This window comes from Pseudomonadota bacterium, assembly GCA_018823135.1.
Classification (GTDB): Bacteria; Desulfobacterota; Desulfobulbia; order Desulfobulbales; family CALZHT01; genus JAHJJF01.
The window spans coordinates 1-57,671 of the sequence record JAHJJF010000098.1; the positions used below are offsets into that span (position 1 = coordinate 1).

Here is a 57,671-nt window from a genome sequence, read left to right on the forward strand (position 1 = left end):
GCCATGCTTAAAATCTTAGAAAAGTTTAAACCTTATGCCGAGCTGCTGCCGACCAGGCATGACATTCGGATGAAATCGGGAAATCTGCAAGGCATCTACGCCTATGCCGGATATTTTGAAGCCAGAGGCCAACTCGATCCCTTTGTGGTGATCCTCAACCAGCAGCGAAACACCCGCGATAAAATACTCAATAATCTCAAAAAGGTACATGAGTCGTCAGAACAATAACGCTCCTAGTCTTCAAGCGTCATCAAATCTTCCTTACCGAACTGATATGCCGAATTACAGTGATGGCAGCGGATTTCCAGAGGGAACGGCCCATTTTGCAGCAGATCCGTTTTATCCTCTTTAGGCAGACTTTTCAGATATCCTGCCATTCTGTCTTTTGAACACCTGCAGAAAAACTCCACCCGGCCGTCATTTAAGAATTTCGGTTCAAGACTTGAAAACGCATCCTGGATTATAGCTTCAGGCATCTTTCCTCTTGAAAACAATTCGCCCAGTGAATCAATCCCCTGAAGCATGATTTCCGCCTCCCTGACCTTTTCCGGATCAACCCCCGGCATTGCCTGGAGAAAAATCCCCCCGGCGCCTGTAACCTCTTCTTTCTCATCAAAAAACACACTTAAGATAAATCCGGTGGGAGTCTGTTCTGAGACCAGAAAATAATTTGCCAGATCCTCGGCAATGCTGCCATGCTCAAGGGCCACCTGCCCGGAATACGGTGCAGGGGCATTTTCCAGATATTGGGTGACGGTGAGAAAACCAGCCCCGAAAAGGGAGGCCAGGCCTTTAATTGTTTCAGGATTGTCAACCTCAATGTGCTGTGTTTTAAGATATCCCCGAACCTCACCAAGGACATTTGCCTCAACATCCAGCCCCTTCAGCGGGCCTGAACATTGTATCGCCATGCTTATCCGGTCATTTTTGCCTTTAAGTCCTGAGCAGATCAGACTTGTCGCAATATATGCCTGGCCGAGGATCAGGGTTTCCAGCGGCCCTGTTTCGTGGTTGGCGCGCATTTCATTGACCATCTTGGTGGAGTGAACAACAGCCCCTTTGATCATCTTGTCAGCCATGACAAAGCGGTATATTCTGTCTTTTGCCGACGCCTTGAGCTGTGCCTTCAGATCCCTGTTGAAAATATCTTTTTTAATCATATGTACCGAACTTTCTGAGTTAGGAGAAAACATTGAATATAAGAAAATTATTCAGCCCGCGAAGCTGCTTTCACTTAGAATTCTAGGAGTCAGTATCCAGAATCCTGAATTCTGGCTTCTGAATTCCCATGACGCCAACATTTTGAACTTACAAACAAATTAGTAGCGCCGCATGTTTATGGCCGAATCGATGAGCCGTTCCGGTTCTTACTCCACCTTTATTTGCGCATCCTCAACAATAACATCATAATTATAGCCATAGCCAAAATCCTTATCAACAGCGAGCTGGCCGGTCAGAAGAACTGTTGCCCCTTTGGCGACCTCAGCTGCAGTGGTTACCGTCAGATCATTGCTGCCCTGACTCCCGGTGCCATCCTGGAGATGAATCCAGTTTTTGCCCATGACCTGCGGGGTAAATTTCACAACCTTGCCGCGCAGGGTTACTTTTTTGCCGCTCAGGGAGGTTTTATTCTTAAAAATATCTCCAACCGTCTCGCCGCCCTCGGCTTTTTTAATAGAACCTGCCTTCACTTCAACATTTGCCGAGGTCATTCCCGGAGATTTTGCAGCATGGTCAGAGGGAGCAGATCCTGTGGATTCACCTTCTTTGATAATTGCGCCAACAAAATAGATCGAACTGAAATCACGATTCAAGGATTTGCTGTGAAAGTTCTGCAGGGACATTCCGGATGGAATTATCACCTTATCTCCAAACTGGATCTTTTTTTGTGGTCCGGCGGCCCAGATTTTCTGCGAACCTGTATCGACCTGCACATATGTATACCCGCCACTATCCATGGTCTCCACAACTGTGCCGCTCATTTGCTGGCCTGCTGAAGCCGGCGATGTGGCCTGTTCTCCAGTTCGACCGGGCTGAGCATCCGCTTTTCCAGAAATAAACTGACACCCCAAAAATATGAGCATTGCAAACATAATCCTTACTGATATCAAATTTCTTTTTTTCACAAATTTCTCTCCAGTTAAAAAGTTTGGATTTCCAATATTTCGTATACTTAAGTCTGATGGATGACAATAGACACAATGGCGGCAGAATTGACAAGAACTAGCTGGACTCAAGGGATGCTATGAAGAAAAAAACGGGCCAGATTGAGTCAGCCCCGGTTTGACTGACAGAAAGCAAATCAGTCTTTGGGATTATTAACTTACTCGCCGACGCAAGAAACGTATAATCTGAAGATCGTCACGCAGAGCCATTTAACAGATAAAAATCATGCTATGTTCTTTCGGTTGGGTACAAAGATGCACCACGAATCCACCACATTTGATAGATCTATTAAATGTGGTGGGAGAAGTTGAGTGTTTTTATTTTGTGGTCGCCGCGAAAATCCCGTCTGAGCCAATCTCATCAAAGCATTATCACCGAAACCAGCCATTGGCTCGAAAGGTGCAACGCTCCTTAAATGACGAACCATCCTGTTTGTCACTAATCAAAAATTAAGGAGGAAGCAATATGCACAAAATATTAAAAATCAATTCGGGATTTGTGGCCTTATGTCTGGCCGTTTCTCTTACCGGCTGCGGCGGTGGTGGCGATGGGGCAAACCAACCCCCTCTCGCGAGTATGGGGAACGTTTGTGAGGGAGCGGGTTGTATCGACCTTGGCACGGCCGGTAATTATGCGATTCTGGCAAAAACCGGGGTCGCCACCGTGCCAACCTCCGTGGTGACCGGGAATGTTGGCTTGAGTCCCGAGGCCAGGGGTTTCTTGACTGGCTGGGATCTAATAGGTGAACCTAATGATAACTATTTCACCTCGGCGCAGGTGGTTGCACCCGGGAAACTCTACGCTGCCGACAATTTGGGAACGACTCCTGTCACCCTGACCACCGCTGTAAATAACATGGGCACCGCCTACACCGCCGCCGCTGGCAAGACAGCAACCTCCGCGGCGACGACCAACGTGGGGGCCGGTACGCTTGCCGGTTTAACCCTCGCTCCTGGAGTCTATGAGTGGGGTACCGGGATTGACATCACTACGGATCTTACTCTCGCTGGCACTGCAACCGATGTCTGGATTTTCAAAGTTGCTGGAACTATGACGATGGCCGCTGACAAAAATATTCTTCTAATCGGTGGCGCTGTGTCCCAGAACATCTTCTGGCAGGTTACCGATGCGGTAAGCATTGGCGCGAGAACACACTTTGAGGGAATTATCATGGGCCAGACCTCAATCACCTTTGGCAATCTGGCCTCGCTCAACGGCAGACTGCTGGCCCAATCCGCAGTCAATCTTGATGCGACTACCGTTACCGTTCCCTAAGACCAAAGCTCGCCAGGTCCCATGAACAGATCCAGCGAGCACCTGGTCCGCTACTGAATCAGTTGTAAATGTTTAGGGTAAACTTGAGGACGCCTCCCAATTGCAGAAAAACATGGTGAGTGTCCTTAAGTTTTTATTGCCGGACAACTATTGTCATGAATCAACGAATTGTCCTCTGCTCAGCATCTTTCAGGGGGGAAAACCTCTGGAGCCGAGGGGAAACAATCAACCAAACCTTTGGACGGCATTAAGGGAGCAAAAAATGAAAACATATGCGTTGGTAGCCATCATTCTCATCGTAGCAGGGTTCGTTGTTTTTGCTTACCAAGGCATCACATACGCAACCGGCAAAAAGGCCGTTGATTCAGGGATCAGCCAGATTACGGCTACGAAGACGAGCGCTATCCCGCTGCTGCCGTTGGGGGGGGCGTTAGCGCTCCTGGGCGGCATCTCCCTGTTGGTATTTGGCGAGAGAAAAACAGACAGAGTACAGTATCTTTCAGCCACGAGAGGCTCAGGATTGCTCCGTAAATAGTGAACGAGTGCCCCTTTTTATCCCTCTCTACTTATAATGATTGTGTTGGGCCGACCCCAATATCAATATCACGGTGTCATCTTCCGCAGGGGATATTCCGAAAAGGCCAATCGTTCCGTCTCGGCCAGGCTGATTAACCGTCCGGTATCACCGCCGTCGGCCATGGTGAATTCCATGATCAGGAAGTTGTGTTCTTCGAGGATTCCGTCGCGATGGTTGTTTAATGTTTGGGCAATTTTTCTCAGGATCTTGATTCCTGAGATTTCTGCCCTGCCAATCCAATCATCAAGGAATATTTCAGCATGGAACTTGTCTCCCTGTTCCAATAGCTGACGGAGATTTTCTTTCAAATAATATGCGGTGGCTAACGGTTTGTTCAGATTAAGAGCTTTCTCAAGGCGTTGTTTTTCATTTCGCGCCTCATTGAGATTCTCTGGATTCTTCAGCAGCAACCAACGAGTGTCTTTGAGTACTTCTTGATCTGAGTAGTTTGCCTCTTGCTGAAGATCTCTGCGGAATTCAGTCAGTTTGTCGTTGAAAATTTTGATGATATGAAAATGGTCAGAGACAATCTCAGCCTTGGGAAGATTTGCCCCCTACCCCCTCATTACATATACTTAGAGATAGTCAGTGCCGCGCCATTCGACCGCGCCGAACCGGGCCTTGCCGAGCCAGGTGTAAACCAGACTGACGGTGCCGGCCGACTGGTGGCTGTCAGGACGATCGGGATATTGGGCATCACGACTGGAAATGATGTATTTGAGCCCGAGAGCGTGACGGCCATAAACGCGGACGGTGAATCCCGTGTCCAGCCGGTTGATGCTCTCCCGTCCTCCCGGGTCATCGCCACCCATGCCGGATATGAAATAGGTGCGTCCGGTTAAGTCAAGCATGGCCCGGTCGCTCATAATGAGCCGGAAAGCGGTAAGTCCTTGCGGGGCGATGCCGTAATGGTAGTCGCGTTCACCTATTTGGGTGACATTGCCGGCTGCGGCGTAACCGACCCCCCCGAGAACCGAACCCTGGAGAGCGACCGCCCGGGAAATCCACCACTGGTAAGTGGTGCCAAGGGACAGGGAGGTGCTGGAAACGCGGAAGATATGCGGCGATATATAGTCATAGCCGCCATAAAGGCCCCAGATTCCGCTATAGGAATTGCCAACCGTATAGTCGTCGCCGAGGAGGAACCCGCGGATCATGATGTTGTCAAAAGGGTTATCGGTGTTGCCGAGGGTAGTAAATTCAAAATGGAAGTAATCGAAGGGGCGGGTGTAGTCATATCCGGGCTTGCCGGGAAGCCCGTAAGCCATGGTGTAGCTCAAACTCCCCTCGGTCTGCACGAAGCTGCTTAAGATGTTCTCGTTGTCGTTGACGTTCGAGTTTATACTTACGCCGAGCTGCACCCGCGAGAAGGTTGCCGGATTATGGCTGGGGAATATGGGCATGAACCGGTTGCCATAGGCCAGGCGATTGATCCCCGTGGGTGGCGAAATTATCCCCGCGCCCAACTCTTGCCAAAATCCTGGTTTGCCGCCATCGCCCTCCAGCACCAGACTGGCCATCCGGAAAAGCACCTCCCCGAAAAAGCTCCCGCCAATGCCGCTGGCGAACTGGTCATTGATGGAGGGGTTGGTGGTCTCCCCGGCCGTTTCCCAGAGAAAGCTGCCAAGGTTGGTGTAGAGGCAGGATTCCCAATAGTTGAGGCCCGCCGAGCGCGCGAAGCCATGGTACATGGAACCCTGATAGGGATGCGCAAACTGGTTGATGCTGAAGGCGTCGGTGTCGACCCCCCAGGGCCCGTCGATGACGTGGTCCCTGAAGGTTTGCAGGTCCGTGTCGTAGACCTTTTTTCCGTTCTCTTCCAAGTCGGAGTAGACATAGCGGTCGTACACATTAAGGACAATCAGAAAGGTGGGAATTTCCAGGGCCGGGATCAGGTAGCTCTTGCCGGCCCCGGTTTCCCAGGACATGGCGGATTTAGGATCATCGGGGTTGTACGGCAACCACTTCTTCCCTCCCAGGGAGAGATTGACGGTTTGCTTCGGGATAGTATCGGAGATCTCGATCATATCCGGCGCCGTCACCCTACCATATCCATAGCCACGTTTGGCCGCTTCGACGCTGTAATTTCCCAGGGCGGGAATACGCACTGAATAATCACCCGACGCATCGGTAAGCCCGGTTGCAATTACCTTACCGGTAGTTACGTCTCTTACCGAGATAGTTACCCATTGAATTCCCAGGTCGGTCAAGTGATCCTTTACCGAACCGGTAATTTCCCCTTCCTGGGCAAAGGCGAGGCTGCTTATGGCGAGTAATATCTCCAGATGAAGCACCACAAAAAACGCCTTGAATATTTGTCTTACGAGTTGCATTACTTATCCTTATCTTTGCTTCTCTTAAAAAATCCCCCGAAAATGAATCGGTGGGTCAGAAGGAACGTTGCCAGCGCAAGCCGAGAAAATTGGGTCCGATAATCGGGGCCAGGGAAGTCGCGTGTTCCGGCGTGACCGTGAGCCAGGCTATGCCATACGCCACTGCAGCGCCGGCAAAGGCATCGCGCCAGTGATGTTTGTCATCTTCAACCCGAACATAGGCGACGTAAGCGGACGCCAGATACCCGGGGAGGCCCCACTTCCAGCCGTAGCGCCTGCCCAGGAAGGCCGCGCCGGATACGATGGTGGACACGTGTCCGGAGGGAAAACTATAGTCGCTGCCGTTTGGGCGTTCACCCCAGCTGGTTTCGTTGAATGCGACCCGGAGTGTCGTGGTGACGACCTGGTTTTCCAGGGTATTGCGCCACCACTGTTTTTCGCCCTCGTCATCGTCGGTGAAATGGGCGACCGCCAGGCCGGTCAAGGGAACAATAGCCGTCAAGATGTCAGTCGCAAACAGGTCGGCCTCCACGGCCTTAGCCGTGGTGGCGGGCAAACAAAGCGCCATTATCATAAATGATATAAGCAGGGATCTGGTCATAATAATTCTCATGGGTAACTCCTATTTATTGAGTACGTTTTACTTACAATTGCGGATCTCCGGTAGATCCTGGCCATTTTTGCTGATGGAGTGCTTGGCTCGATAATATATGCTTCAGGAGGGTATGTTCACCCGCACCGGCGGCAGCGCTTTCGCGGCGCATCCTGCAACGAAAACGGTCAGTATCAAATAGAGAACATCAGTCGGTTTCATTTTTTCACCCATACGTTGCGCACCGCATCGGCGCAAAATGTTGCAAGCTTCTCGAGTACGGTTTGCACCGCGCGGTTGGCAGCCACAACTCCTCCATAGGTGTCCTCGCTGGCGGCGGGCATGATAATATCGAACTCGCGCCAGGCAAGCACGCGGCGGGTTCTGTTGTCAACGAGGTAGGCGCGGAGCGTGAAATGCACCTGGCTTGGCTGGGTGAGGAACTCGTGCTGCAGTCGAATGATCTCGGTATCGAGCCGCAGATCGCCGGTCGCCGAGCTTGGAGTCAGAACCACGGCGCGGAATGCCCCGGAGTTTTCAATGGTGGTGACCAGCAGCGGCATGAGCATGCGGGCGGGAGAATCCACCCATTCGCTGTGTGCGAAGTATTCGAGTTTGTGATTCTGGCGCGTGTAGATAATGCGCGGGTTGTCAAAGCCGGCGGCCGCAACCGGGGGGTTGATGATCAAGGTCGGCGCGGTCGCCGGTGCCGTGGCCGGGGCTGTCTCCGGCACGCTGTCCAGTGAATAAAAAGATGGATGCGGCGTTGTTGACGGGAGCAGCAGGTTGCACCCCCCGAGGGCCGTCAGCGACAAACCGGTGGCTAAGAGTCGGCACCAGTGAAGGATGTATTTTGTATTCATGGCTTTCTTGATCCTGTTCCTGTTTCTCCCGGTCCGTCCGGGACTGGTTTGCGGCCGAAAAGCAGGCCGCGCGGGTCACGCTCGGTCTGTTCGCTCAGGCGCCGCAGCGAGATCGCCAGAACGCTCAGTTCACCGAGCAGGCGTTCAAGTTCGGGCAGAGTTTCCGAGGTGAAGCGTTTTACTTCGCTGCCCAGGGAGTCGACCGTTTTGCCAATGCCGACACTCGTCAGGGTGACCTGGTCCCCCATTTTTCCCACCGCTTCGGCGCTGCGTCCGATATCATCGAGCACGGGACCGATCCGGGCAGTTGCCTGGGATGCGTTGTCGAAAGTGAGGGCGGCATTGTTAATGGCCGCGTTGAGCGTGTCCTTGCGCGCTGCAATGGTGTGGGCAATGGTGGCAATGTCCGCGAGTGCGTTCTCAAATGCCGCCCGGTTTTTGTCGCTCAAAATGGAATTGATGTTGTTCGAGGTGCTGTCCAGTTTAGCAAGCACTGTGGTGAGTAAATTTTCCAGGCGCGCGCTGAGCGATGGTTGGGTGCGGATCACCGGATACTTGTTGTCAGCGGTTGCGCGCAGGGGGGGTGAATTCCGCGTCCCGCCGCTGAGTTCGACATAGGCGATGCCCGTCAGACCCTGTGTTCTCAGAATCGCAACAGTGTCTTCCTTGATCGGCGTGCCATGCTCGATGGCGAAGAGCAGTTTCACCATTTCCGGATTTTCCGGGTCAAGCCGAATTTCCCGCACTTTGCCCACCTCGACGCCGTTGTATTTGACCGATGCGTTCAGTTCGAGGCCGGAAACCGATTCTTCTTCGATGGCAAGATAGAGATCGTACTTTTTTTGAAAGGCTCCGCCCGAAGCGAGCCAGAGCACGCCCGCGATCAGCGCAGCGCCGAGGACAAGAACGAATATGCCCACAATGGTATAGTTTACTTTCGTTTCCATGACCGCCTCCTGAACCTTGACACTACACGCTGTTAACCTGAGATTTCACATGCCCCGCCTGTTTCTGCGCCGCCCTTCCGCGCGGGCCGTCAAAGAATTGCCTGATGGCGGGATTGTCCATTTTCAGGAGTTCCGGCATCGAGCCGAGGCCCTGCACACTGCCTTCCGCGAGAACGGCGACGCGATCGGTAACCTGCCACAGCAGGTCAAGGTCGTGAGTGATCATGACTATGGTCAGGCCGAAGAGGTCGCGCAGTTTGTGCACCAGTTCATCGATGCCGGCGGCGCTTTCCGGGTCGAGGCCAGCGGTGGGTTCGTCGAGAAACAGCAGTTCCGGGTCCAGCGCCAGCGCCCGGGCCAGCGACGCGCGTTTCATCATGCCGCCGCTGAGCTCGGACGGATACTGCGCGCCGACCTCCGGCGCCAGACCGGTCAGGGAGAGTTTCCAGGCCGCGATTTCATCAATCAAACCGTCTCGAAGTTGTGTATGTTCGCGTAACGGCAAGCCGATATTTTCTTTCACGGTAAGCGAGCCGAACAGTCCGCCGTGCTGGAACATCACCCCCCAGCGCAGGCGCAGCGCGCGGGTCTCGTCATCCCCAAGCTTTTGCAGATCCACGCCGAGCACCCGGATGGTACCAGAGGTCGGGCGCTGCAGCAGAATCATTTCCCGCAGCAGCGTCGATTTGCCGGAGCCGCTGCCGCCGATCAACGCAAAAACTTCCGCGCGGCGCACTTCGAGGTCAAGTTCGGAATGCACGATATGGTCGCCGAAGCGCGTCGATACCTTGCTGAGTTCGATGACTGTTTCGTCTGTAAGGATTTGGTTTTGCATGTCAGATCCCCAGCGCACTGAAAGCGATCGAAAACAGGGCATCGGCCACGATCACCAGGAAAATTGATTGCACGACGCTGCGCGTGGTCTGGCGGCCGACGCTGTCGGCGCCGCCCTTGGTGCGGAAGCCTTGAAAACAGCCGACTACGGCGATGATTGCGGCGAATGCCGGCGCTTTGCCGATGCCGACCATGTAGGCAGTAATACTGATGGATTTGGCGAAGCGTTGGAGAAACTCGCCGAATTCAACGCCGAGCTGGGCGCGCGCCATGATCATCCCGCCGAAGACGCCGAGCACGTCCGCAAACACGGTCAGCAGCGGCAGCGCGATAACCAGCGCAATGATCTTCGGCAGAACCAGCAGTTCGAGGGGCGCGATGCCGAGGGTGCGCATGGCGTCGATCTCCTCGGTCACGGACATGGTTCCGATCTGCGCGGCATATGCTGAGCCCGAGCGTCCGGCGATGATGATGGCGGTGATCAGCGGCGCAAACTCGCGCAGCATTGACAGGCCGACAAGATCGACCACGAATATGTTGGCACCGTAGCGTCTGAGTTGGTCGGCACCCTGATAGGCAACCACGATTCCGAGAAGAAAGGACAGCAGGCCGACAATGGGCAGCGCGTTGAAGCCGGCGCTCCGAATGTTGAAAAGGATTGGGCGCCACCTGAATCGCGCCGGATGCGCCATGCAGCCTCCAAAGGCGATCGCTGTTGCGCCGACGAAACTGAACAACGCCACGGTTTGTTCCAGGGCGGCCGCAGCACTTCGGCCGATATGCGCTAACACCGTCTGGGAATGGCCGGTGGCAGGCGTGTGCAGATCAGCCTGATCGGCGACATGCGCCACGACTTCCAGCAGCCTGGCGAATTCCGGACGCAGATTGCGCGCCTGCACGACATTTTCCTGATCGCCCAGCCGTGCCAGGAATTTTTGAAGAATCCAGGCGCCCGCGGTATCGAAGGCCTCGATGCCCGCACCGTCGACGACCAGCTCTGCTTGTGACGGCGTGGACATCGCATCGAGTCGCGGCTGGATCCTGCCGATCCCGAGCGCGGTCCAGGCCCCCGACAATATGAATTCCCGGGGCGTCGGTTGTGCGATTGCGGCGGGTTGAGGCGATAATGGTTTCATGATCAGGAGTTGAAATTATCCGTTGACTTCAACCTTTTTTTCTTCCCATGACCAGCAGTACAACGCCGCCCACGAGGGCTACAGCTCCCACGATCGGCGGGAGTGGAATCGTTCTCGTCTTATCGGCCGATATCTGGAGAGGACCGAGATCAACGACCTTCTCTCGGGTTGTGAAGCTGATGCCTTGATAAATAAAGGCAGCGATTCCTATGGCAATGAGAATGCCGGCTACCACCGTGTAGGTTTTCATTTCGCTCCTCCCTGAGAATAATTATTTTGGTTGCGTTCCAGATTGCCTGCCGGCTACAGGACTTTTCGACCCTGAATGAGGTTGAGCAACACCACAATAATGGCAAGGACCAGGAGGACATGTATGAACCCTCCCATGGTATAGCTGCTCACCAATCCCAGCGCCCACATGACTACCAGTATTACGGAAATCGTCCACAGCATATTATGATCCTCCTTGGGTTATGGTGCCAGGGAACAGGCTCCGGTAATTTCCTGAGCAATTCTCCGGCAGCGTAGTGATCGCGAAACCGTCTTACGATACAGACATCGTCGAGTAGAATAATAAAACTATTTCAGGAAGACCTTTCGCGTTCCTTCCGAAAGGCCCCTGAAAAAAGTCTATTGAGCTGCGATGATTGAGCCTCTCTGCGCGGACGGTGTGACGATCACATCGATTCGCCGGTTCGCGGCCCGGCCTTCCGGGGTTTCATTGGATTCCAGAGGTCGTATGGAACCGTATCCCACTGCAACGATTCGTTCCGGCGGCAAGGTCTGGTTCGCCACCAGATACGCATTCACAGCTTCAGCCCGCTGCTTGGACAGGTCTGCGTTCAGTTCGTCCGTGCCGGTGCTGTCGGTATGTCCCTCAATGACCACATCGGGTTCGGCAAAAACACGAATCGAGCGTTGAACCTTGCTCAGGATCGCATAGTTATCGGGCATGATGATGGACTTGCCCACGGGAAACTGCATGGTCTTCAGCCGGATAACGAGCTGGGAGCCTTGTTTGTAGACCTCGGCCTCATTCGGCTCAAAAAAGGTCTGGACAACGTTGTACTGTTCATTGAAACGCCGTTCAGCCGCCAGCCGCTCTTCGACCTGTTGTTTCTCTTGCGCCATGCGTTTTTCCGAGGCGCTCGTCGCCGCCGCCATACGTTCGAGGGCAATTCGATCTTCGCGGGTTTTTCCCTCAAGCGAGGCGACCTGGTTTTTCAACGACTCGACTTCGGTCTGATACTGACTGCGTACGGAATCGACTATCTTCGTGTTTTTCTCCTTGACGGCGTCGAGTTCCGCCGTGTGTGTCTTGGCCTTTTCAACCATGAACTGACGGTCGTCCTGCACTGCCGTGATGGAAGCCAGAAGATTTTCCACCTGCACCTGATGTGGTTGATTCCGCATGTCGGGCACGGAGAGCCGGGTTGCGGTCTTGTGTAGAATCGCTTCCATCCAGAGGGCCAGCTCCTCGGGTTTTTTGGGTTTGATCTCCTCGCTCAGCCGTGTAACCTGGAGGAGGCGTCCGGCCTGGAACAGAGCGGCTTCGGCCTTCTTGTGCATCTCTAACCTTTGATACCGGTGTTCGGAGATGAAGTCGTCGGCTTGTTTCAACAGGTTCACGGCCAGAGCATGCATCTGAGGCGCATTCTTTTGCGCGCCCTCGTTTTCGGCCTGTTGGATCAGCGCACGGACCTCGCCGATGGTTTGCTCCTTGATCGCCCGTACTTCAAGCTGATCAAAAATCTTGGTTACGCGGGCCTGATTGTTTGTCGCCCAGTTGAGATTGTTGTTCTCGATCCCCCGGGTGAGTTCAAGAAAAAATTCTTCAGCCTCAGCATAAGGCTCGAGGCTTGTGGCGCCGGCCTCCCGGGCGAGTTTGCGCGCCTTTATCACGTCGGCAAGCGCGGTGTGAACGACATCCACCTGTTCCTGGGCGGTTTTGAGTTGTGCGCGGGCAAGGGAGACATTCTGGAGAATGACCGTAATCGAATCCCCGCGTTCCACTCCTTTCCGCGCCTCCGCGAACGATTTCTCCGCCTTGCCGAACATCTCGGGCACAAGGACGTCGAGCATATTGTTTCGAGCATGGGCAAATTCCTTGTCGAGCTGGTTCACCTGTTCCGTTGGGTTTTCGGTGGACGCGATGGCGATGGGCTTGAGCGTGGGCGTCTGCCCGGCGCATGACACCAGGAATAACAATAGTATTAGGACTCCTGCTCTGATTCCTTTATTCTTGATGAATGACATTTGTCCTTTTGAGCAAAAGTTGTTTTTCATAATTATTTTCCTTGTCCAATCATGGACTAATTGATAGTCCTTTTGTTGATCACGCTTTTCATTCCCGTCTCTTGTCCTTTGGACAAAATTATCAGAGAGAGTTGGCCGTTTTTAGAGGGTGGAGGCAGGTTTACTGCAACCCCTTGAGATGCATGTCATTCTTGACCGATTTCACCCCCTTGACGCGGCCTGCGACTTCCACTGCTTTGTCAATGTCGGTCTGGGAATTCACGAAGCCGCTCAACTGAACCACGCCTTTGAAGGTTTCGACGCTGATCTCGCTGGACTTCAGTGATCCGTCCTTGAAAATTTCCGTTTTGACCTTGGTGGTGATTACTGAGTCGTCTATATACTCCCCGGTTCCTTCTTTCTCTGCCGTCGATCCGCAACCCAGAAAAGAAACCAACAGAATGAAGAGCATTATGTCGGTGAACAACTTGATTGGTTTCATGATTTGACTCCCTATGCCTTTACGTGCGGCTGTCTTCAGGTATTGTCCTGATGAGTGTTGTGCATGGTGCAGATTATCTTTTTCTCTTTCTGCTGAGGCTTGCCAAGCCGACAATTCCGGTGCCGAAGAGGAGCATGGTGGCTGGTTCGGGGACCTGCTGCGTGCCGCCGCCATTTCCGCCGCCGCTCCCGCCGCTGAAGCCGTAGCTGCCGAAGTCCGGACGGCCGCTGCCGAAGTCTTCGAGTGTGTTATTGTTGGAGATGGTGTTTGTATCCATGGTCACCGCTGCATTGAGGGCGATGGCTCTCCCGCATAGAATTGCCGCCGTGGTATTCAGGGTTATGCTCTGGTCCGCGAGAATATTTCCCGCGAACGTCGTGCTTGTACCCAGAGTCGCGGAAGTGCCGACCTGCCAATAAACTCCGCTGAGCGCTCCCCCATTGATGACGTTCACGGAAGAGGCGCTTGCGGTGGTGAGTGCGCTCTCAATCTGGAAAACGAAGTCCGCATCAGGGTTGCCCTGGAAATCGAGCGTGAGGGTTCCCGTCAACTGAGCCTCGGAGTCAAAATGATACACACCGGGAGTGAGTGTGAGCCCACCCAGGTCCTGGCCGGTCAAATCATAAGCGGATGTCAAAGCTGCAAGCGCATTGTAAGCAGTGAGGGCATCAATCTGAGCCTGTTGCGCAACCGCATCAGTCTGGTGTACCGTGCCTGTGATCGAGACGCTTCCCAAGCCGGTGATTGAAGAACCGGGATAAAGACCCAGATCACCGTAAATGGTGGTTGAGCCGGTATTGGTCACCGTCGAGGCGCCCAGGACCGCGAAGTTCTGCGCAGAGCCCAATATTGGCAGGGCCAATCCCAGAGCCGGGGTGCAAAGCGCGAATAATGCCGAGATTGTCAGAATATGGAAGATTTTGTGTTTCATTTTGGACCTCCTTTCTCGATTTATTTTGTTTGAAACGTTTTACGACAACCAAAACTGCGGATATGCATTGCACAGACGCGCTCCCGGTTCTGGTTCGGCAACCAATCAGAGTCCGGGGCGAGTCACCTGTTCAGCTTTTTGCCGCCATCTTGGGATTCTTGATGGTCATATTGTTGATCACGCTTTTCACGCCGTGAACATCCTCCACGTATTTGGTGACCAGAGCCTTTTCTGCCGCGTTTCCGGCCTGGCCTTCAAGAGTGACCAAACCGTTTTCCGTCTCGACCTTGGTCTGGATGGCGCTGGTTGAGCGATGATACAGTAAAGTCATTTTGACCAGGGCGGTGATTGATGCGTCATCAATTGATTCGCCCATCTCATTCATCTTGTAGCCCAATGTCTGTTTGTCCGGTTTGCCGCCTTTCATTGCGATGGACATCTCATTTTTTACCTCTTTGACACCTTCGACATCCTTGGCATATTCCGTTGTCAGTTCTTTCTGGGCGCTGTTGTCCGCTTCACCCTTCAGGGACACGATCCCGTCCTTGGTGGTAACCTCGGTCATGACGCTCACGTTCCGATGAAACAGGAGCGCGGTCTTCACTTTGGTGGTGAGCCATGCATCCGACTTTTCCGCGGGGGCATCTTTAATTTTCAGTTGATTGTCAACGCTTTTGACCCCGGGGAGGCTGGCCACGGTTTCCTGGGCCATGGATTTGTGGGACCCTTCGGCGACAGTCCCGGTCAAGGTGACAACACCATCCTTGGACTCTATTTTGATGGCATCGTCCTTGAGATATTTCTCGTACACATAGGTTTTTTTGGCGGAAGATTCGATACTGTCATCTATTTTGTCCGCAAACGAACGAACCGGGCCGATTGATACCAATAGAGCAACAACAGCTGCCATAAACGCCATTTTATAAATTGTTTTCATGAATTTTCTCCTTGTTGTTTCAGTGGTTATTTTTTCAACACAGCAGCCGTCACCCGTCAGGGGGCGGATGACGGCTGACCGTCTATTATTTTAATTGCCTTGAGTTGTCTTCTTGCTGATGCGGCGTCTGGCTATGCCGGCAAGACCCGCCAAGCCCGTGCCGAAGAGCAGCATGGTGGCCGGCTCCGAAACAGGCTTGGCGGTGTTAACTATGTCACCGTTTAAAATCGTAGTGTTAACTATGTCACCGCTTAAAAGCGTAGTCCTGGTGAAAACTGCTCCAACACAATTAACAGGGGAAATAAAACTAATGTTGAGGTTACCATTATAGGCGAGGGGCGGAGTGCCATCAGGCATGGTTGTTGGAAGGCCGTACAGATTAAGAAGTTCGGGAAGTTTGAAATCGGCAAAACTGCCCCCTATGATATTAAAAGTTGTCCCCGATTTGATTACTTGTGTCGTGCCTGAAGTCCCGGAGAGCAGTGTTCCACTGAAATCAGCCACGTTATCCCCATCGACATCCACACCACCAACAATAGAGATTTCGGAACCAATCCCGCTACCCCTGCCCCATCTTCCGGTGTTCGCTCCGGGGTTGAAATTCAATAACGCACCAATAAAACTTAAGGCCTTGCTGGTGTTGCGTAAGGTGTCCAGGCCAACCACGGAGTCAACTTGAATATTGCTGCCAATCAAAGCCTGGGAGCCACCGCTATAGCTTATTGTCCCTGGGGTTGGGGCTGAGACCGCAAAATCAAGCATCGGGGTCGCCGCAGCGCTTCCCGCCATCATTCCCATGCCGACCATTGATAGAGCCAAACCTTTAAATAATGTTGTTTTCATTTTAATTTCCAAATTTTGATTTTGTTAGTTCTTGAGTCCTTTTCCTCTTTACCTATGAGATGTGCGGACAAACGGCTTGATTTTCTGCACCAATTCTTTGCCCTCCTAATGATTTTAGTGATATTTGCGTATTCTCACTCGTCCCGGGGCGGCCAGATTGAAAAACATCCGGGATGAGATTCTTTTCATCTCGGGAAATAGAAGTTCATTACTATCTCATGTGGAGTACTGATGAGAGTCCAGCTCAACAGGGGCTGGTTTGGTCATGAGCGAATTACTCTTTTTTTATTTCCGGCGGCTTTAGATAGCAGTAAGTAACTAATTCACATGGGTCTGAAAGCAGATTCATCGCCCCCCGCATTACTTTGTAACATTCAGACTTGAGATATGTTTCAAGGGTCTTCCGGGACTCCCATTCTTCAAGCAGACAGAGGATATTTTCATCCTCAATGCCTTGAAAAAAATCACAACGCCCGCAGCCCTTTTCTTTTTTGATGGCGCCGATAAGCGAGGCAATCGTCTGAGACAGTTCCTTGCGTTTTTCGGCAGGCACCCTCATATGCTTGATAACGAGAATCATGATTGAGGTAATAGCAAAAGGCATGCCGATGGGGAGAGCAGTCGTAAACAACCTGGAAAAGCCATTGTTGACAGGGGCTGGGAAGACGCGAAGAAAACAGCAGAGAAGAAAGACAGATTCTTTTGGCCTCAATATATGGTTGAACACCTCAAATTATTGAGGCATTCAACGTGTAATAATTGGCAGGTTTTATGAAAGCAGCACGGTATTCATTAGAATGTCGAGAAGACTTGAAATCGGAGAAGAGTGAATGCCCTGCCTGCAACCTGAGTCGCAGTTATGACTTCCGCTCTCGTTTTTCAAGTTCCGTATTCAAGGCATTCAGAGCGGACTCGGTTTTCTTGAGCGCGGTAATATCTTCGAAGGTGATCACCACGCCGTCGATCACATTGTTCAACGTGCGATAAGGCCGAACCCGCATACGGTAGAAAGCGCCGCCCTTGGCACGCACTTCCTTTTCCTTCATTCCGAGGTTCTGTAAAACGTCGTGGGCATAGTCCGTCAGGTCCGTATCGATCAGGGCGGTGGCAAAATGCTTTATGGGGCGGCCGGCATCGATACCAGCCAGGGGGATGATCTCCACTACTTTCGGCGTGAACTTTCTGACGCACAGATCAAGATCGAGAAAAATGGTGGCAATATTCGTGCTGTCCAGCAGGTTTTTCATGTCATCATTGGTTTTGGACAACTCATCGATGCGGCTCTGCAATTCAGCGTTGACCGTGGCGGCTTCCTCGTTGAGAGATTGAAGTTCCTCCTTGGAGGTCTCCATCTCCTCATTGGTGCTCTGCAGCTCCTCATTGGTGGATTGCAGTTCTTCGTTGGCGGACTTAAGCTCTTCGTTGGAGGTTTCAAGCTCTTCGATGGTGGTCTGCAGGTTTTCCCTGGTGTGCCGCAACTCCTGTTCGAGTGTCTCGACGGCGGTGTTTTTTTGCAGTGTCTTTGTCTGCTTTGAGGTGATCTTCTTTTTTTCAGGAGTGACGATTTCCTTGAAAATGACCATCATCAGGCCGCGCAAGGCGCGATGCTCCAGGACCGGCTTCACTGTCAGATCAATGGATATGTGACCACCGTTGTGCTCGATGGAGACCCCTTTGCGGACACATGCCAGTTTGTTGGTCGCGACTCCCCGGATCGCGGCCGCCAGGTCCATTCCAAGGCCGGGACGCGCCATTTCCAGTATATTGACGCTGACTTTGCCGATGGCCGGTTCCAGGTACCTGCCGGTGCGGCCATGGAGATAGATGATGTTGCTCGCCTCGTCGATAATGACGCAGGGAGGGGCGTCGACCTGTTTCAGTATCGTTTCAACCAGTTGAAAGGCGCTCAGTTCTTCCGCTTTTCTGATGGATTCCGGGTGTTCGGGTTTCATGTTCTCATGCCTTGCGGGAGTAAAGGGGAGTTCCAACACCTGTCGGGCGGCAACAGAGCCCGACCTGCGGCGGTAAATTTTCCATTTTTTGTCCAGCACGGTAAAGAGATCCTGGGTCTGTCCGATGGCTTCCGAGGAGCCGAGAAAAAGAATGCCGTGGGGCTTCAGACTGTAGTGAAAATTGGGGATGAGCCTCTTTTGTAATTCCGGGCCGAGGTAAATTAAGAGATTGCGACAACAGATCAGGTCCAGCTTGGTAAACGGCGGGTCCTTGATAATACTCTGTACGGCAAAGACCAGCATCTCGCGGATCGATTTTTTTATGCGGTACTGATGTTCCTCCTTTACGAACCAGCGATTCAGGCGCGCTTGACTCATGTCATCGGCGATGCTGGCCGGGAAAATTCCGGCGCGTGCCGCGGATACGGCGTCCTCGTCAATGTCGGTGCCGAATATCTGGAGGTTGATGCGGCGATTGATATCCTCCAGGACCTCCTGCAGGAGGATGGCAACGGAATAGGCCTCCTCGCCGCTGCTGCAGCCGGCAACCCAGACGCGCAGTGTATAGCCGTCCGGTTTCTCCGAAAGCAGGTCCGGAAGGATTGTTTCCCGGAGCGCCTCAAAGGCTTTAGGATCACGGAAAAAATTGGTAACTCCGATCAACAGTTCCTTGAACAGGATGTCGACTTCAACCTCGCTTTTCTGGAGATAGGTGACGTAGTCTTTGATCAGGTCAATCTGGTGGACATGCATTCTCCTTTCGATGCGCCGCAGGATCGTGTTGTTTTTGTAGAGGGAAAAGTCATGTCCGGTGCGGGTACGCAGGAGGATATATATTTTCTGCAGGGCGTCTGGTGTTTTTGCGTCCCCGGTGAGAATCGAGGCCGTTTTTTTGTGGATGGCGTGTTGCAGGTATTTGAGCAGTTGTTCCGGCATTTCGGCGGGCGGCAGGATATAGTCGACTAGTCCCGTGGCTATGGCGTTTCTGGGCATGCCGTCATACTTGGCGGAATTCTCTTCCTGCACCATCACCATGCCGCTCTCGGCCTTGATGGCTTTTACCCCCAAAGTGCCGTCGCTGCCGGTGCCGGAAAGGATGATGCACACCGCATTTGGACCCTGGTCCCTGGCCAGTGTACGGAAAAAGCTGTCAATCGGCAGATTGGCGCCGCGGGGTTTGCTCAGTTCCATGAGCTGCAGGGTGCTGTTCAGGATGGAGAGATCCTTGTTGGGCGGGACGACAAATACCGTGTCGGGCTCCACCTGCATCCCGTCCTTGATTTGCAGAACACGCATCTTTGTGCGTTTCTGGATCAGTTCGGGCATGATGCTGATATGTGTCGGATCAAGATGGGGAACCAGAATAAAGGCAAGGCCCGCGGCCGGCGGCATGGCGGTGAAAAATGCCTCAAAGGCCTCAAGGCCGCCCGCCGAAGCGCCAATCCCGACAATCGGGGGTGGCGTCCTCGCCTGGTCGGCGCTTTCAAGATCAAGCGGCAGGCTTTTGGCTTTGGGTTTATTTTTAGAAGCGGTCTTTTTAACCCCGACAGGAGTCCTGGCTGTGTCGACCCTGGCTTTTTTCTCTTTTTTAACGGGCATGTTTCAACTCCGGCAAAAGTGTGCGTTTATTATGGTTTCGTTCGGGCATATGACCGACTTAGTCATTTTCCGTGGGAGCAATGATTTTCTCCAGGGCTTTCATAAGATCTTTCAATTGAAATGGTTTTTCAAGTGCAGCAAGAAAGCCATACGCCTTGAAGTTTGCCATGACCGGGTCGTTTGAATAGCCGCTGGCAACTATGGCTCTGATATCAGGGTCAATCTCCAGAAGACGTCTGATGGTTTCGATGCCACCCATGCCTCCCTTGACGGTCAGGTCGAGGATTACCCCTCCGAAAGGTGAACCTGCACTTTTGGCCTTGGAATATGTTTGAATGGCTTCTTCTCCCTCAAATGCCACTATCGCCTCATAGCCCAGACCTTCCAGCATGTTCCGTGTCATGTTTCTCAGCATTTCCTCGTCGTCCATGACCAGGATTTTTTTAGTGACAGGAAGAGCCTTTCGGGCCTTGTTCTCAAGCGGAACTATCTGCTTGTCGCTTGCCGGCAGATAGATAGAGACCGTTGTCCCGATGTTCTGCTGCGATGCAATATCAATTGCGCCGCCATGTTTTTTGATTATGGAATAGGCAATTGCCAGGCCCAGGCCCATGCCTTTTTCCGCCCCCATCTTCTTGGAGGAAAAGTAAGGGTCAAAGACCTGAGGAAGAATGTCCTTTGGTATGCCTATCCCTTGATCCTCGATTGAAATCCGGACATACCTGGCATCCTGACCGCTCGGGATGCTGCTTTTTTCAGGGATCGAGTCGACATTTTCAGCACGAATTCGGATTCAGCCTCCCTGCGGCATGGCTTCCCGCGAGTTTGTTATAACATTATTGATTGTCTGCGTCATCTGCCCGGCATCAATTTCAACAGGCCATAAATTGTCTGAATATGAACAATCGTAATTCACATTCGATCCGGCAAGAGCCAGACACACCGAATCTGAAATCAAGGTCTTGATCGATGTGAGTTTTTTATGGGGGTAGCCGCCGGATGAAAAGGTCAGAAATTTTTTGGTCAGATTCGCGGCGCTGAGGCAGGCAGTGAGCGCATTCCGCAGTTTGTCGGCAACAGGCCGGCTGATTGTTCTATCCTTTTGCGCCATCTCAAGGTTGCCGAGGATTACGGCAAGAAGGTTATTGAAGTCATGGGCAATGCCGCCGGCGAGAATTGCCGTGGCTTCAATCTTTTTGGCCTTGATGATTTCCGCTTCCAGGCGCTTTGGTTCCGTGATGTCATTTAAGGCTATTCGTATGAGAATCCCGCTTCTATCGATGTTTTCCCGGGGAACACATTCCAGTTTGGCCCAAAACCAGTCACCATCCTTTCTGAGCATTCGCAGTTCGCATGAATGCCGTTTTTGTGTATCGGTAAGTTCTCTCAACTTTTTATAGAAGATATCCTGATCTTCAGGAACAATGAAGTGGGAGAGGGGCCGGCCAAGGAGCGACACTCTGTCTTCACCCAAGAGGCCGGACAAGGTCATGTTTGCTTCAAGTATCAGATTTTTATCGCTTAACGTGAGATAGCCGACAGGGGCATAGTCATAGAGGTCTACATACTGGTCACGGGTCTCCAGAAGTTGCTCCTGAGTTCGGCGGAGATTTTCATTCTGCAATTCCAGTTCGATCTGATGGGTGCGGAGTTCATGAAGCGCTGCACTGAGCTCGTCATCGAAATTTTCAGAATAAGAGTTTTCCTCGGATCCGAGTATTGCTTTTGCACGCTTGCGCAATTCATTCAGGTCCTGTTTCTTCATAGTATATTCATCTCCAGTGTTTGGGGACTTGGCAAATACGTATAGATTTAGCAATTAACGTGCCGCTTGGCGAAATAATGCCTGAACCCGGAGAAAACTTTTATCAGCAGGGGGTTCCATGGGAGTATGAAAAACAGGGGCACAGGATTTGCCCGGCCTCAACATATGATAGTTCCTCAAAATTTTGAGGCCTTAGTTAAATTAAGGGATGCCGCCGGTTATTCAGTCGTTCATTTCCAGTCGCACTATCCCGAGCTTGTGCATTCTCGCCCGCAAGGTGCTCGGGTGAAGCCCCAGAATCGTGGCGGCGCCATTCTTCCCCTCAATGCGCCAACGGGTTTCCGAGAGAATCTTGACGATCTGATTCCTCTCCATTTCTTTCAAGGTCCCGCCTTCGACGGACTGTAAGGGAGGAGAGGATGTCAGTTTGTCCGAGAGCTGAAATCCCGGGCCGGGACAGAGAATCATGGCCCGTTCGATGATGCTCTCCAGTTCCCTGACGTTCCCTGGCCAGGGATACGTCTGCAATTCCCTCATGGTTTTTCTCGGAATCGAGGTGATCTGTTTACCGAGTTCCCGGGCATAGCGTTCAACAAAGGCCTGAACCATGAGCGGAATATCTTCCGTCCGCTTCCGCAAAGGAGGGGCCGTGATGGGAAACACGTTCAGACGGTAATAGAGATCCTTCCGGAACCTGCCCGCAAGGATCTCTTCCTCGAGATTCCGGTTGGTTGTCGCCACAATGCGCACATCGACCTTGATGGTCTTTGACGAGCCCAGCCGTTCAAACTCACCATGCTGGATCACCCGGAGCAGCTTGGCCTGCATTTCCAAGGGCAGTTCCCCGATCTCGTCCAGGCACAGGGTGGAACCGTCCGCGACTTCGAACCTGCCGATCTGTCTGGTATCGGCCCCGGTGAAAGCACCTTTCTCCCGGCCAAACAGTTCGCTTTCCAGCAGATTGGCGGGCAGGGCTGCACAGTTGACGGTGTAGAGCGGGTGTTTCCTGCGGGGGCTCAAGTTGTGAATGACGCCGGCAATCAGTTCCTTGCCGGTGCCGGTCTCGCCGAGGACCAGGACCGTGGTGTTTGTCGGCGCAACCTGCTCGGCGCGATAGAGAACATACTTGATGCCATCGCTTTGCCCGATGATATGGTCGAATTGGTGTTTTTTTGTGATCTCCTGTCGAAAGTAAATATTTTCTATCACCAGGCGGTCTTTCAGTGCTTTGATTTCCGTCAGGGCTTTGAGAAGGGAATTCTCTGCCCGTTGATGCTCCTGGATTTCCCTGTCCAGTTGCTCGTTGATCATCCGCGGTTCGGCCCGGCGTTCCGTCCCCCGCCGTTCGGTTCCGTCATGAGGTCCACATAATGCCCCCTCCAGCAGTTTCCGTCTGGTGATATCGCGAATGTTGCATTGAATCACTTTCTGGTTATTGACCAGATAGACATTGCTGATAAATTCCACTGCCAGTTCCCGGCCATTTTTTGTTTCCAGAGGCAAATCGTCGTAGCGGACGTAGCCGCTGTTCTGCAGGGTCTTAAATGTGGTTTTAGACGCTTCGGCATCTTTAAAACAGCCGATTTCCCAAAGTTTCTTTCCGACTAATTCCTTTGTGGAATACCCCAGCATTTCGATCAGGAAGGGATTGACATCGGAGATCTGTGCCGTCTCTGCATCGAGGATGATTATTCCCTCCCTGGATGATTCAAAAAGACGGCGATAACGCGTTTCAGAATTCTTCAGCGCCTCTTCCAACTCCCGACGTTTGTTGATATCGGTTATCGTGGTCCGGCATAGTGGATTTTCGCCGGGGGCCATGAAAGCAGGAATGCTGTCAAGCTGGGCGTAAAACGTCTTGCCGTTTTCGTGAATGAGTGTGAGGGCACAGGTCTGCTTGCTTTTTTCTGCAAATACTTTTTTACAATGAAGATAGAATAGATCACTGTCATTTCGGCTCATAAATGAAGTGAAAGATTTGTTGAGCAGGACGTCTCTCTCCAGCCCCAAGAGGTTGCAGCCGGTTTGATTCACTGCCAGAATCAGCCCTTTTCCGTTAAAGGTAAAATGACCGACAGGGGCATTATCATAGAGATCCACATACCGGGCACGGGATTTCTCAAGTTCGAGTTGAATCTCACGCAATTCCTCGTTCTGTTGCGAAAGTTCAATTTGATACATTCGCAACTCCTGGATTACCCTCGGGTAATCATCCAGGGTGGTATCCGGCCGGTCAACAAAGTCTTTGTGCATAGATGTTCCTGCTGTGCGGTTATTATTTTTCAAGGCCTTTCTCCTTTTGGAATCATTTGTGCATTTGAAAGGTCAGGTCATTATCCTCGAAAGGGTTATGAACGCCACCGCAATAATTAATCCATTTTTTTGAGTAGATTCGGATTTCTCCGACAGTTTCCTCACTATTAATTCCAGCCATTAACCATGTCTTATCATAATCTCCTGCGACATTGGAAACGATATTTCACAAATCACACCTATCAGGCAGATACCAGAGGTCATAGTTTGCCATCCTTAATCATATTATTGAGCAATATTTACCGCCAAGTTCTTGACTTGAAACAACATATATATCTTTTGGCTCCCTGTTCAGGACAGTATGTTTACCTGCTGATCCTGACGGTCTTTTACTCTTTAAAGACCTGTGGATTCCATGGGCAGCCTCATTTTTGTGAATTTAAATTTATCGCATGACTTTAAAGATCGATCCTGCCACTATGAAAAAAATACCCATTGGAGAACTAATGAAAAAAACAAAATTTACTGAAAACCTTTTGCGAAAAATTGAAATTGACCGCCTTGCCGCAAAAGTTACAGCTTCCTGCGGCTCCGGATCCACCCGACGCCCGGTTGACAAGGAGAACATGCGCCGCCTCCTGGAAATGAGCCCTTATGAATTCCAGCATGAACGCGACCTGGATCTCTATGTTAAAACGGTTGAGGGGGCGCTGCCGATGATCATGGTCCTGGACAACGAGCTGCCGATTTTTCAATCCACCGTTAAAGATGTGACCGTTCGCAGAAGCCCGCGAACCCTTGATTTGTGGAGTATTCGCAATATCCGCAACATTCTGGTGGATTCCGATATCAAGTTGAGTTCAAAGGATGAATCGGTGGAAACTGTCCGGAAAGATGCGATTGGACAGCTTGATTTGACTTACACGGATGCAGATATTGAAAATCTGGCACAGGAAGGCATAGCGTGGCTGGCTGGCCGCAATGCCAAGGGCGTTGAAAAATCACTCACCCTGTTTGCCGCAATGCTTGGCTTTCAGAAACCGCCGAGACCTTTCGAGCTTGAGCAGACAGTATCTTTTGGGGATTCATCAACCGGGCCGGATAATGAGGCTGCCTTCGGCCCCCTGGTGCTTTACAGTCCTGGAAACAACATCCTGGTGTGGATTGATCAATCGTTGGCCAGCTCAGACCGGCAACAGATGGATTTCCTCCGTTCAGTTGCAGCCGGCGAAACCTCGGTGCCGTTGAGAGGAAATGCGGTCTTTGAAAAGCTCCAGGCAATTGTCCTGGAACGACCCCAGCGTGTTGTCCTTTAACATTTTTTCTCCTGTGAATAATCATCATTCATATTTCATCAATCTGTGGTCATAACATTTAATCAAAAAAGACAAAACAACGAAAAGACTCCATTGAGTGACGAGGACAAAAAAAGCCTCGCAAGTTTGATTAACAAACCTGCGAGGCCATGAAACTTTCTAAAAAATGGGATGGATAAAGATTTGACCCACTATCCCCGGAACAGACCTAATCTGCACTTTTTTCCCACCGCAGAATTGCCCTTAAGCCGGAATCTTCAAATTGCATATTCAAGCTGACATTATCAATATTGCGAAGAAGACCCATTCCATCGGTGTCTCCCTTATAGCTCGGTTGTTTTTGTGAAATAACATCTCCAAACCGGGAACTTGACAGATGTCTGCCGTTCCACATCCACTGACCGCCTTCGGGGTGGACCGGCTTGAAACCGAACATGTCGAAGTGTTTTTTCTCCAAATCATCCACCGAGGCATAGCCACTGGCGAGAAGAGGAAACAAGTACGCCATATTCTTTTGAGATGACAACCTTGAATTTTCATTGGCAGCTGCGAATAAGCCAGGCAATTGCTCTTTGCATGCCTCCGGAAAAGCCTCAAGAAAAACGCTCTTAAGAGGTACTGTTCTCACTCCTGATATAATTTCCTTGTTAGACCATGGGATATTTCTGATCAGCAGATAATTACCTTGCACTTCTATGCCGTAGCGAAGTTTAATCATCCCGAAAATATTCAAGCTCATAGTCCATTCATCTTTGCCGTCCAACTGATAAAAATCCATGGCAAAGCCCTCCTGCCGCAAATTTTTCCGGGTCATACCCCTAAGGGTCGCCAGAGTATTCTCCGGGTTGGAGGTCTCAATAAACAGGGTACATGGCCTGGTCAAAACAGAGAGTGCCACCGGGATAAACATCATCATCCCGCCGCCGCCCCCGGTAACAAGCTCACTGTTAAACGCACCCAGGATATCACCACTCCCCGAGGCGATCACCGGGTCCGAATCATGAATGGCAAGGTGGATACTTGAGGCCAGATCATCAAGAAGACGAGGGCTGATATACCTTGAAATGCCCTTGTTGATGCTCATCCAGCCTTTTTCCTGCAGGTTGAGAGAGAGCATCATAACCGGCCGGAGAGATGGTTGGGGGATCTGCAATGTTCCTCCTTCTTCGGCACTCACCAATATATCCCGCAAGCCGTTATATATGGAATTGTCAATCAACGGCAGGATGAAAGTCGTCATTTCCAATGAACCGTCTTTGGAATCATTGATTCTGATGGCGATGGGATCGAAATAGCGACTCCAGTATCTGTTGTAGTTATCCACATATATTTTATAGGACGCGGCCTCGGACTTGGTGACCATTTCAACAGGGGCACTGGCCAAGGCCTGCATACCTGCCAAAGTCCCATATTCACTGGAATGAACCTTCAAATCCCGGTCAATTGAATATCCTTGCTCAACGAAATGTTCCGGCAGATATTTCCCGGCAATCAGTGCCTCCAGAGAATCCTGATTAATGATCCCATCCATCTTTGCCAATAAGATACGGGAAGAAAGCACTTCCATCTTCTGGCGGGCGCTGATCCGCCGAAGTTGAGAAATCTTGGTTGCCGGGCCCACCAGATGCCTGATAAACGGATCTGAAATATAGGCAAAAATACGGGTTTCTTCTTCCACTGGCAATTGCGTCAACATATAGCGAAACTCGTCACTTGCCCCCAGGCTGCCATCACCATTTGCCAGGTGCAGAGCAATCACCCGATCCATCTCCGACTTACTGCTGCTGCAGATCAGGAGGTTATCCAATAGTGTCCAGAAAACTTTTTTGCCGTCATCCAAGACATGCTCCACCACATCTCCCGATGAAAGACCTGCCACGCCGATTAATCGTAAAAGCAATTGAACAGGTTGGGGGTGAGTAAGACGGGAGATTGTTGTAACGTCGGTGCCGTCAATGAAAAAGAGGTCTGGAAATATTAAGGCCATCTCTTCGACCTCGCCAGAGTCAAGGAACATCCTCAGCCACTTATTGTCCAATCCCAGGCGGGAGAGGTACTTTGAGGTTAACTCGTACTGCAGATTATTGGAATTAATCACCCCGCCAAACCGGGAAATAAATTCAGCGCCGTCTTCAAGAAAGGCCAGGAGGGTCGATGGCCTGGCAACATGAACAAAAAAATGATCGTGGGGCGCAAGTCCAGCCAGAGCAAGCCCCGGACCAGGCCCCCCGTGTTGTTCGAGCATTTCCGCAAAAGGATGGGATTCCACCTCAACACCGGTGAGGGTCTCAACGGGTATATTCCTTTCTTCAGCCTGTCCGGAGGATCGGGCAATGGCCTGCATCTGGAGAGTCTCCTCCACGGCCGCTCTGCCACCAAGTATTTTAAAAGCTGTAAGTTCTGTTGCCTGCCTTCCTCCACGGCCACCTCTCGATCCAGACCAACTTTTATCTCCATAAAACTCAAACCAAGAAGAGAGTACCGGGGTATCCCCCAGAACAGCATAGGACCGCCAGTGCCCTCGCCTGGCACTGGTGAGATTATTTTTTACTGCGCTTTCATCGATTTGCGCCTGTGCAAGATCCCATCGAATTCGTTGACTCTTTCCCGTAACAGCATTTTCCACGGTGAGAGAAACCGACCCGAGGAAATCCTCTGCACAAACCATAACAAGTATATATTTTTGAAATTCCGGCGGCTTAATTTCGGGCTGATCCTTGGTTATTATCGGTTGAATCTCCAACTGATATTGTTTGATTATTTCAGGATCAATTTTCTCACGTTCAATGGATCCGTCATTAAAAAGAATCCAGTGTTTTCCATCATCCACATAGGGTCGCAATTCGATCATCAACTCCTCTCGCTTACTTCGCGGCAACCGGCGGCTTGAGTTTTTTTCAGGGTTAAAAGAAACCCCAGGGACCAGAAAGGCAAATTCACCAGTCAGTTGTTCATCATACCGCTTGGTCCAGGTCTTCACATTCAACTCAATAACCCTTTTATCCTTAATCGGATCAAGATCGCCCAACGAGTTTGGACCGACAAAATCATGCAGTTTTGCATACCCCTCCAATGAGGAGTAGAATGATCGTAATAAACCTGCACCATCCTGGATTTTTCGTTCCATTTCCATCTGCAGGGTGAGTTTACTTTTCAAAAAATCCGGCATTTCTTTTTGCAGGCTTTTTATATCACGGCTCAAATAAAGCTCGTGCGCCTGAGACTGTTTTTCTGAATCGGCAATTTTCCAGAAGCCCTTATAAGACAAGTCAACCTCGCTGCTATATATTATCAGCTTTGAGTTCTGCTGCTGGTACTTGGATGTTGGACCGACCTCAGTTCCGGCCATTGTGTTGCTGTTGAACAGCAGGAATATCATGAGGGTTATCAATAAATTCCAAGTCATGTTCATATCTCCAGTTTCAGTTTCGTTTTTCGGGCAACTTTGAAAAGCGGCCTGCAAGGATTGATTTGACACCTTTGTAAATCCTAACAATACGGACATACTAGATAATCGAAAAAGAAAACACAACGAAAAGCTCCATTGATTGACATAGGGGAAAAAACAAAGACTGCCTGTTTCCCCTTTAATCCATATAATTAATAATTCTTATGAAAACAAATATCCGGTACAAAAATTCAATAAATAAAGCATGTCCCTGTTTACATGTAAAAAATTAACCTATCTAATTATCTACCTCAAAAAAGGATTTGACAATCAACAGAAAATATCACATACATTGCGCCAACCTGATCTGCTCGGAAACAACCCTGCCTATTTGAGCGAACCATAGAAGCAACAACCGGGCCTCTCATCTGTTTCTCACTTTCAGAATATCAATGTATTTATTTCCAACCGTAAGGAGCTGCCATGCCAATTGATACATTTTGGAAGAACATAGTTTTTGTACCCCTGCTTCTCGCCTTTGCTCCTGCGGACCATGTATCGGCGGCCCCCCAACTGAGTCTGACCTCGGACACCATTTTCCGCTCCCTGGAAAGGGACACCTCGGAGAAAAACAACACTCAAGTCCTTCCCGTCTATGAATATCTGCAGCTTTATTACGGCGACCGGGAAAACAAGGGTTTTTCATTCCATGGGTATGGATGGGGCCGTAGCGACCTGGGGGACGACATCTTTTTTGACAAAAATGAAGATGGCGAACTGCTCTACGGCTATATGGAATATTCTCATTCCTCGAACAACCTGAACATAAAACTCGGTCGGCAACATGTTTTTGCCGGCATTGCCAACGAGAGTGTGGACGGCCTCCGGGTGACCGGCGATATTACCCCCTATTTTACTTTGTCCGCCTATGGTGGCCTTCCCGTATCCCTTGACAAAGAAAACGGGCGCAACGGTGACAGCATCTGGGGTGCCAAAATAGCACATCACAAAGGGACGCTCTATAATGTTGGAGTCTCCTATAAGCAGATTTACAATGACGATATCGAAGACGAAGAAATCCTGGGGATTGACCTGGCACTTACCCCAGCAGGCCCCATAAGCTTCTCCGGGCTGTCCTCGCGTAATTTGCTTTCCAACGAGTGGGCCGAGCATTCCTACGAAGCCCCTTTTCGCCTCTTTGAAAAAAACGTCCGACCGTATTTTCACCAATTTGAGTATGATGGCCTCTTCAACACCAGGAGCAACAGTGCCGATCCCTTTCGTTTTCTGGCCGGAACCGACGAAACGCTGACAATAATCGGCAGTGATATCTACTGGTGGCAATCCGAGAAATGGGATCTCGCCTTCAAAGTAAAAAATTATGATTATGATATAAGGACTGACACCTCCCGGTTTTATTCGAGTCTTCTCACCTGGCACGGGGAGGAACTATCCCAGGTTGGCGGCGAAATGGGTGTCATGGAAGGCGCGGCGGCGGAAAATGATTACTTGCTCGGACGGGCATTTTTTTACTGGGATCAACCCGCTGACAACAAGGCATTTGATTTTGTAACCGGTGATCTGCTCTATGTGTATTATAACGAAACCATATTCGGCCAGGACAATTCCCTGTTTCTCTCGCTGGGCATCGGCTCCCATTTTTTTAACAAATCGCTGGCAGTCAAGCTTTCCGTTGATTACAGCTCCGACCCTTTTTACGACAATGATTTTCGCGGCACATTGCGGATAATCTCCAAATTTCCCTTGCTGAAAGAAGAATAGAGCATCTTAAGGAGTAAATAATGAATATAAAAATATCCACTTTCATTGGTGTTGCGCTCTCTCTGCTCCTGCTCCATGCCTGCGCTGCTCTCAACACTGACTATGAACTTCCCCAACAGCATCCGCCCGACGCGGAAGTGGGGAATCGAAGACCCATCTGCACAAAATGTCATGATCCCATCGGCGAACAGATAGTCTTTAAACAATTTGATCACACCGCCTATTTTGCTGAGAATCACCGCCAGGTAGCGTATCAACAGTCACAGGTCTGCTTTCTGTGCCACCAGGAAAGCTCCTGCAACGACTGCCACGGGGTACGGGTGGAATTAAAGCCTTCGCTGAAAAATCAGACCGACAACTTCCGGCGCACCCCACACCGGGGCGACTATATCAGTCGGCACCGGATCGATGGCCGTACAGACCCAAGCTCCTGTTATCGCTGCCATGGCAATCCCAAAACTTCCGAATCCTGTGTCCGCTGCCATGCATAAATCATTCAATGGCTATTCCAGAGAGGCAAATTAATGTTTAAATTTCAAACCTTTTTATCCACTCTGCTCCTGGCTGTCTTCTTAACCAGCTGTTCCGACCGCCCCCCGGAAGCCCCCCTGGCGGATAAGGCCCATCCCGAAAGCTGGATCCTCACGCATAATGTCGAAGCCACTCTCGGGCTGGATAAATGCAGGACATGTCATGCTCAGGATTTATCCGGCGGCAAGGTCACACCCAGCTGTTTCGCCTGCCATATTGAGGGCCCGCCCTTTTTGATTCATCCGTCTGCCTGGAGCAATCCCCTGGCTGATCATCAAAGTTTCCAGGAGAGTATCAACTGGACAAGCTGCGCCACGGCCGCCTGCCACGGTGCGGACCTGCGCAGCGGTCAGGAATCAGTCGAGACCGGGCCAAGTTGTTTCACCGCCGAATGCCATGCTGACGGCCCACCAGCTCCCCATGTAATTCCCTATACAAATCCTGCTGATCATGGACAGGAAGCCAAGGCCAGCCAGCTAGCCTGCCGCAACTGCCACGGCCAGCCGCCATTCGATTTCAATGGCGGTTTCGTAACAGATCCGGCAATTCTCAATAAACCCAACGGTTCATGTACTGCGACTGATTGCCACCCGGATGCCAGGGCGCATCCCACCAACTGGCAGGGAACCAATGAAGATAAAGACCCTTCCTATACGTCTACCCATAGAAGCAGCAATCAAACCACTATCATCAATAGCTGCGTCCTCTGCCATAAAACCGATGGTGTTGGCATTGGCCCCTTGACCGGCGCGCCCAGTTGTTTTTCCGCAAGCTTTACCAACCCAGACAACTCCACCAATGACTGTCACTCCAGCGGCCCGGGAATCGCACCACACGCACTGCCATTTACTCAACCAGCACAGCATGGCCCCGAGGCCAAAGAGGATCTGGCCTTCTGCCAGAATTGTCATGGCACCTCGGGTACTGTCCTGTTTGATGGCAATATAGCTCCCACGGCCTGCTCGCTTTGCCATCCGGCAAGCGGTGCTCATCCAACCCGTTGGCAGGGTACAAATGATATCACAGCAGATTACTCAGCATCCCACCGGACCGCCGGCTCAATCGGCTCTGCCTGTACTATTTGTCATAACGTGGTAGCTGATGCACCCGGCCCGCATCCCAACGCGCCAAACTGCTTTGAAGATTTCTTCAGCAACTCCGACGGCTCCACGACAGTCTGCCATCCAGGCGGCCCGGGCGAGCCCCATGCCATTCCGTTCTCCGATGCTGCACTGCATGGCCCCGAGGCCAAAAGCAATCTGGCCTTTTGTCGAGAATGTCATGCCACCGCCGGCTCCAATCCACGGTTTAATTTGGCCTTTACCACCTTTGCCAATGGTTGCGAAACCTGTCATGATCAGGACACCGCTCATCCCGTGCCCTGGCTGAGCACGGCGGATAACAGCCATAAAACAGCCGGCAACCTGGCAACGGCCTGTGCATTATGTCATGGCGCGACTCTGCAGGGACCGGCAGAGGGTGGTGCTGGCCCTGCCTGCCAGGACTGTCATGCCGCCGGCTTACCAACTGCCCTGCTCAATTGCACTTCCTGCCATAATGCCCCGCCGAACAGCGCGGCTCCAGCCGGTGACATTCGCCCGAATCAAGCCGGTGCTCACGAGGCCCATAATGGACTGCCCGAAATCACTGGTTTGGCAAATTGCGCCGCCTGCCATAATTCCGCCGGCACCAACACCCTGGACCATTTCGACAGTACCGCACCGGCAAATGTGGCCATTTCGGCCGTATATGATAACAACACCCTGGATGCCAATCCACCAGCCTATAACAGTAGTACCGGCACATGTACTTATATCAGTTGTCACGGCGGCCAGGAGACTCCTCCCTGGCTAACAGGGTCTATTGCCATTACGGCAAATTCAAACTGCCTGATCTGCCATCAAGACGGAACGGAAAATCCAAGCCAGCATAACAGCCCTTCCTCCGGCAATCATAACGATCATACGAACGTTGACGTTTTTTCATGCCAGAACTGCCACGATGTCACTAAAATGACTTCCACGCATTTTAATGATCTTGCAACCTCAGCAATCAGTTCAGCCGAGGCCAGGAACACCATTACCATGCCAACCGGCGGCACATTTACCATCACCTATAACTCCATCACGAACAGGTGCACCGGCGATTGCCATAACAACGACAGCTCAAAGGAGCAGACTCATTCCTCAAACTCATGGTAGATAAACGTGATTTGATCGCTAGCAAATATACAAAGGGCCGGATTTAATCCGGCCCTTTGCTGTATAGCTTGACTTCAAAAAAACCACGAAAAAATTCCATCCCTTGAATGACGGAGAGGGAAAAAGAAACCTGGATCAGTTTCCCTTTTTATCTTTTACTGCTCGGCTGATCTCGCGTTCTGCTTCAGCATCCATGCCCAGGCGACTGTAAATAATCCCGAGATTATAGCGACTTTCATAATGCTCTGGATAAAGTTCCAGGGCCTTTAAAAGATAGTCTCTGGCCTGTTCATACTTGCCGAAATACTCAAGGCTCACTGCCCAGTTGTTATACAGATCAACACTTACAAGCCCCTTATCATGGGCATCCTTAAACAGCCCAACAGCGTTTGGGTGATTGCCGTCCCGTTGCTCGCAGATCCCCAGGGTAATAAAAGCTTCATAGGTTGCAGGATTAAGATTAAGCGCCGTTTGCGCGGCGATTCTGGCATTGCTGCAATCTCCTAGCTTCCGGTAAACCATGCCCAGACTCTGATAATATTTCGCCTGATTGCCGACCTTGGTAATTGCGGTCTGCATCAATGGCAGGGCAGCCTGCGTTCTGCCCAGTCGGTCATATAAAATTCCCAGATTATAGAAGGCATCACCCTTGTCTGGATCAAGGGCGATAGCAATTCGAAAATGCTGTTCGGATTGGGAATTGTCCTTGATATCGCTTAAGGCCTTGCCCAGATTGACATGTGCCCGATAAAGATTTGGGGATTTTCTGACAATATCCTGCCAGAATCCCACTTCATTCTGCCATACGGCATTGCGTTGAAACGTTAAAATCCCTGAAACAATTGCCAGAGCTATCAGTAAGCCGCTCACAAATTTAGGCGGCAAAGGTAATTGAAATACAAGAAAAACACCCATCAAGATCAGCAACATCGACGGCAGATACAATCGATGCTCATAGATAATCTCCAGGGGCAATATGGTTGATTCAATCATGAGATTAGCGATAAACCAGAACAGGCAGAAAGCAAGCAGCCGGTTGTATCGGTACAGAATGATTATCAGCCCGACGAACAACACAATCCCGGCAATGGCAAAGGCGGTCTGCGGCGGACTGAACAAGCCGTGGGAGATCAGATAATCATGATTGAGGTTGAGCCGTGCAGGCAGGGGCAGCAGAAGAATCAGCAGATAACTGAAAAATACCCGGCTCTCGGTAAGCAGCCTTTCCATCGGCGTAAAATCCCTGACCTGATACCCACTGAAAACCGAACTCAGGGGATCGCCTCCCAGACAAAACATGGCGAACAATAACGCTGCAATTCCAATGCATACAGGAAAGGCAAACCTCTTGAATCCGTTATGCCCATCCCTGGGGGGCAGGCAGCAGAAATCAACCGCAACAAGGATTATCGGCAGCATCACCGCGTTTTCCTTGCTGACCACTGCCAGGAAACCACTTACTGAACATCCCAGGTACCAGGCATACTTTCGCTTAATGCTGTTGTGCGTCCGCGCCTTGATATAACAAATCATTGCAAAAAGATAGAAAAGCGCCGACATCGATGTCATGCGCTGGACAATATAGGTTACCGCATTGGTCTGAACCGGATGAAGCATCCAGAGCAGCGCTGTAAAAAACGGGATATACTCCAACACGCCTCTACGACTTGGGAAACAAGCCTGAGACATGACTTGTCCCGCCAGATAATACAGGGCGAATCCGGCACAGATATGCAGGACAATATTCACCAGATGAAAACCGAAAGTGTCCAGCTGATCGACAGAATAATTCAAGGCAAGGGATAGATTGGCAAGCCAGCGATTCCCCATGGGGCTCTTCGTTGCGGCATCCTTGATTGATTCAAAGGAAATTTCATAAATCTGAATAAAACGGTTTTCAACGATATTCGGATAATCGTCAAAGATGAACGGCGCCTGCAGGGTGTTGGAATAAACGAGGATTGTTGCGGCCAGCAGGATGAGATAGGGCAAGCCCCTCCACATGGTCGGAAAAACTGTTTTGCCTGAAGCTGTGCATTCGGAGCGTTCTGAATTCATTAAAAATTCTGTCTCAAGATAATTTTCATCTAACAACAAGATAATTCGATATAATGGGAAGCCTTTCTAAATCTTACTTAAGTGCCTGTCCAGAAATGAGGGTTTTTGTTCAAGTTCAAGGATTGCGAAAAAAATAAGCGCAGACATATATTTGATATTTCGAGCATTATTTTTTGAGCGTGACGCAGAAATCGGGCAAAAAGACCATTTGTGGCAAACACTACTTCATCAATCGCATGCCAAGCGCCATCTCCTGCCGTGCCTTTTCACTATTCCCTTTGCTGCCGTAGGCAATCCCCAGATTATAATGACTCTCGGCATGATCCGGGTTGAGTTGGACCGCGTGCTCAAGAAGGTAAATCGCCCGGTCAATATTGCCGAGATTAAAATTATTCATTCCCCAGTTATTGTAGAGATCAACGGTCTCAAGCCGGTTTTTCGCAACCTTCTCAAAGATAATCTCGGCCTGTTGATACTCGCCGTCTGCCACAAGTGAAATCCCCAGAGTCAATAACGCTTCCACGGAATCAGACATATATCGCAGCGCAAGTTTTGCGTGTTCCAATGCCTGCTGATTATTCCCAAGGTTCCGGTACACCACCCCCATGACATTATGGAGCTGGGAAATATCCTTCTGCCAGGCCCTGCTCTCACGGTTTACATTCTTATTCGCATCATCCTGAAGACCTCGTTTGAGGATCGCTTCCGCCTGGAGATACTCTTTATTTTCATTCAGCGCCCAACCGAGATTGGTATAGGCGCGGGTGAGATTCGGAGATTTATTCAAGACATCCGACCATAAACTCACCCTGGAATTCCACACTGTATTGCGCTGCCAGGTAAGTATTCCAAGGGTGATGCATAAAATAATCAGAACTGTACGAAACGTCTTACGTTTATCCTCAAACCAGATATCCGCGTAAAAGACCACCGCGGCGATGAGAAATACCGTGGGCAGATAGAGGCGGTGTTCGTAGACAAGTTCAAGGGGGATTATCGACGACTCGATGACCAGGTTGATCAAAAAGAACAACAGCGCAAAGGACAGCAGCCGGTGTTTCCTGAACAAAATTACAATCATGAACAGCAGACCGGCAAACGCGGCCAGAGAAAAGACCGTATACCATGGGGAAAAAAGGCCTTGAGACACGACAAAATCATGGTTGATATTGAGCCGGGAAGGCAACGGCAGAACCAGCAGGGAAAGATAGAACAGGATAATTCCCGGCTCGGTGAGCAGTCGCTGGCCTAGGGTAAAACTCCTTTCCTGGTATCCGGCCAGAACCGATCCCAAAGGATCACTGGTTCCCAGAAATCCGAAAACCACCAACAGGCATAAAACAGCGGCAATCCCGGCTCCTGCCGACATTTTTTTTGATATACCTTTTCCGTCTGATAGAAAAAAAACCTCATAGGCAAGGATTGTCACTGGCAGCATGATTGCATTTTCTTTACAGATTATCGCCATAAAGCCTGACGCCATACTCAGCAAAAACCACACGTTTTTCGCCGGTGATTGGTTTTGATTTCTCCCGCAGACATAGAGCAATATGGAAAGCAGATAAAACAGCGTCATCATGCTGGTCATCCGCTGCACAAGGTAGGTCACCGCATTGGTGGCAAGCGGATGAAGAGTCCAGAGCAAGGCAGCAAACAGGGCAAGTTCCGGGGCACGATTCCTGCCTTTTTCAATCACATTGAGCCGCAGAGTCGCAAGAATAAGAAAATACAGGGTTATGGCGCAGAGGATATGGATGACGAGATTGCCAAGGTGAAACGGCAAGACGTCCATCCCGGTAAAATAAAAATGCAGCGCAAAACTGATATTGGGCAGCCAGCGATTGCCTGACGGGCTTTGGGTTGCCGCCTGTTTGAGCGAGGGAAGAGAAAGGTCGTTGATGCGCAATGATTTATTCTCGACGATATTTGAAGAGTCATCAAACACAAACGGCGCCTGCATGGTATTTGAATAGGCCAGAGTTGCCAGACCAATAATGAGAATTAATGCAAAAAATTGATTATCAAGTCGGAAAAAAGCGGCTATTTTCATAGGAATCAATTTACAATGACAACGACTCAGGTTGTTTAGACTTTAGACTGATGACTGTTAGACTAGTTTCCATCCGGAAACCATGGTTTCGGATGATGTGTTTAGGCTGTAGCTGTTTAGTCTGTTAGTGTAACCGTTCGATTTTATATCTTTTCCCTGAATACCTAAGAGCCTGCAGCCTATTAACCTATGCAGTTTATAAAACTTATCAGAAAGACTCCCTGATTACCACAACAAGCTTATCTCTCTTATGATGAATTCCGCCGGCAAACAGACAAAACTTTTCCCCATCCTTGCCATACTCTCTTTCATAATTCTTTCCGGCTTTATCTATGCCAATTCGCTAAAAAGCCCTTTTGTAATGGATGACTATGTCAACATCCTCGAAAATCCCTTTATAAAATTCAGTTCTTTTACTTTTGATAATCTCAAAAACGCTGCCACCCACAGTCTCATGACCAGACGATGGATACCTAATGCATCTTTTGCGATTAATTATTTTATCCACGGTCAAAGCGTTTTTGGTTTTCATCTAATAAACATCGTTATCCATATTCTCAATGCGATTGTTCTGTATTTTCTCATTGAGACAACACTGACTCTTCCGGGGCAACACCATAAATCCGTCCGAGAGATCGCCTTCTTTTCAACACTGCTCTGGCTTGCGCACCCATTGCAGACCAATGCGGTGACCTACCTTGTGCAGCGGATGACCAGCATGATGACCCTGTTTTATCTGCTGGCACTGTTCTGTTATATCAAGGGCAGACTCAATGATTCATGCACAGGAAAATACTTGTTATACTCCGCAAGTTTACTAGCAGGCCTGCTTGCCCTGTTCAGCAAAGAAAACGCCGTGATGCTGCCCATCATGATTTTTGCCTATGATTTCTTTTTTCTCCGCAAACACGATCAGCGGCTTAACCTCAAAAAAACCACCTTTATCATCGGATTAATCAGTGTTGCAGTCGTGCTTTTCTGCTGGATGATTCTCGGCAAAAATCCGGTGCAGTCAATCCTTGACGGTTATCAGGCAAGAACATTCACCCTTGGGGAAAGACTGCTCACCGAACCCAGAATCATTGTCCATTATCTCAGCCTCATTCTTATACCTCTTCCAGGACGATTGAATATCAATTACGATTTCCCGGTTTCAACTGCTTTCTTTGCGCCCCCACAGGCCTTCTTATCAATACTTGTCCTGATGGGGTTCCTGTTGCTGATTGTTCATCTCTTTAAAAGAAACCGCCTGTTGTCCTTTGCCATCTTCTGGTTTATGGGAAACCTCTTCATCGAATCATCTTTTGTCGGCCTGGAACTGATCTTTGAACATCGCCTCTATCTGCCGGCAGTCTTTTTTTTCCCGGCAATCCTTGTCCCGCTCTATGGCTTTTCACTGGTTCCGAAACAATTCATACGAGGTGTATTGATCATGCTTGTTGCGATACTCAGCATTTTCACTGTGCAGCGAAATGCCGTCTGGAGCTCATCAACCAATCTCTGGCAGGATGTGGTTGATAAATCTCCGCAATTATCCCGGGGCCACATTAATCTGGGAAAAGCCCTGCTTCTTGGAAAGCGCTACCGGGAAGCGGAAAAACATCTGTTCAAGGGGATCGAACTTGAGCCCGGGGTCAGTCATTCCTACACCAACCTGGCCGCGTTATACGACAAGCAGCAGAGATTTGAGGAATCCATTGCCATGTCAAAAACCGCGCTGACAAAACGCAATGCAGACCTGCCTCGGATTCATCATAATATGGGAATCGTCTACCAGAAAATGAACAACCAGCATATGGCAATCGCCGAGGTTATCAAGGCCATTGAAATCAACCCCCTGTTTTCAGACGCGTATGTGACTCTTGGGAGTATTTACGGAATGTCGGGCGATAACGTCTCAGCCGAACAATATCTCAAAAAAGCCCTGGCACTGGACCCGGACAACGGCTATGCATATCAGAATCTCGGCACTGCCCAGGAACGGCAGAATAAACTCACAGAGGCCCTGCAGACTTTTCAAACAGCGCTGACCAAAGCCAATGCCGACCCGCTGAAGGTCAATAATAATCTGGGAATTGTATACTGGCGCCTCAAGGATTATGAAAATTCCATTCACCATGCCAGACGCGCAATAGCTCTCGACCCCAATTACGTTGAGGCCTATATAACCCTTGGCATAACGTTGGACGGGTCCGGCAAATCCAATGAAGCTACAAGGATTTTCCAGGAAGCCTGGCAACGGGGCTTTGATATGGTGGGGCTGTATATCAAATGGGCAAATCAAGGACTTGCCCGGAACAACCCTGCACTGGCGATTCGCTATCTTGACCGGGCGAATAAACTTGCCCCCGGGCATCCGCAGGTTCAAACGCTGCTCAATCGAGCAAAAAACAAAAAGTCAACGACTATCGACTGAAGTCGATAGCGTGAGGCACAAAGGCAGAAGGCACAAAGTGTAAGAATACAAGTACCAACCAGATCGACAGTCATTGAGTGCCGTTACTTCTTCATATTGTATTTCTTTATTCCCTTTTACTCTGTGACTTCTGCCTTCTGCCTCTGTGCCTGTAACTCCAAATTATACACATGCTCAAAGCTGACCCTCTGAAGATGGTGGTTGTTATTCTTTATTTGAGACTAATAAAATTCTTTTGAGCATCAGCTTGATCACTTGCGCTTGACACGCCGGATACGACTCCGTACTCTACTTTTAACAGTAACCAATACTCAAAAGGATAATCCATGAAATTAGGAATGATCGGCCTCGGCAGAATGGGCATGAATATGGCCAGGCGCCTGCTGCAAGACGGCCATGAAGTCGTTGCATTCAACCGGACTCCTGCTAAGACTGAAGAACTGACCAAAGAAGGTGCAATCGCTGCATTTTCCTTGAGCGAACTTATCGAAAACCTGCCATCCCCGCGCATCGTCTGGCTGATGCTGCCGGCCGGCAATACCGTAGATGATCATCTTGAGCAATTACAAAAAATGCTCGCTCCTGAAGATATCATTATCGAAGGCGGCAACACCTATTTCAAAGATGATATCCGTAGATCAGCGCAGCTTGCCGAACATGGCATCCGATACATGGATGCCGGGGTCAGTGGCGGCATCTGGGGCCTTAAAGTCGGCTACTGTCTTATGGTTGGCGGCGACACAGCTACTTTTAAGTATCTTGAGCCGATATTCAAGACGCTTGCTCCTCCTGAAGGCTACCTCCACTGCGGCCCCACCGGCTCCGGGCATTATGTCAAAATGGTCCATAACGGCATTGAATACGGCATGATGCAGGCTTACGGCGAAGGATTTGCCCTGCTTGACGCCTCGCCTTACGGCAAAAACCTCAACTATTCGGAACTTTCTCATCTCTGGAACCAGGGAAGCGTAATCCGATCATGGCTACTCGAATTACTGGAACCGGCCTTTGCCCAGGATCCGGATCTTTCAACGCTCAAAGGGTATGTCGACGATTCAGGGGAAGGTCGCTGGACAGTTCAACAGGCCATTGAACTCGGAGTGCCGGCACCGGTGATCACCACCGCATTATTTGAACGGTTCAACTCGCGGCAGGATAATACCTTCGGCAACCGGGTGCTTGCCGCATTGCGCCGCGAGTTCGGCGGCCATCCAACGGTCCCGGCAAAAAAGTGAAAGTCAACAACTATCGACTTCTGCCTCTGTGCCTATAACTCATATTATATACATGCTCACAGCTGACCGCCTGAAGACGGTGGTTTTAACCCTGACTTGAGACTAATTAAAACGATATAATAGAGCCCCAAATCATGGCAGATCCTGAAAACAATCAATCCAATTCTGTTGAGACGGCTATCAACACCACTGAAGCGCATTTCAAATCAGCTGCGGAATGTCTGATTTCCCAACCTTTGCCAAGCTGCACCATTGTCATCTTCGGCGCTTCAGGAGATCTCACCTCAAGAAAATTGATCCCGGCGCTGTTCAATCTGTTTATCAACCGGAGTCTGCCCAAAACCTTTTCCATCGTGGGTTGCAGCAGGTCGGAAATGACCCATGAAACATTTCGAGTCAATATGAACTCCGCCTGCTCTGGGCTTAAATGTTCCCCCGGAGATTGGGATCGATTTGCCGAAAATCTATTCTATGTTCCGGTCCAATATGATTCAAACGAATCATTTACAAATCTGGCAACATTTCTCACCGATCTTGACCGGAAAAAAGACACACGCGGCAATCGCATGTTTTATCTGGCAATCCCGCCAACCCTGTATCCCGGCGTTTCCCAGATGATCGGCCAGGCAGGGCTGGCCATCGAGAATCAGAGCGAAAACGGCTGGGCGCGCATCGTTGTCGAGAAACCATTCGGCAGAAACCTTGCCACCGCCCTGGAACTTGACCGGATTCTGCACAGCAACTTCAAGGAACACCAGATCTTCAGGATCGACCATTACCTGGCCAAGGAAACTGTCCAGAACATCCTGATGTTACGCTTTGCAAACGCTATTTTCGAACCGATCTGGAAAAGAAACTACATCGATTATGTCGGGATCATTGCCGCGGAAACCCTGGGAGTCGAGCACCGGGCCGGATATTATGAACAGGCCGGGGTACTCAGGGACATGTTCCAGAATCATATGAAACAGTTGCTGGCGCTCACCGCCATGGAGCCGCCGTCAATCTTTCAGGCCGACCGGGTCCGGGACGAAAAAGCCAAGGTATTCCGCTCATTGCGGCCATTCACCAAAGGCACTGTTCGGGAAAACCTGATTCTCGGCCAATACGGTGCCGGGGAAGTCGACGGCAAGAAGGTGCCGGCATACCGCGCTGAACCCGGGGTCGCCAAAGACTCAACAACCCCGACATTCGGACTGATGCGTCTGTTCGTTGATAATTGGCGCTGGCACGGGGTGCCTTTTTATCTTGCTTCCGGCAAGAGACTCAAGGCCAAGGACACCCGCATCGTCATCCAATTCAAGGAAGTACCCCATTCATTGTTTCGCGAACTTCTGGGTGATTCGATTATCGCCAACCGCCTCAATCTTGGTATTTACCCCGAAGAGAAAATATCGCTCACCTTTCAGACAAAAAGCCCCGGCGCAAGGGTCTGTCTGAGATCGGTTACCATGGATTTTAATTATCATCAGAATTACAGCGGCCCGCAACTTGATGCCTATGAAAAAGTGCTCCTCGACTGTATTCTGGGCGACCACATGCTTTTCTGGCGCCAGGACGGCGTTGAGCTTGCCTGGTCGTTTCTTGAGCCGGTGCTGGATGAATGCGAGGCCTGTGGCGGCATGGAAGACATTCTTCAAAATTATCCTTCAGGAAGCTGGGGCCCTGACTCAGCCCATGAATGGATGCGCTTGATTCTAGGTGAGTGCTGAGTGCTGAGTGCTGAGTGCTGAGTGCTGAGTGCTGAGTGCTGAGTGCTGAGTGCTGAGTGCTGAGTGCTGAGTTAAAAATAATTCATCTTCAAAATGATTCAACATTTATCGCGACCATTAAAAAATTATGAAATTCCATTATTTTGCAGATCTCGAAGAAAGCAGCAAGGCCCTTGCGGCGATGATTGTCCGCGATAATGAAAAAGCCATCAGGGAAAAGGATTTTCATACCCTGGTGCTCACCGGCGGCAACACGCCCCGCCTGCTTTACACATTACTGGGTTCAGAACCATTTTCAAAAAAGATCAATTGGCAAAAAACCTTTCTGTTCTGTGGCGATGAAAGATTTGTGCCTTATGATCATCAGGAGAGTAATTACGGAATGATACATGAAACCCTGCTTGCCAACATATCAATCCCTGCTCACAACATATACCCCATACCGGCCTTGGAAAATTCCCCGGAAAATACGGCCTTAATGTATGAAACAATCCTCAAGGAATTCTTTCATAAAAAAATGGGACCCACCGTTTCTATTGATAACTTTCCAGTCTTTGACACCCTGCTTTTCGGCATGGGCGATGACGGCCATATCGCCTCGCTTTTCCCCGGCACCCCGGCCCTTGAGGAAACCAAAGCCTGGGTAACTCATGTCTTGCCGCCGGATTACGTCCGACCGGCACTGCCCCGTATCACCCTGACCCTCCCGGTGATAAACCATGGGCAGGCGGTATATTTTCATATTTCAGGGAAAAAGAAACTCGGGATTGCCCAAGCCATCAAAGATAACCCGGAAGCTGCCGCCAAAAAATATCCGGCAGCCAGAGTACGGGATGCAAAAAGTATTTCCTGGTTAATCGTTCAGTAAAAACCTTCTACGTAAAAACTTTCCTCCGATTGAACCCAAAATCCGTGCGGTTGAAATAACGTTTTTCACGGCGACTTTGCGCCCGGCCCGAATTCCGAAGCGATCAGGCCCAACGGGTGCGTGACAGGAAGTCACGCATCGACGAACCCGCAGGATGCGGGATTTTGTCGACCAGCGCCGGAGTTCGGATGAGCCGAAGCACTTAAGCCTGAAGAACGTCACTTCAACCCTGGAGATGTATTAAGAATCACAAAAGATAAAAAAATGTTTTCTATAAACACTAATCAAGATGCTGGAACAAGTATCAGTTCAGGAATGAGGATTTTTTTTCGAGATCAGGTAAGCGAGTTTACGAGACTCCGAGAACTGCGAAAAAAGATAAGCGCAGACATCGAAAATACTTTTATGGATTGGCAATAACCAGGGAAAGCCAGGTGGCGACAAACAACGTCAGGCTGATCAGGCCGTTCATCGTGAAAAAAGACATCTGAATCCGCGAAAGGTCCTTTGGATTCACCACCAGGTGCTGATAGGACAGCGCCCCGGCAGTAAGCACAATGCCGATATAATAAATATAGTTCAACTGCATCTGCATGCCGGTGAGGATGAACATTACAAAGGCCACGACATGCAGAAACACCGCAAACCTGAAGGCATTCTCCCTGCCAAATCTTGAAGGAAGGGAAAAAAGCCCGGCATCCTTATCGAAATCCGCATCCAGACAGGCGTATACCGTATCAAATCCGGCAACCCAGCAGATCACCCCGATGCACAACACAAAGGGAAACCCTTCAATTGCGCCCTTAACCGCCACGTAACCGCCCAACGGTGAAAAGGCCAGGGCAACACCCAGAACAAGATGACAGAGCCAGGTAAAGCGCTTGGTGAGCGAATAGAGATAGGTCAGACCCAGAGCAAAAGGTGAAAGGATCAGAGTCAATTGGTTGAGCATGTAACAGGCAAAGAAAAACAATGCGGCTGAGAGGACTACCATGGACCAGGCCTCAACCAGACTGACCGCGCCTGCAGGGATTGCCCGGTCCGCGGTGCGGGGATTTATCTTATCAAACTCGCGGTCAACAATACGATTAAATCCCATGGCACTGGTCCGGGCGCCGATCATGGCAAGGACTACCCAGCCGAATACGGCAAAGCCCGGAACTCCACGTTCCGCAAGAAAAGCACCCATAAAGGCAAAGGGCATGGCAAAAATCGTATGCTCGAATTTGATCATCTCAAGCATTATGGATATTTTTTTAATCATTTCTATTGTTCCCGACTATTCACTCATCCCTATTTACTCAAGGTCATTAATTTTAGAAATTTTTTTCAAAACGAACCGCAGAATATCGAACAAGGAATATCCAATTTCGAAGTGTTTTCTTTTACTTCTGCAGTTCTATATTCCTTATTCGACATTCGACATTCTCTTTTCAACTAACAAGCGCCCTTAAGTTAACGACACTCACTATTCACTCTTCACTCAGCACTATCCTCATCCCCCCAGCGTTTTACTCCCTGCACATCAATGCCCAGCTGGTCAGCCAGGCGGCCGGCAAAGGCACGGGCCATTTCTTGAATTGACTGGGGTTTATGATAGAACGACGGCATCGGCGGACAAATCATTGCCCCGGCATCATGGGCTTTGAGCATGTTTTGCAGATGCGTCCTGTTTAAAGGCGTTTCGCGCACCGCAAGAATAAGGGGCCGTTTTTCCTTGAGGCAGACATCCGCAGCCCGATGAATGAGATTTCCTGAAATACCGTTGGCAATGGCGGCAAGGGTTCCCATGGTACAGGGCAGGACAATCATGGCGTCAAACCTGGCTGAACCGCTGGACATGGGGGCGGCAAAATCATTGATATCATACCATCGAAAAACCGGGCCTAAGGAATCAACATCTTTGCCCAGCTCCAGTTTGAGCACCTGTCTTCCGGAGTCGGAAATGATCCCGTGAATCTCCACCTTACAATCCTTGACAAGGTCGATGAATTCAACGGCATACAGACTGCCGCTTGCACCGGTAATCGCCAGAATCACCTTTTTCATTTTATTTCACCCCAACATAAATGGTTACCACCCCGAAGGTGAGGGGCCGGGTATACACTTCTGCAAATCCGGACTTTTTCATCATCCCCATTAATTCCTCCGGCTCGTAAAAGGCGGCAATGGAACTTGCCAGATACTCGTAGGCCTCATGGTCTCCGGATACCAGCCCGGCTATTTTGGGGAGAACGTTATTCAGATAAAAATTATACAAAGGCTTGATAATGCAATTTTTCGGGCGGGAAAACTCTAAGATAAGCAATTTACCCGTTGGCTTTAGCACACGATACATTTCGTTTAAGCCTTTCTGGGTCTGGGAAAGATTTCTCACGCCAAAGGCCACGGTGATTCCCCAGAAGCTTTCACTCTTTGCCGGCAGCTCTTCGCCGTCACCGCATACTGGAAAGATCCTGTTGCGCCGCGAGTCTTGAGGCATTGTCCTGATTCCGGCACGAAGCATATCTTCACAAAAATCCATTGCCACCACACGACGCCCCTTTGCCTGCCGGGTTAATTCAAGGGACAGCGGCAAGGTTCCGGCGCAAAGATCAAGAACCTCACCATCGGGAAATTCTTTCAGCAACTTGGTGGTCACCCAACGCCAGTAACGGTCGATCTGAAAACTCAGCACCGAGTTCAAAAAATCATATTTTTTACTGATGGAAGAAAATTTCTCCCGGACAAATTTCTTTTTTTCTTCAGGACTTTTCATGAGTTATCCACAAATTGTTATAGGCAGGCAATGAGTTTGCGCCTCGCCTCGCTTGATCAAATAATCAAAAAACAGTTCCAGGGCCCGGCGTTTTTCCGGGCCGAGATCATATTCTAGACCTTTTAAATATTCAAGACAGGCAGAAGCTGACATGGGAATTTTCGGCGCCGCCTCTCGGCTGATTCTCTCGATATCCTGCTGCCCTTCACGGACACAGCGCAATAATTCCTGATGGATCTCCAACACACAATCAGGATCCTTCCGGCAAAAATCCCTCCGCACCGCCCAGACCGCAAAAACAAAGGGCAGCCCGGTATGTTTTTTCCATATTTCACCTAAATCCAGCTGCACCGGATATTCATCAGCCTGCTTCATCCTCAACGCCTGATCGCCGATTGCCAGCACCGCAGTTGGAGAAAATGCTCCGGCAGCTGCGGAGATCTGATTCTTCGTCGCTTCCGAAGGCATCACATAGATTGGCTGCTGCCCATAAAATTCCTCAAGAATTATCTTCACCAGCCCCACCGAGGTCTGGGATTGCGCACTTAATTGAACAATTTTTCCGGTTAATTTTTCAGGATTTTCCTTTGAAAAAAGGAATACGCTGCCCACCGAACCGGTGGCGCTGATGGAAAGATCACTTAAAATTTTATACTGGTCAGGATGAATTGCGTATTCGTGTGACGAGACAAAACCAAGATCAAGTTCATCTTCAAACAACATGCGGTTCAATTGGGTGGGAGGAGCCTCGGTGACCTTCCACTCCGGTCTATTAACGGTCTGGATCCAGACGGAATACAGCGGCGCGGTATTGATAAAATTCACCATGCCGATCCTGGCGCGTATTTTTGCAGAAGGAGTATTCATCAGGGTGCCGTTCGCCCTTCAAGCCACTTAACTTGGGCGGTTTCTGCTGCCGAAACCAGAAATTCAAACACATCATGACGACGCAATCCAGGGCTTTGCACACATAATAGCGCCGCATTTTTACCGGCCTCAAGACTTCCGTATATCCTGTCAAGTCCCATTGAATAGGCACCGCCTTGCGTGGCCATGGCAAATATAATCTGCGGATCAAGTCCGGAATGATCCTCTTTAAGCATCCGCATCTCCCGCCAGATGCTCAATTCCTGATTACTGGCAAGGCTGTCAGTGCCTAAAGCCGGGAGTATCCCCGCATCTATATATTTTGTCGCCGGAGCTTTTCCCACCCCAAGATACCGGTTGCTTGCCGGGCAGAGGCAGACCCGCGTCTGGTATTTTGCAAGAATTTCTATTTCCTGTTGACCAACCTGCACCCCATGAACACAGAGCGTCCCTTTATCCAGTATGCCCAATTTTTCAAGATAGCGGACCGGACTGCAACCGGGGGGCACAAAAGTACCGTCCCAGGCACCGACGTCTTCAAGAAATCTTCTGATGCTGCCGCTGCCATCATTTAAAAACTCTGTCTCTTCAAGGGATTCCGCCACATGGATGGGATATATATGCCGCCGGGCAATGGCGCGCTTTTTCAACCCAATAATCAATTCAGGGCTTGCCGAATAAGGGGCATGGGCGGTGCAGTTTATTTCATCGGTCAAGGCGTACATCTGCTGGAAGGCTTTTTCCTGTGCTTCTCTTGAAAGGCCGATCAATTCCAGAAAAAATCGGGTATCAGTCCTGGCATTACAGGCATACAAATAGCTTTCAAGGAGATTACCAATGTCAGCTGCAGCAATGCATCCTGAATCATAAAGAGCGGCTGCGGCCTGGCAGGACGCAGTTTTGATCACATCCTCGGACCATTCCAGATTCCTGATGCTGATCAATTTTCGAATCCATTCGACAATATCGGCAAATCGCTTCCGGGTATCATCTTCCCAGCCCAATTCAGCAAGATGGGAAAGCTCGAGATGCACATGGGCATTGATCAGACCGGGAGTCAGGATACCGTCGCATTCTATGACCTTGTCGTAGACCGCGAGATCAGCAACCTCGCCTGCGGCAATAATCAGGCCGTTTTCACAAACCACACCGCCGTTTTCAATCAATGGCTTATGATCAGCCATGGTTGCCAGCCACTGGGCGCGATAAAGAACTTTCATGATAATAGCCTGCGTTAGCCGATTAAGGTGTAATCCATGCATCGCTGCCTGGGTTCAAAGCCTGCGGTCTCAACAAGTTTTCGTATTTCCTGTTCTGTCAGTCTGAAACTCACACCGGTTGCTGCAACTACATTTTCTTCGATCATTGTGCTGCCGAAATCATTGGCGCCGAAAAACAATGAGACCTGGGCGATTTTTGGGCCCTGGGTAACCCAGGAGGCCTGAATATTCGGAACATTATCAAGGAATATACGAGACAGGGCAAGAGTTCGGAGATAGGTCATGCCGGTTGCGGTGGGGAGATGATCAAGCACGGTATTGGCCGGCTGGAACGGCCATGGGATAAAGGCGGTGAAGCCGCCGGTCCGGTCCTGAAGATCACGGATTCGAGTCAGGTGCTCCAGGCGTTCTTCCATGGTTTCGATATGGCCGAACATCATGGTTGCAGTGGTTCGCATGCCCAGATTATGAGCCTCTTCCATGACTCCGATCCACTGATCGGCCGAGCATTTTCGGGGCGAAGTCTCCTTGCGCGGCCGATCAGACAGTATTTCCGCCCCGCCGCCGGGGATGGAATCAAGCCCTGCCTTCATGAGTCTTACCAGGACGTCCTTTACTGGCAATCCGGAAAGCTCGGCAAAATGGCAGACTTCAGGAGGTGAAAAACCATGGATATGAATATCATAGCCTTTGATAAATTTGAGCATGTCTTCATAAAATTCTAAGGGCTTATCAGGATGCAGGCCACCCTGGAGAAGAATCTGGGTACCGTGTAATGCCTTGGTTTCTTCAATTTTTTCACCAAGTTCTGCAAAGGTCAGGACCGACCCTTGCGGATCATCCGGGGCCTTGAAGAACGCACAGAATTTACAGGCCGATATACAGATATCAGTGTAATTGATATTTCGATCGATGACATAGGTGACAATGGGCTCGGGATGCAGCTTTTTTCGGATGGAATCCGCCAGAAAACCCAGTTGATAAAAATCAGCATCCCGGGCAAGCACAAGCGCATCTTCAACAGTCAAACGCTGGCCATCTTGAACCGTATTAATTATTTGTTGTATGGTCATTTCAGCACCGCATTTAATTTAATATTTAGCATGAGACAATAAAATTAATATGTTGTAATTACGTTATAAAGCGTGTCTCTCTCAATCGGAGTCCTACCGGCCTCCCTGATCATCCGGATAAGATTATTCCGGCCAAGGGCCTGATCTGATTCACCGCCCGCCATCCTGGTAATTTTTTCTTCTTTCACCGTACCGTCCACATCGTCCGCACCAAAGGAAAGCGCCACCTGCGCAAGCTTTGGACCAATCATCACCCAGTAGGCTTTGATATGCGGGAAGTTATCAAGAAAGCATCTGGCAACCGCAATGTTTTTCAGATCATCGATGCCGGTGGTTTTTGAAAGCTCAGACATCTGCGTATTTTTAGGATGAAAGGCCAGGGGGATAAACGTCAGAAAACCGCCGGTCTCGTCCTGAGCATTACGAAGCATTTCAAGATGCTCCACCCGTTCGTGGGTCCTCTCAATATGGCCGTAGAGCATGGTGGCGTTGCTGCGCAGTCCCACCCGGTGTGCGGTTTTTGCAATATCAATCCAACCCTGACCGGATAATTTCCTTTCACAGGTGAGCGCTCTAATTCTTGGGCTGAAGACCTCGGCGCCGCCACCGGGAATAGAGCCCAGGCCTGCATCCATGAGTTCTTTCAGGGCTTCTTCCACCGATTTCCCGGCAAGGCCTGCAAGATGGGCAATTTCCACACAGGTGAATGCCTGGATATGAACAGCGGGCCGCACGGCTTTAATTGCCTGTAACGCATCAAGGTAATAGCTGTAAGACAGATCCGGATGAATGCCGCCCACCATATGAATCTCGGTAATCGGTTCATCAAGGCGTTCTTTCACTTTAGTGGCAATCTCATCGATTGACATTTCATAGGCAAGGTCGGATTCTTTATCCTTGCCAAAGGCGCAGAATTTACAGAGGTTGGTGCAGATATTTGAATAATTGATATGCTGGTTATAAATAAAATAAGCATTGTTGCCATTTATTCTTTCGCGAACAATATTTGCCAGATAGCCTACGGCAAGCACATTGGAATTTTCATAGAGTTCGACAGCATCAGCGCTGGAGAGTCTTTCATTGTCCCGAATTTTGGCAAGGATCTCTCCTAAGCCGGCTTGTTTGATAATTTCATCCACAGTTCTTCTCCTTTAAGAAGGCGATAGCCCATCCTGCAGCACCTTGATGAGTGCATCAATTTTTGCTTCAAGCTGCCGGGCAGAAATTTTTGAAAAACCAAGCCCTCCGTCAAGATACGATTGCGCATATCCCTGAAGGAAGCGATCCATAATCGCGTCAATAACAAATACCGCAGTCTGATCATCAAGATCAGACCTTATTTCCCCAAGGTCTTTTGCCCTTTGGCATAGAGGACCGAAATATTCCTGAGAAAAAAGCCTGACCTGGGAAATCAATTCTTCCCGATTGGGAACACCGGGCTCAAAAAGAACCTTCAGATAGATCTGATAATAATCAGGGTGCTGGTCGATGAATCGGATTCCCGCACACAGGACTCTTTTAACCATCGTAAAAAAATTATCCGGGGCAGGATTTGATGGCGCATCTTTGACAGCAAGCCTTACCAGATTGGTGAACCGTTCGAAAATGAATAAAAAAATGGCCTCTTTATTCTTGAAATACTGATACAAGGATCCCTTGGCAATACCAAGCTGCCTTACAATGTTGTTAAGGCTTGCCCCCTGGTAACCGTTGCGGGCAAACTCATGCACGGCTGCATCGATGATCCGCCAGCGCTTATCTTCAGGAAGATTCCTGAAGGTATTTTTTTCATTTATTAAAATTGTTGAATCCATATTGTGACCAGGTGGTCACAATAGTAGTAATGGATAATTCTGGCAAGTATTTTTAAAATAGTCTCGGAGACAGAATAAATTCTGTCTGAGGGGTAAACTTACTATCCAAATAGCAAAACTAAAAAAAAATTGCCCGCATCGCAACAAGCACGATCAAAATCGAAAAACCTTAAAAAATCCCACCAATACAAACTGAACAAAGTAGATAGGTTACATGCATGACACCCTTCGGAGGAGTGCTTTTTACGAGGCGGGCATAATTAACTATTGACAATGGTGTATTGTATTTGGTTGAGTATATTATTAGGTAGTAATATAGTATTTCTTACAAAACCGTATGAATTAACACAAACTAATTTCCATAGGAGACAACCTATGAATCCCGAACCAGCAATTGCAGCAAATATAGAACGCAGATGGCATAAAAGATTCAAAGCCAAAGGGCACGCCTTTGCGGTCATCACCACTCCTGATTCCGTTGAGCTTTGTCACATAATTGACATCAGCAGCACAGGGTTATCATTTCGTTATTTTGCCGACAGCCCGGAATTAAATGATGAATTTCAGAAAATTTCCATCCTTTTCAGTGAGAATTTCTACCTTGAAGGTGTTCCGGCACAATCCGTATCCGATCGCAAAATCGACACCAAATTACCGCATATCATCAAGATGCGAAGGCGAGGAATCAAATTCGGCGACCTTGACAAGGAACAGATATCTCAGATTCAGTACTTTATCCGGCACAATACTGCTGGTATCTGCTGATAAAAAGCCTCGCAAATTCCCTTCAGCCGCAAACCTAATCCTCTTGAGTCAGGATTCCTGACTCTTCTATCCATTGCACCAGGCGATCCATCCCTTTTTCCGTCGATACTGTTGGTTCATATCCCAAATCATTTTTTGCATTATCAATGGAAAACCAGTGAGACTTGGCAAGCTGTTCCGCTAAAAAACGCGTCATAAGCGGCTCGCCCAGAAAGGGGAAAGTCTTGTACACCCCTTCAAGAATCATCCCACCGAGATATGCCTTTTTGAATGACACTTTTTCTTCCACCTCGAGAATCCCCACTCTTTTAAAAAGTGAATTAATCCATTCCCATAAATTCAGCGGATTGCCCTGTGAGATGAAATAGGCCCTGCCTGCAGCCGTGGCCTTTGATTCAAGGTTCTCTGCTGCGAGCAAATGTGCAGTGGCGACATTATCTATGTAGGAAATATCAACAAGATTCCCACCGGAACCGACCTGCTTTAACAATCTGTGGCGACCTCGATCAAGGAGCCTGGGGATAAGATTGGTATCGCCCGGCCCCCAGACAAGATGCGGCCTCAACGCAGTGGTGCGAAGCTGATCGGAATTGACCGCAAGCACCATCTGCTCGGCAACAACCTTGGTGTGCGCGTAATTGCACAAGAATTTCCGCGCATAGGGAAATGTCTCATCCACGCCGCAAAGGTCAGTGCCGGTGAATACAACGCTTGGAGTGCTGGTATAGACAAGTGTTGGTATATTATTCTTCCGGCAGGCGGAAATTACATTACTTGTTCCAATGACATTCGGTGTATAAAACGCATCCCAGCTGCCCCAGATTCCAGCCTTGGCCGCAACATGAAACACGGTATCGGCGCCCTTAAAAGCTTTGACCAGAAAATCCCGGTCCCTGATATCCCCTTGCAGTGTCCGAACCCCCATTTTATTCACTTCAGGATAAGGGTTCCTGCCGATCACAACCGGCTCAATACCTCTTTGGACAAGCTGTTTAACCACGGCAAACCCGACAAACCCGCCGCCGCCTGTGACTATTGCTTTTTTCATAGTATTAAAACCTACGTTGATCCTTCTCAACCTGTTGAAACGACTTCCCCCTCTCACCCCTCATCACTCATCACTCATCACTATTTTATCCGCCGCCCACACGGCAAGTTTCTCTCTGAAAATCTTGGCATTATGCCGGATATCAACCGGAAACGACGGATGAATCAAAAAGTTCCGTATCGGCCGGGTGATGTCGTACTGGTTTGCCAAACCCAGCAGTTCTGTAAAAAATGCCGCCCTGTTTGCTATCTTTTCATGGGGCTCGACTATCAATACCGGGGTCTGGTTGCCCCACTCACCTACGCCGACCAACGCGGATCGATACACTTGAGGATGGTTGTTAAAAATCGCCTCGCAACAGATGGTAAACATCGTTTCTGTTCGGGTGATAACCCGGTGCGCCTTGCGGCCGCAGAACCACAAACGACCTTCATTGTCCATATACCCCGTATCGCCGAGCCGGTGCCAAAAGGTGTCGCCGTCCCTGATCTTAGCCAAGGCGTTTTCCCTGGGGTTGTTGTCATACTCCCGGGTGACCACTTCCCCTTTGACGACAATCTCTCCGATGGAATCAGCAGACAACACCGTATCATCGTCCCAAGCGACAATGGCATCATCTGAAATCGGCAGAATTCGTATGTCGTTTCCCGGCAGAGGTCTCCCTACGCATGTTCCCTTGCCTTTCATGGTCTGCGGCCAGGTTCCAGATAATATTTCCGATCCGGTCATCGAAACGATGGGCAGGCTCTCGGTTGCACCGTAGGGGGTGTGAATCTCCGCATCCGCCGATACAATCCGCTTTACACGTCCAATGAGCTCTCCTGAAACCGGCGCTCCGGCCATAAGAATTTTCTTGAGGGATGGAAGCCTGATACTATTTTTAATACAATAGCCACTGACCACATTCCAGATTGCCGGAGAACCGAAGGAATAGGTGACGTTGTGTTTTATGATGGTCCTGATAAATTTTTCAGGATTTACCTGTGCCGGGCGGGCGGGGTTCATATCCGGTATTACAGAGCATGCGCCAAGGGCTGCGGAAAACAACGCAAAAAGCGGAAATGCCGGCTGGTCGATATCATCAAGAGTAATCCCGTAATAATCCCTGATAAGTCCCAACTGAGCCAGGAAGACCCCGTGTTCATACCGAACTCCCTTGGGCGGGCCGGTGCTGCCGGTGGTAAAGATTATTGCCGCAAGATCAGTCTTTTCGGAATGTACCGCAGGGAAACTGTGCTCTGCCGGATCAGTAATGCTTTGAAGTGATTTACCGAATAATCCAAAAGATGACCCCACACAGATATTCAGTTGGACTGTATCGAAATGACGTGGAAAAAATGTCTTGAAAATATGCGCCATGGGTATGCCGATAAACACTTGCGGTTTGACCGAACCCACACATCCAAGGAGATTTTTATACCCCATGCCCGGATCAATGAGAATTACCGGGGCGCCAAGCTTAAACAGCGCAAAAGTAAGGCTGATAAACTCAATGGAAGGCCTGACCATGAGCATCACCCGGTCACCGCGCTTGACACCCTGCACGGCCAAAGCAAAGGCATACGCCCGGGAAAGACGGTCCAACTCCGCAAAGGTAAAACTCCTGGAACCATGAATCAAGGCAAGCTTGTGAGGATAATCCCTGCTTATTTCCTGTAGCGGTTGGGCAATGTTATAATTCATTGTGCTTTGCAATCCTTGATGGGCTCTTAGATAAGGAAGAGTAACGAAACTTCGAAAAGCTGCTGTAGCAGAAATTCCGCCACATAAAATCAACATGTTAAAAAGCAATAAATCGATAAAATCAGTCTTTTTAAGATTTCATCAATTCTTGTTATAGTAGATTGAACCCGCAGGGGTCTGGGCATTGAACATAAATAAGCAAAAAAAAGCAACCAGCATGGCGACGGGGAGAACAGAAAACATCCAAAGAAAAACAAAAGAAATGATGCAATCCTTTGACAGACTGATTGGATTGAATGTATATTTGAAATAAAATTATCACCCTTTTTCAAATCAGCCTTCATGACTGAACGGCGAAAAAACCTACTCATTACATAAGGGATCACAATGCCATCGGATCAGTCCCCTGAAACTCTCACAAAAGCGATTGAAAAACATCTAAATAGTAAACTTAAATCATCATTTGCCAAATACGACCAGTCCATTGATGACTTAACTACCCCGCTGAAATGGAAGCCTCTGGTCCTGGTTATCGGCAATTTTTCGTCCGGGAAATCCACCTTTATCAACGAACTTCTCGGCATGGATGTACAGCGCACCGGTCAGTCGCCCACCGACGACAGCTTTACCATCCTGGCCCACCCGGATGACAGCCCCACCAATGAAGACATGCCCGGGCGGTCGGTGGTTGCCGACAATCGCCTGCCCTTCATGCCGATCCGGGTTTTTGGTGAAAGCCTTCTCTCGCATATCAAACTCAAATGCATTGACTCGCCGATCCTTAAAAATCTTGCAATTATCGACACACCGGGAATGCTTGATTCGGTTACCGAAAAGGATCGCGGCTACGATTATCTCGGGGTTGTTGGAGAATTATCCCGGCTTTCGGACCTTGTCATTCTCATGTTTGACCCACATAAGGCCGGAACCATCAAAGAAACCTATAAAGCTATAAGAAGCACTCTTCCCGGCTCCACCGGCGAGGACCGTGTGCTCTATGTTTTAAACCGAATTGATGAATGCGAAAACACCACCGATCTGGTGAAATCCTTCGGCACTCTTTGCTGGAACCTTTCACAAATGACCGGCAGAAAGGATATCCCTCGTATTTACCTGACATTTTCACCAGGGATGCGGGAGACCCACAAGGATTTTGAGACATATACCAACGAAAGGGAGGAGCTCAAATCCGCTGTACTGAACGCCCCTAAAATGCGTATTGACCATATATTTGAAGAAGTAGATCGCGGCGTTCGCGAACAAGGCCTTCTGGTTGAAGCGCTGCAGGCTTTTCAATCAGTTTTTTTCAGTAAAATTCAAAACCTCCTGCAATACGGCTTTCTCGCTGTTATAATCCTTTTCTTTTGCACCGATGTGCTACTCAATCTTTTCACAGAATTTCCGGAATCAACCCTCATCGCAAATATTTTGAACGGTTCGGTCACACTGGAAAACTTTCTGATCCCAACAATCAGCTCAGCTCTGGTGATTTTCCTTGTTTCAATTATTATCCGACGCTTTATTTACCCGAAGCATCTGATTACGACAATTCATGACATTGATAATCTCCTGGCCCTTGAAACATCCTATAAAAAAGACCTCTGGGACCGCGTACGAGGAAGGATTCTTACAATTCTTGATAATACCCCGACGAAACATCTTTTTAAAAATCACCGCAGCACCCTGAAAAAAATCAAGCGGTTTACAACCAAAGACTTACCAGAATTCTCTAAACGCTTCCGCAGTTGATTGTCGCTTTTTTTTGCCAGGGAAGAAATGTTATACCCTATGGGGAAAAGACATTGCGGACCAGAAGGAATCTAATTAAATTCGGTATACTAAGCGCTGTTGCAGCAACGAGTAGCCTTGCCTTTCTCAGGCTCTATCAAAAAAAATATAAGGTTCGAGAAATCCTCCATTACCCCGCCCCTCTCCTTCGAAATAAATCCGACCCGGTAGAAATTATCGACAAAAATACCATTGTGTTAAGTCAGGAAATGCTTGCCACTCTCAAGTACCGAAATCTTATTGATTTCTTCACAAAAGCAACCCTGCACAAAGGAATTTCAGCCCCTCAGGTTGGAGTGTCAAAAAGGCTGTGCATCTGTATTATTGAGGGAAGATTTCACGTCCTGATCAACCCTGAAATCATTGATAAACAGGGCAATTTTCATTCCATGGAAAACTGTATGTCATTACCCGAACACGGATCACTATATATCACCCGATCCAATTACATTAAAGTCAAATATAAAAGCCTTGAGAATAATGAAATGATACTGGAACTGCGCAATAAAAACACCGCCCTCGTGGAACATGAAATTGATCACTTAAACGGCATTCTCTATATTGACCATCACAGTTTTTCATGCTGAAAAAATATTCTGCTCAGAATGAGAATTCGGCTAATATTTATTATTGAAACTCACTGTTAAAAACTGATAGCATACAAAAGTTTCCTGCATTTTTTTATTAAATCTATATTAGGAGGTAATTAATGGAGAAAAAATATCTTAAACAGGTTCTGACCGGCTTGAGCGTCGCAAGCCTTGTTGCCGGGATAGGAATATTGCCTTCACCGGCAATCGGTGCCAGCGGCTGAGGCAGTGGCTGCGGCGGAAAGCGAAAGAGTGCAGGTAGCACTCAACAAATGGAAATTGAGGCCCAGGAGCAAATTGAAGAAGGTGGTGTAGCTCCCGGGTATGACCAGGAAGTACAAGAAGATGAAGCAGCTCCCGGTTATGACCAGGAATTACAAGAAGGTGAAGAAGTTCTCGGCAACGAACAAGAAATAGAAGAAAATGAAGAACTCCCAGAGGACTCTGAGAGAGACGATCAGAAAGAGTAACTTCAATAGAGTATTAAAGAAAAGGGCGGGAGCCATATGAAGGAACCCGCCCTTTTGCCTGCATAAAATCGTTTAGCTTGTAATCCCGTAGGAATCAATCCACTTTATAAAAGGCATTGGCGTTGGCGCCGCAGACAGGGCAACGAGCCGGCGCTTCATTTTCATGGGTATGACCGCATACGGTGCAGACGTAATAATCGCATTCCTCCATGTTTTCCAGATTATCCATGGCATTCTGATAGAGTTTGGCATGGGTTTGCTCCACGTCATTGGCATACTTAAAGGTGCGGACAGCTGA

At 49.6% G+C, this 57,671-nt stretch carries 49 protein-coding genes and 1 pseudogene (1 of these 50 running past the window's edge); 16 read left to right on the forward strand and 34 right to left on the reverse strand.

The window, feature by feature from the left end; genetic code table 11:
- A partial coding sequence (locus KKE17_10705; GenBank protein MBU1710462.1) for a peptidase S13 occupies positions 1 to 228 on the forward strand: 228 nt, incomplete at its 5' end.
- A gap of 5 nt (positions 229 to 233) precedes the next feature.
- On the opposite strand, the gene KKE17_10710 is transcribed toward KKE17_10705, so the two are convergent.
- Positions 234 to 1,160, reverse strand: a complete 927-nt coding sequence (locus KKE17_10710) for an Hsp33 family molecular chaperone HslO (protein MBU1710463.1) — start codon at positions 1,158 to 1,160, stop codon at positions 234 to 236.
- A gap of 207 nt (positions 1,161 to 1,367) precedes the next feature.
- On the reverse strand, positions 1,368 to 1,982 hold the full coding sequence (locus KKE17_10715; protein MBU1710464.1) for a DNA-binding protein: 615 nt from the start codon (positions 1,980 to 1,982) through the stop codon (positions 1,368 to 1,370).
- A 649-nt stretch (positions 1,983 to 2,631) separates the two neighbouring features.
- On the opposite strand from KKE17_10715, the gene KKE17_10720 reads away from it, so the two are divergent.
- Both KKE17_10720 and KKE17_10725 read left to right on the forward strand, forming a co-directional pair.
- Positions 2,632 to 3,441, forward strand: a complete 810-nt coding sequence (locus tag KKE17_10720; GenBank protein MBU1710465.1) for a DUF3494 domain-containing protein — start codon at positions 2,632 to 2,634, stop codon at positions 3,439 to 3,441.
- Between the two features lie 262 nt (positions 3,442 to 3,703).
- The gene (locus tag KKE17_10725) at positions 3,704 to 3,976 is read left to right on the forward strand and encodes a DUF3185 domain-containing protein (protein ID MBU1710466.1); all 273 of its coding nucleotides are present in this window, start codon (positions 3,704 to 3,706) and stop codon (positions 3,974 to 3,976) included.
- A 68-nt stretch (positions 3,977 to 4,044) separates the two neighbouring features.
- On the opposite strand, the gene KKE17_10730 is transcribed toward KKE17_10725, so the two are convergent.
- The 7 genes from KKE17_10730 to KKE17_10760 all read right to left on the reverse strand — a co-directional run bounded on the left by KKE17_10730 (position 4,045) and on the right by KKE17_10760 (position 10,723).
- A complete protein-coding gene (locus tag KKE17_10730; GenBank protein ID MBU1710467.1) occupies positions 4,045 to 4,548 on the reverse strand; it encodes a transposase in 504 nt (167 codons plus the stop codon).
- Between the two features lie 45 nt (positions 4,549 to 4,593).
- Positions 4,594 to 6,351 carry a DUF3943 domain-containing protein gene (locus KKE17_10735; protein ID MBU1710468.1) on the reverse strand — a complete coding sequence of 586 codons (1,758 nt, stop codon included), beginning with the start codon at positions 6,349 to 6,351 and terminating at the stop codon, positions 4,594 to 4,596.
- 55 nt (positions 6,352 to 6,406) lie between these two features.
- The gene (locus KKE17_10740; protein MBU1710469.1) at positions 6,407 to 6,964 is read right to left on the reverse strand and encodes a phosphatase PAP2 family protein; all 558 of its coding nucleotides are present in this window, start codon (positions 6,962 to 6,964) and stop codon (positions 6,407 to 6,409) included.
- A 197-nt stretch (positions 6,965 to 7,161) separates the two neighbouring features.
- Positions 7,162 to 7,806, reverse strand: a complete 645-nt coding sequence (locus tag KKE17_10745) for a membrane integrity-associated transporter subunit PqiC (GenBank protein MBU1710470.1) — start codon at positions 7,804 to 7,806, stop codon at positions 7,162 to 7,164.
- Positions 7,803 to 8,753 carry an MCE family protein gene (locus KKE17_10750; protein MBU1710471.1) on the reverse strand — a complete coding sequence of 317 codons (951 nt, stop codon included), beginning with the start codon at positions 8,751 to 8,753 and terminating at the stop codon, positions 7,803 to 7,805. The genes KKE17_10745 and KKE17_10750 overlap by 4 nt, the downstream gene beginning before the upstream one ends.
- 22 nt (positions 8,754 to 8,775) lie before the next feature.
- Complete coding sequence (locus KKE17_10755) at positions 8,776 to 9,588, reverse strand: ATP-binding cassette domain-containing protein (GenBank protein ID MBU1710472.1); 813 nt, start codon at positions 9,586 to 9,588, stop codon at positions 8,776 to 8,778.
- A gap of 1 nt (position 9,589) precedes the next feature.
- Positions 9,590 to 10,723, reverse strand: coding sequence for an MlaE family lipid ABC transporter permease subunit (locus KKE17_10760; protein MBU1710473.1), 1,134 nt, complete (start codon positions 10,721 to 10,723; stop codon positions 9,590 to 9,592).
- 22 nt (positions 10,724 to 10,745) lie between these two features.
- Here KKE17_10760 and KKE17_10765 point away from each other — a divergent pair, with 22 nt between their 5' ends.
- Positions 10,746 to 10,988, forward strand: a complete 243-nt coding sequence (locus KKE17_10765) for a hypothetical protein (protein ID MBU1710474.1) — start codon at positions 10,746 to 10,748, stop codon at positions 10,986 to 10,988.
- 38 nt (positions 10,989 to 11,026) lie between these two features.
- Here KKE17_10765 and KKE17_10770 read toward each other — a convergent pair whose 3' ends face one another.
- The 11 genes from KKE17_10770 to KKE17_10820 form a co-directional block, all read right to left on the reverse strand.
- Positions 11,027 to 11,176, reverse strand: coding sequence for a lmo0937 family membrane protein (locus tag KKE17_10770; GenBank protein MBU1710475.1), 150 nt, complete (start codon positions 11,174 to 11,176; stop codon positions 11,027 to 11,029).
- 177 nt (positions 11,177 to 11,353) lie between these two features.
- A complete protein-coding gene (locus KKE17_10775) occupies positions 11,354 to 13,009 on the reverse strand; it encodes an OmpA family protein (protein MBU1710476.1) in 1,656 nt (551 codons plus the stop codon).
- A gap of 130 nt (positions 13,010 to 13,139) precedes the next feature.
- Complete coding sequence (locus tag KKE17_10780) at positions 13,140 to 13,460, reverse strand: BON domain-containing protein (protein ID MBU1710477.1); 321 nt, start codon at positions 13,458 to 13,460, stop codon at positions 13,140 to 13,142.
- A 73-nt stretch (positions 13,461 to 13,533) separates the two neighbouring features.
- Positions 13,534 to 14,391, reverse strand: a complete 858-nt coding sequence (locus tag KKE17_10785) for a DUF3494 domain-containing protein (GenBank protein MBU1710478.1) — start codon at positions 14,389 to 14,391, stop codon at positions 13,534 to 13,536.
- Positions 14,392 to 14,521: 130 nt separating this feature from the next.
- Positions 14,522 to 15,328 (reverse strand): BON domain-containing protein, encoded by an 807-nt coding sequence (locus tag KKE17_10790; GenBank protein MBU1710479.1) that lies wholly within the window; start codon positions 15,326 to 15,328, stop codon positions 14,522 to 14,524.
- Positions 15,329 to 15,418: 90 nt separating this feature from the next.
- Entirely contained in the window at positions 15,419 to 16,171 is a 753-nt protein-coding gene (locus tag KKE17_10795) for a PEP-CTERM sorting domain-containing protein (protein ID MBU1710480.1), read from the reverse strand.
- Between the two features lie 274 nt (positions 16,172 to 16,445).
- Complete coding sequence (locus tag KKE17_10800) at positions 16,446 to 16,802, reverse strand: antibiotic biosynthesis monooxygenase (protein MBU1710481.1); 357 nt, start codon at positions 16,800 to 16,802, stop codon at positions 16,446 to 16,448.
- 226 nt (positions 16,803 to 17,028) lie between these two features.
- Complete coding sequence (locus tag KKE17_10805) at positions 17,029 to 19,722, reverse strand: PAS domain-containing protein (GenBank protein MBU1710482.1); 2,694 nt, start codon at positions 19,720 to 19,722, stop codon at positions 17,029 to 17,031.
- A 58-nt stretch (positions 19,723 to 19,780) separates the two neighbouring features.
- A complete protein-coding gene (locus KKE17_10810; GenBank protein ID MBU1710483.1) occupies positions 19,781 to 20,353 on the reverse strand; it encodes a response regulator in 573 nt (190 codons plus the stop codon).
- Positions 20,354 to 20,515: 162 nt separating this feature from the next.
- The gene (locus KKE17_10815) at positions 20,516 to 21,487 is read right to left on the reverse strand and encodes a PAS domain S-box protein (protein MBU1710484.1); all 972 of its coding nucleotides are present in this window, start codon (positions 21,485 to 21,487) and stop codon (positions 20,516 to 20,518) included.
- Between the two features lie 222 nt (positions 21,488 to 21,709).
- The gene (locus KKE17_10820) at positions 21,710 to 23,308 is read right to left on the reverse strand and encodes a sigma 54-interacting transcriptional regulator (protein ID MBU1710485.1); all 1,599 of its coding nucleotides are present in this window, start codon (positions 23,306 to 23,308) and stop codon (positions 21,710 to 21,712) included.
- A gap of 938 nt (positions 23,309 to 24,246) precedes the next feature.
- Between KKE17_10820 and KKE17_10825 the strand changes: the two genes are divergently transcribed.
- Positions 24,247 to 25,056, forward strand: a complete 810-nt coding sequence (locus KKE17_10825) for a hypothetical protein (protein MBU1710486.1) — start codon at positions 24,247 to 24,249, stop codon at positions 25,054 to 25,056.
- A 208-nt stretch (positions 25,057 to 25,264) separates the two neighbouring features.
- Here the strand turns inward: KKE17_10825 and KKE17_10830 are convergent, their stop codons facing one another.
- On the reverse strand, positions 25,265 to 28,462 hold the full coding sequence (locus KKE17_10830; GenBank protein MBU1710487.1) for a hypothetical protein: 3,198 nt from the start codon (positions 28,460 to 28,462) through the stop codon (positions 25,265 to 25,267).
- Between the two features lie 465 nt (positions 28,463 to 28,927).
- Here KKE17_10830 and KKE17_10835 point away from each other — a divergent pair, with 465 nt between their 5' ends.
- From KKE17_10835 to KKE17_10845, 3 genes are read left to right on the forward strand one after another with little or no spacing between them, the layout of a single operon-like run.
- Positions 28,928 to 30,226, forward strand: a complete 1,299-nt coding sequence (locus KKE17_10835; GenBank protein ID MBU1710488.1) for a hypothetical protein — start codon at positions 28,928 to 28,930, stop codon at positions 30,224 to 30,226.
- 20 nt (positions 30,227 to 30,246) lie between these two features.
- Positions 30,247 to 30,717 (forward strand): cytochrome C, encoded by a 471-nt coding sequence (locus KKE17_10840; GenBank protein MBU1710489.1) that lies wholly within the window; start codon positions 30,247 to 30,249, stop codon positions 30,715 to 30,717.
- Between the two features lie 33 nt (positions 30,718 to 30,750).
- The gene (locus tag KKE17_10845) at positions 30,751 to 32,958 is read left to right on the forward strand and encodes a hypothetical protein (GenBank protein ID MBU1710490.1); all 2,208 of its coding nucleotides are present in this window, start codon (positions 30,751 to 30,753) and stop codon (positions 32,956 to 32,958) included.
- Between the two features lie 135 nt (positions 32,959 to 33,093).
- On the opposite strand, the gene KKE17_10850 is transcribed toward KKE17_10845, so the two are convergent.
- Positions 33,094 to 35,016, reverse strand: coding sequence for a tetratricopeptide repeat protein (locus KKE17_10850; GenBank protein MBU1710491.1), 1,923 nt, complete (start codon positions 35,014 to 35,016; stop codon positions 33,094 to 33,096).
- Positions 35,017 to 35,236: 220 nt separating this feature from the next.
- On the reverse strand, positions 35,237 to 37,066 hold the full coding sequence (locus KKE17_10855; protein ID MBU1710492.1) for a tetratricopeptide repeat protein: 1,830 nt from the start codon (positions 37,064 to 37,066) through the stop codon (positions 35,237 to 35,239).
- Between the two features lie 250 nt (positions 37,067 to 37,316).
- Here KKE17_10855 and KKE17_10860 point away from each other — a divergent pair, with 250 nt between their 5' ends.
- The 4 genes from KKE17_10860 (at position 37,317) to pgl (ending at position 43,297) form a co-directional block, all read left to right on the forward strand.
- The gene (locus tag KKE17_10860; protein ID MBU1710493.1) at positions 37,317 to 39,482 is read left to right on the forward strand and encodes a tetratricopeptide repeat protein; all 2,166 of its coding nucleotides are present in this window, start codon (positions 37,317 to 37,319) and stop codon (positions 39,480 to 39,482) included.
- A gap of 326 nt (positions 39,483 to 39,808) precedes the next feature.
- Positions 39,809 to 40,717 carry a decarboxylating 6-phosphogluconate dehydrogenase gene (gene gnd / locus KKE17_10865; GenBank protein MBU1710494.1) on the forward strand — a complete coding sequence of 303 codons (909 nt, stop codon included), beginning with the start codon at positions 39,809 to 39,811 and terminating at the stop codon, positions 40,715 to 40,717.
- A 134-nt stretch (positions 40,718 to 40,851) separates the two neighbouring features.
- The gene (zwf, locus tag KKE17_10870; GenBank protein ID MBU1710495.1) at positions 40,852 to 42,429 is read left to right on the forward strand and encodes a glucose-6-phosphate dehydrogenase; all 1,578 of its coding nucleotides are present in this window, start codon (positions 40,852 to 40,854) and stop codon (positions 42,427 to 42,429) included.
- A 127-nt stretch (positions 42,430 to 42,556) separates the two neighbouring features.
- Complete coding sequence (gene pgl / locus KKE17_10875) at positions 42,557 to 43,297, forward strand: 6-phosphogluconolactonase (protein MBU1710496.1); 741 nt, start codon at positions 42,557 to 42,559, stop codon at positions 43,295 to 43,297.
- A gap of 403 nt (positions 43,298 to 43,700) precedes the next feature.
- Here pgl and ubiA read toward each other — a convergent pair whose 3' ends face one another.
- The 8 genes from ubiA to KKE17_10915 form a co-directional block, all read right to left on the reverse strand.
- Positions 43,701 to 44,561, reverse strand: a complete 861-nt coding sequence (gene ubiA, locus KKE17_10880) for a putative 4-hydroxybenzoate polyprenyltransferase (protein MBU1710497.1) — start codon at positions 44,559 to 44,561, stop codon at positions 43,701 to 43,703.
- 215 nt (positions 44,562 to 44,776) lie between these two features.
- Positions 44,777 to 45,346: a UbiX family flavin prenyltransferase gene (locus KKE17_10885; protein ID MBU1710498.1), complete on the reverse strand. Its 570-nt coding sequence runs from the start codon at positions 45,344 to 45,346 to the stop codon at positions 44,777 to 44,779.
- Between the two features lies 1 nt (position 45,347).
- Positions 45,348 to 46,055, reverse strand: coding sequence for a bifunctional demethylmenaquinone methyltransferase/2-methoxy-6-polyprenyl-1,4-benzoquinol methylase UbiE (gene ubiE, locus KKE17_10890; GenBank protein MBU1710499.1), 708 nt, complete (start codon positions 46,053 to 46,055; stop codon positions 45,348 to 45,350).
- Positions 46,056 to 46,058: 3 nt separating this feature from the next.
- Positions 46,059 to 46,922: a menaquinone biosynthesis protein gene (locus KKE17_10895; protein MBU1710500.1), complete on the reverse strand. Its 864-nt coding sequence runs from the start codon at positions 46,920 to 46,922 to the stop codon at positions 46,059 to 46,061.
- On the reverse strand, positions 46,922 to 48,142 hold the full coding sequence (locus KKE17_10900; protein ID MBU1710501.1) for an amidohydrolase family protein: 1,221 nt from the start codon (positions 48,140 to 48,142) through the stop codon (positions 46,922 to 46,924). The genes KKE17_10895 and KKE17_10900 overlap by 1 nt, the downstream gene beginning before the upstream one ends.
- 14 nt (positions 48,143 to 48,156) lie before the next feature.
- On the reverse strand, positions 48,157 to 49,215 hold the full coding sequence (gene mqnC, locus KKE17_10905; protein ID MBU1710502.1) for a dehypoxanthine futalosine cyclase: 1,059 nt from the start codon (positions 49,213 to 49,215) through the stop codon (positions 48,157 to 48,159).
- 44 nt (positions 49,216 to 49,259) lie between these two features.
- Entirely contained in the window at positions 49,260 to 50,354 is a 1,095-nt protein-coding gene (gene mqnE / locus KKE17_10910; protein MBU1710503.1) for an aminofutalosine synthase MqnE, read from the reverse strand.
- Between the two features lie 12 nt (positions 50,355 to 50,366).
- On the reverse strand, positions 50,367 to 51,029 hold the full coding sequence (locus tag KKE17_10915; GenBank protein MBU1710504.1) for a TetR/AcrR family transcriptional regulator: 663 nt from the start codon (positions 51,027 to 51,029) through the stop codon (positions 50,367 to 50,369).
- Between the two features lie 375 nt (positions 51,030 to 51,404).
- Between KKE17_10915 and KKE17_10920 the strand changes: the two genes are divergently transcribed.
- Entirely contained in the window at positions 51,405 to 51,794 is a 390-nt protein-coding gene (locus tag KKE17_10920) for a PilZ domain-containing protein (protein MBU1710505.1), read from the forward strand.
- Positions 51,795 to 51,828: 34 nt separating this feature from the next.
- Here the strand turns inward: KKE17_10920 and KKE17_10925 are convergent, their stop codons facing one another.
- Both KKE17_10925 and KKE17_10930 read right to left on the reverse strand, forming a co-directional pair.
- Positions 51,829 to 52,842: an NAD-dependent epimerase/dehydratase family protein gene (locus KKE17_10925; GenBank protein ID MBU1710506.1), complete on the reverse strand. Its 1,014-nt coding sequence runs from the start codon at positions 52,840 to 52,842 to the stop codon at positions 51,829 to 51,831.
- A gap of 63 nt (positions 52,843 to 52,905) precedes the next feature.
- A complete protein-coding gene (locus tag KKE17_10930) occupies positions 52,906 to 54,525 on the reverse strand; it encodes an AMP-binding protein (GenBank protein MBU1710507.1) in 1,620 nt (539 codons plus the stop codon).
- Between the two features lie 387 nt (positions 54,526 to 54,912).
- Here KKE17_10930 and KKE17_10935 point away from each other — a divergent pair, with 387 nt between their 5' ends.
- The 3 genes and pseudogenes from KKE17_10935 (at position 54,913) to sbtA (ending at position 57,373) form a co-directional block, all read left to right on the forward strand.
- Positions 54,913 to 56,274 (forward strand): dynamin family protein, encoded by a 1,362-nt coding sequence (locus KKE17_10935; protein MBU1710508.1) that lies wholly within the window; start codon positions 54,913 to 54,915, stop codon positions 56,272 to 56,274.
- Positions 56,275 to 56,327: 53 nt separating this feature from the next.
- Entirely contained in the window at positions 56,328 to 56,900 is a 573-nt protein-coding gene (locus KKE17_10940) for a peptide deformylase (protein ID MBU1710509.1), read from the forward strand.
- Positions 56,901 to 57,022: 122 nt separating this feature from the next.
- Positions 57,023 to 57,373: pseudogene (gene sbtA / locus KKE17_10945) on the forward strand (selenobiotic family radical SAM modification target peptide).
- Positions 57,374 to 57,467: 94 nt separating this feature from the next.
- Here sbtA and KKE17_10950 read toward each other — a convergent pair.
- A protein-coding gene (locus KKE17_10950; GenBank protein ID MBU1710510.1) for a rubrerythrin family protein crosses the window boundary here: on the reverse strand, positions 57,468 to 57,671 show its final stretch. It continues 291 nt past the right edge of the window; 204 of the gene's 495 nt are visible here — the last part of the coding sequence; its start codon lies beyond the right edge, outside the window; it ends in the stop codon at positions 57,468 to 57,470.

What these genes read in the sequence shown, in the direction of transcription:
- KKE17_10825 (MBU1710486.1), top strand. Translation starts at nt 24,247, where the DNA reads ATGAAAAAAACAAAATTTACTGAAAACCTTTTGCGAAAAATTGAAATT.
- ubiE (MBU1710499.1), bottom strand. Translation starts at nt 46,055, where the DNA reads ATGAAAAGTCCTGAAGAAAAAAAGAAATTTGTCCGGGAGAAATTTTCT.
- KKE17_10855 (MBU1710492.1), bottom strand. Translation starts at nt 37,066, where the DNA reads ATGAAAATAGCCGCTTTTTTCCGACTTGATAATCAATTTTTTGCATTA.
- KKE17_10815 (MBU1710484.1), bottom strand. Translation starts at nt 21,487, where the DNA reads ATGAAGAAACAGGACCTGAATGAATTGCGCAAGCGTGCAAAAGCAATA.
- mqnC (MBU1710502.1), bottom strand. Translation starts at nt 49,215, where the DNA reads ATGACCATACAACAAATAATTAATACGGTTCAAGATGGCCAGCGTTTG.
- KKE17_10840 (MBU1710489.1), top strand. Translation starts at nt 30,247, where the DNA reads ATGAATATAAAAATATCCACTTTCATTGGTGTTGCGCTCTCTCTGCTC.
- KKE17_10810 (MBU1710483.1), bottom strand. Translation starts at nt 20,353, where the DNA reads ATGGGGGCGGAAAAAGGCATGGGCCTGGGCCTGGCAATTGCCTATTCC.
- KKE17_10920 (MBU1710505.1), top strand. Translation starts at nt 51,405, where the DNA reads ATGAATCCCGAACCAGCAATTGCAGCAAATATAGAACGCAGATGGCAT.
- KKE17_10930 (MBU1710507.1), bottom strand. Translation starts at nt 54,525, where the DNA reads ATGAATTATAACATTGCCCAACCGCTACAGGAAATAAGCAGGGATTAT.
- KKE17_10735 (MBU1710468.1), bottom strand. Translation starts at nt 6,351, where the DNA reads ATGCAACTCGTAAGACAAATATTCAAGGCGTTTTTTGTGGTGCTTCAT.
- KKE17_10755 (MBU1710472.1), bottom strand. Translation starts at nt 9,588, where the DNA reads ATGCAAAACCAAATCCTTACAGACGAAACAGTCATCGAACTCAGCAAG.
- KKE17_10830 (MBU1710487.1), bottom strand. Translation starts at nt 28,462, where the DNA reads ATGACTTGGAATTTATTGATAACCCTCATGATATTCCTGCTGTTCAAC.
- zwf (MBU1710495.1), top strand. Translation starts at nt 40,852, where the DNA reads ATGGCAGATCCTGAAAACAATCAATCCAATTCTGTTGAGACGGCTATC.
- KKE17_10785 (MBU1710478.1), bottom strand. Translation starts at nt 14,391, where the DNA reads ATGAAACACAAAATCTTCCATATTCTGACAATCTCGGCATTATTCGCG.
- KKE17_10820 (MBU1710485.1), bottom strand. Translation starts at nt 23,308, where the DNA reads ATGGCCCCCGGCGAAAATCCACTATGCCGGACCACGATAACCGATATC.
- KKE17_10850 (MBU1710491.1), bottom strand. Translation starts at nt 35,016, where the DNA reads ATGAATTCAGAACGCTCCGAATGCACAGCTTCAGGCAAAACAGTTTTT.
- KKE17_10775 (MBU1710476.1), bottom strand. Translation starts at nt 13,009, where the DNA reads ATGAAAAACAACTTTTGCTCAAAAGGACAAATGTCATTCATCAAGAAT.
- KKE17_10745 (MBU1710470.1), bottom strand. Translation starts at nt 7,806, where the DNA reads ATGAATACAAAATACATCCTTCACTGGTGCCGACTCTTAGCCACCGGT.
- KKE17_10715 (MBU1710464.1), bottom strand. Translation starts at nt 1,982, where the DNA reads ATGAGCGGCACAGTTGTGGAGACCATGGATAGTGGCGGGTATACATAT.
- KKE17_10710 (MBU1710463.1), bottom strand. Translation starts at nt 1,160, where the DNA reads ATGATTAAAAAAGATATTTTCAACAGGGATCTGAAGGCACAGCTCAAG.
- KKE17_10740 (MBU1710469.1), bottom strand. Translation starts at nt 6,964, where the DNA reads ATGAGAATTATTATGACCAGATCCCTGCTTATATCATTTATGATAATG.
- KKE17_10725 (MBU1710466.1), top strand. Translation starts at nt 3,704, where the DNA reads ATGAAAACATATGCGTTGGTAGCCATCATTCTCATCGTAGCAGGGTTC.
- KKE17_10845 (MBU1710490.1), top strand. Translation starts at nt 30,751, where the DNA reads ATGTTTAAATTTCAAACCTTTTTATCCACTCTGCTCCTGGCTGTCTTC.
- KKE17_10760 (MBU1710473.1), bottom strand. Translation starts at nt 10,723, where the DNA reads ATGAAACCATTATCGCCTCAACCCGCCGCAATCGCACAACCGACGCCC.
- KKE17_10805 (MBU1710482.1), bottom strand. Translation starts at nt 19,722, where the DNA reads ATGCCCGTTAAAAAAGAGAAAAAAGCCAGGGTCGACACAGCCAGGACT.
- pgl (MBU1710496.1), top strand. Translation starts at nt 42,557, where the DNA reads ATGAAATTCCATTATTTTGCAGATCTCGAAGAAAGCAGCAAGGCCCTT.
- KKE17_10780 (MBU1710477.1), bottom strand. Translation starts at nt 13,460, where the DNA reads ATGAAACCAATCAAGTTGTTCACCGACATAATGCTCTTCATTCTGTTG.
- KKE17_10835 (MBU1710488.1), top strand. Translation starts at nt 28,928, where the DNA reads ATGCCAATTGATACATTTTGGAAGAACATAGTTTTTGTACCCCTGCTT.
- KKE17_10900 (MBU1710501.1), bottom strand. Translation starts at nt 48,142, where the DNA reads ATGAAAGTTCTTTATCGCGCCCAGTGGCTGGCAACCATGGCTGATCAT.
- KKE17_10795 (MBU1710480.1), bottom strand. Translation starts at nt 16,171, where the DNA reads ATGAAAACAACATTATTTAAAGGTTTGGCTCTATCAATGGTCGGCATG.
- ubiA (MBU1710497.1), bottom strand. Translation starts at nt 44,561, where the DNA reads ATGATTAAAAAAATATCCATAATGCTTGAGATGATCAAATTCGAGCAT.
- KKE17_10895 (MBU1710500.1), bottom strand. Translation starts at nt 46,922, where the DNA reads ATGAATACTCCTTCTGCAAAAATACGCGCCAGGATCGGCATGGTGAAT.
- KKE17_10925 (MBU1710506.1), bottom strand. Translation starts at nt 52,842, where the DNA reads ATGAAAAAAGCAATAGTCACAGGCGGCGGCGGGTTTGTCGGGTTTGCC.
- KKE17_10915 (MBU1710504.1), bottom strand. Translation starts at nt 51,029, where the DNA reads ATGGATTCAACAATTTTAATAAATGAAAAAAATACCTTCAGGAATCTT.
- KKE17_10770 (MBU1710475.1), bottom strand. Translation starts at nt 11,176, where the DNA reads ATGCTGTGGACGATTTCCGTAATACTGGTAGTCATGTGGGCGCTGGGA.
- KKE17_10750 (MBU1710471.1), bottom strand. Translation starts at nt 8,753, where the DNA reads ATGGAAACGAAAGTAAACTATACCATTGTGGGCATATTCGTTCTTGTC.
- KKE17_10935 (MBU1710508.1), top strand. Translation starts at nt 54,913, where the DNA reads ATGCCATCGGATCAGTCCCCTGAAACTCTCACAAAAGCGATTGAAAAA.
- KKE17_10790 (MBU1710479.1), bottom strand. Translation starts at nt 15,328, where the DNA reads ATGAAAACAATTTATAAAATGGCGTTTATGGCAGCTGTTGTTGCTCTA.
- gnd (MBU1710494.1), top strand. Translation starts at nt 39,809, where the DNA reads ATGAAATTAGGAATGATCGGCCTCGGCAGAATGGGCATGAATATGGCC.
- KKE17_10885 (MBU1710498.1), bottom strand. Translation starts at nt 45,346, where the DNA reads ATGAAAAAGGTGATTCTGGCGATTACCGGTGCAAGCGGCAGTCTGTAT.
- KKE17_10720 (MBU1710465.1), top strand. Translation starts at nt 2,632, where the DNA reads ATGCACAAAATATTAAAAATCAATTCGGGATTTGTGGCCTTATGTCTG.
- KKE17_10860 (MBU1710493.1), top strand. Translation starts at nt 37,317, where the DNA reads ATGATGAATTCCGCCGGCAAACAGACAAAACTTTTCCCCATCCTTGCC.